Source organism: Streptomyces sp. Y20, assembly GCF_043195475.1.
Taxonomy (GTDB): Bacteria; Actinomycetota; Actinomycetes; order Streptomycetales; family Streptomycetaceae; genus Streptomyces.
This window is the reverse complement of the sequence record NZ_JBIDDP010000002.1, coordinates 688,796-746,466: the sequence shown is the minus strand read 5'-3', so window position 1 is coordinate 746,466 and position 57,671 is coordinate 688,796. Positions and strand designations below refer to the sequence as shown.

42 protein-coding genes and 3 pseudogenes (2 of these 45 running past the window's edge) are annotated in these 57,671 nt (G+C 71.8%); 21 read left to right on the top strand and 24 right to left on the bottom strand.

Annotated features, from left to right (window positions below; translation table 11 throughout):
* The 9 genes from tkt to ACGFT1_RS08180 form a co-directional block, all read left to right on the top strand.
* On the top strand, nt 1-1,020 hold the final stretch of the coding sequence (gene tkt / locus ACGFT1_RS08220) for a transketolase (RefSeq protein ID WP_373908202.1). The gene continues 1,056 nt to the left of window position 1, outside the view; 1,020 of the gene's 2,076 nt are visible here — the last part of the coding sequence; its start codon lies beyond the left edge, outside the window; its stop codon occupies nt 1,018-1,020.
* Between the two features lie 18 nt (nt 1,021-1,038).
* Nucleotides 1,039-2,181: a transaldolase gene (gene tal / locus ACGFT1_RS08215; RefSeq protein WP_373908201.1), complete on the top strand. Its 1,143-nt coding sequence runs from the start codon at nt 1,039-1,041 to the stop codon at nt 2,179-2,181.
* A complete protein-coding gene (zwf, locus tag ACGFT1_RS08210; protein WP_373908200.1) occupies nt 2,181-3,767 on the top strand; it encodes a glucose-6-phosphate dehydrogenase in 1,587 nt (528 codons plus the stop codon). Before tal ends, zwf begins: the two co-directional genes overlap by 1 nt.
* On the top strand, nt 3,764-4,690 hold the full coding sequence (gene opcA, locus ACGFT1_RS08205) for a glucose-6-phosphate dehydrogenase assembly protein OpcA (protein ID WP_373908199.1): 927 nt from the start codon (nt 3,764-3,766) through the stop codon (nt 4,688-4,690). Before zwf ends, opcA begins: the two co-directional genes overlap by 4 nt.
* 1 nt (nt 4,691) lies before the next feature.
* On the top strand, nt 4,692-6,332 hold the full coding sequence (gene pgi, locus ACGFT1_RS08200) for a glucose-6-phosphate isomerase (protein WP_373908198.1): 1,641 nt from the start codon (nt 4,692-4,694) through the stop codon (nt 6,330-6,332).
* A 15-nt stretch (nt 6,333-6,347) separates the two neighbouring features.
* Nucleotides 6,348-7,226, top strand: a complete 879-nt coding sequence (gene gnd, locus ACGFT1_RS08195; RefSeq protein ID WP_373908249.1) for a phosphogluconate dehydrogenase (NAD(+)-dependent, decarboxylating) — start codon at nt 6,348-6,350, stop codon at nt 7,224-7,226.
* Between the two features lie 6 nt (nt 7,227-7,232).
* On the top strand, nt 7,233-7,826 hold the full coding sequence (locus ACGFT1_RS08190) for a histidine phosphatase family protein (RefSeq protein WP_373908197.1): 594 nt from the start codon (nt 7,233-7,235) through the stop codon (nt 7,824-7,826).
* A gap of 114 nt (nt 7,827-7,940) precedes the next feature.
* Nucleotides 7,941-9,404 (top strand): membrane-associated oxidoreductase, encoded by a 1,464-nt coding sequence (locus ACGFT1_RS08185; protein ID WP_373908196.1) that lies wholly within the window; start codon nt 7,941-7,943, stop codon nt 9,402-9,404.
* A 115-nt stretch (nt 9,405-9,519) separates the two neighbouring features.
* Entirely contained in the window at nt 9,520-10,185 is a 666-nt protein-coding gene (locus tag ACGFT1_RS08180; protein WP_373908195.1) for a TetR/AcrR family transcriptional regulator, read from the top strand.
* 51 nt (nt 10,186-10,236) lie between these two features.
* Here ACGFT1_RS08180 and ACGFT1_RS08175 read toward each other — a convergent pair whose 3' ends face one another.
* Complete coding sequence (locus tag ACGFT1_RS08175) at nt 10,237-10,833, bottom strand: TetR family transcriptional regulator (RefSeq protein WP_373908194.1); 597 nt, start codon at nt 10,831-10,833, stop codon at nt 10,237-10,239.
* Nucleotides 10,834-10,931: 98 nt separating this feature from the next.
* Here ACGFT1_RS08175 and ACGFT1_RS08170 point away from each other — a divergent pair, with 98 nt between their 5' ends.
* A complete protein-coding gene (locus ACGFT1_RS08170; protein WP_373908193.1) occupies nt 10,932-11,810 on the top strand; it encodes an NAD(P)-dependent oxidoreductase in 879 nt (292 codons plus the stop codon).
* A 21-nt stretch (nt 11,811-11,831) separates the two neighbouring features.
* On the opposite strand, the gene ACGFT1_RS08165 is transcribed toward ACGFT1_RS08170, so the two are convergent.
* The gene (locus ACGFT1_RS08165; protein ID WP_373908192.1) at nt 11,832-12,269 is read right to left on the bottom strand and encodes a PPOX class F420-dependent oxidoreductase; all 438 of its coding nucleotides are present in this window, start codon (nt 12,267-12,269) and stop codon (nt 11,832-11,834) included.
* A 481-nt stretch (nt 12,270-12,750) separates the two neighbouring features.
* Between ACGFT1_RS08165 and ACGFT1_RS08160 the strand changes: the two genes are divergently transcribed.
* Nucleotides 12,751-13,974 (top strand): serine hydrolase domain-containing protein, encoded by a 1,224-nt coding sequence (locus tag ACGFT1_RS08160; protein ID WP_373908191.1) that lies wholly within the window; start codon nt 12,751-12,753, stop codon nt 13,972-13,974.
* Nucleotides 13,975-14,044: 70 nt separating this feature from the next.
* Here the strand turns inward: ACGFT1_RS08160 and ribA are convergent, their stop codons facing one another.
* Nucleotides 14,045-14,716 (bottom strand): GTP cyclohydrolase II, encoded by a 672-nt coding sequence (gene ribA, locus ACGFT1_RS08155; RefSeq protein WP_373908190.1) that lies wholly within the window; start codon nt 14,714-14,716, stop codon nt 14,045-14,047.
* Between the two features lie 39 nt (nt 14,717-14,755).
* Here ribA and ACGFT1_RS08150 point away from each other — a divergent pair, with 39 nt between their 5' ends.
* Nucleotides 14,756-15,532, top strand: coding sequence for a creatininase family protein (locus tag ACGFT1_RS08150; protein WP_373908248.1), 777 nt, complete (start codon nt 14,756-14,758; stop codon nt 15,530-15,532).
* 200 nt (nt 15,533-15,732) lie between these two features.
* Here the strand turns inward: ACGFT1_RS08150 and ACGFT1_RS08145 are convergent.
* The 5 genes and pseudogenes from ACGFT1_RS08145 to ACGFT1_RS08125 form a co-directional block, all read right to left on the bottom strand.
* A pseudogene (locus tag ACGFT1_RS08145) lies at nt 15,733-16,827 on the bottom strand (lysylphosphatidylglycerol synthase transmembrane domain-containing protein); the annotation flags it as partial.
* A complete protein-coding gene (locus ACGFT1_RS08140) occupies nt 16,824-17,795 on the bottom strand; it encodes a class I SAM-dependent methyltransferase (RefSeq protein ID WP_373908189.1) in 972 nt (323 codons plus the stop codon). The gene ACGFT1_RS08140 and the pseudogene ACGFT1_RS08145, both read right to left, overlap by 4 nt.
* The gene (locus ACGFT1_RS08135) at nt 17,792-18,973 is read right to left on the bottom strand and encodes a glycosyltransferase family 4 protein (protein WP_373908188.1); all 1,182 of its coding nucleotides are present in this window, start codon (nt 18,971-18,973) and stop codon (nt 17,792-17,794) included. The genes ACGFT1_RS08140 and ACGFT1_RS08135 overlap by 4 nt, the downstream gene beginning before the upstream one ends.
* Nucleotides 18,970-19,368: a 6-pyruvoyl tetrahydropterin synthase family protein gene (locus tag ACGFT1_RS08130; RefSeq protein WP_373908187.1), complete on the bottom strand. Its 399-nt coding sequence runs from the start codon at nt 19,366-19,368 to the stop codon at nt 18,970-18,972. The genes ACGFT1_RS08135 and ACGFT1_RS08130 overlap by 4 nt, the downstream gene beginning before the upstream one ends.
* Nucleotides 19,369-19,483: 115 nt before the next feature.
* Nucleotides 19,484-20,467, bottom strand: a complete 984-nt coding sequence (locus ACGFT1_RS08125) for a zinc-binding alcohol dehydrogenase (protein WP_373908186.1) — start codon at nt 20,465-20,467, stop codon at nt 19,484-19,486.
* A 107-nt stretch (nt 20,468-20,574) separates the two neighbouring features.
* Here ACGFT1_RS08125 and ACGFT1_RS08120 point away from each other — a divergent pair, with 107 nt between their 5' ends.
* Entirely contained in the window at nt 20,575-21,354 is a 780-nt protein-coding gene (locus tag ACGFT1_RS08120; protein WP_373908185.1) for a CDP-alcohol phosphatidyltransferase family protein, read from the top strand.
* Nucleotides 21,355-21,433: 79 nt separating this feature from the next.
* On the opposite strand, the gene ACGFT1_RS08115 is transcribed toward ACGFT1_RS08120, so the two are convergent.
* From ACGFT1_RS08115 to ACGFT1_RS08085, 7 genes are all read right to left on the bottom strand, one after another.
* Nucleotides 21,434-21,928 (bottom strand): hypothetical protein, encoded by a 495-nt coding sequence (locus ACGFT1_RS08115; protein ID WP_373908184.1) that lies wholly within the window; start codon nt 21,926-21,928, stop codon nt 21,434-21,436.
* 28 nt (nt 21,929-21,956) lie between these two features.
* The gene (locus tag ACGFT1_RS08110) at nt 21,957-26,645 is read right to left on the bottom strand and encodes a DUF6531 domain-containing protein (RefSeq protein WP_373908183.1); all 4,689 of its coding nucleotides are present in this window, start codon (nt 26,643-26,645) and stop codon (nt 21,957-21,959) included.
* Nucleotides 26,646-26,777: 132 nt separating this feature from the next.
* A complete protein-coding gene (locus ACGFT1_RS08105) occupies nt 26,778-28,640 on the bottom strand; it encodes a discoidin domain-containing protein (RefSeq protein WP_373908182.1) in 1,863 nt (620 codons plus the stop codon).
* A 140-nt stretch (nt 28,641-28,780) separates the two neighbouring features.
* Nucleotides 28,781-30,145, bottom strand: a complete 1,365-nt coding sequence (locus ACGFT1_RS08100) for a GH1 family beta-glucosidase (RefSeq protein WP_373908181.1) — start codon at nt 30,143-30,145, stop codon at nt 28,781-28,783.
* A gap of 29 nt (nt 30,146-30,174) precedes the next feature.
* Entirely contained in the window at nt 30,175-31,014 is an 840-nt protein-coding gene (locus ACGFT1_RS08095) for a carbohydrate ABC transporter permease (RefSeq protein WP_373908247.1), read from the bottom strand.
* A gap of 13 nt (nt 31,015-31,027) precedes the next feature.
* On the bottom strand, nt 31,028-32,017 hold the full coding sequence (locus ACGFT1_RS08090; protein ID WP_373908180.1) for a carbohydrate ABC transporter permease: 990 nt from the start codon (nt 32,015-32,017) through the stop codon (nt 31,028-31,030).
* Nucleotides 32,018-32,022: 5 nt separating this feature from the next.
* On the bottom strand, nt 32,023-33,339 hold the full coding sequence (locus ACGFT1_RS08085) for an ABC transporter substrate-binding protein (RefSeq protein WP_373908179.1): 1,317 nt from the start codon (nt 33,337-33,339) through the stop codon (nt 32,023-32,025).
* Between the two features lie 192 nt (nt 33,340-33,531).
* Between ACGFT1_RS08085 and ACGFT1_RS08080 the strand changes: the two genes are divergently transcribed.
* Nucleotides 33,532-34,821 (top strand): ROK family protein, encoded by a 1,290-nt coding sequence (locus ACGFT1_RS08080; protein ID WP_373908178.1) that lies wholly within the window; start codon nt 33,532-33,534, stop codon nt 34,819-34,821.
* A gap of 312 nt (nt 34,822-35,133) precedes the next feature.
* On the opposite strand, the gene fusA is transcribed toward ACGFT1_RS08080, so the two are convergent.
* The 3 genes from fusA to ACGFT1_RS08065 form a co-directional block, all read right to left on the bottom strand.
* Nucleotides 35,134-37,185, bottom strand: coding sequence for an elongation factor G (gene fusA, locus ACGFT1_RS08075; RefSeq protein WP_373908177.1), 2,052 nt, complete (start codon nt 37,183-37,185; stop codon nt 35,134-35,136).
* A 302-nt stretch (nt 37,186-37,487) separates the two neighbouring features.
* Entirely contained in the window at nt 37,488-38,777 is a 1,290-nt protein-coding gene (locus tag ACGFT1_RS08070) for an MFS transporter (RefSeq protein ID WP_373908176.1), read from the bottom strand.
* Nucleotides 38,774-39,268 carry a MarR family winged helix-turn-helix transcriptional regulator gene (locus ACGFT1_RS08065; protein ID WP_373908175.1) on the bottom strand — a complete coding sequence of 165 codons (495 nt, stop codon included), beginning with the start codon at nt 39,266-39,268 and terminating at the stop codon, nt 38,774-38,776. Before ACGFT1_RS08065 ends, ACGFT1_RS08070 begins: the two co-directional genes overlap by 4 nt.
* A gap of 197 nt (nt 39,269-39,465) precedes the next feature.
* Here ACGFT1_RS08065 and ACGFT1_RS08060 point away from each other — a divergent pair, with 197 nt between their 5' ends.
* Nucleotides 39,466-40,029 (top strand): dihydrofolate reductase family protein, encoded by a 564-nt coding sequence (locus ACGFT1_RS08060; RefSeq protein ID WP_373908174.1) that lies wholly within the window; start codon nt 39,466-39,468, stop codon nt 40,027-40,029.
* A 394-nt stretch (nt 40,030-40,423) separates the two neighbouring features.
* Here ACGFT1_RS08060 and ACGFT1_RS08055 read toward each other — a convergent pair whose 3' ends face one another.
* Nucleotides 40,424-40,591: a hypothetical protein gene (locus ACGFT1_RS08055; protein ID WP_373908251.1), complete on the bottom strand. Its 168-nt coding sequence runs from the start codon at nt 40,589-40,591 to the stop codon at nt 40,424-40,426.
* A gap of 139 nt (nt 40,592-40,730) precedes the next feature.
* Nucleotides 40,731-40,898 (bottom strand): annotated as a pseudogene (locus ACGFT1_RS08050) (mobilization protein); the annotation flags it as partial.
* Nucleotides 40,899-40,912: 14 nt separating this feature from the next.
* Here ACGFT1_RS08050 and ACGFT1_RS08045 point away from each other — a divergent pair.
* Nucleotides 40,913-41,164 (top strand): annotated as a pseudogene (locus ACGFT1_RS08045) (transposase); the annotation flags it as partial.
* Nucleotides 41,165-41,180: 16 nt separating this feature from the next.
* Here ACGFT1_RS08045 and ACGFT1_RS08040 read toward each other — a convergent pair.
* Nucleotides 41,181-41,465, bottom strand: coding sequence for a hypothetical protein (locus tag ACGFT1_RS08040; RefSeq protein WP_373908173.1), 285 nt, complete (start codon nt 41,463-41,465; stop codon nt 41,181-41,183).
* Nucleotides 41,466-42,371: 906 nt separating this feature from the next.
* Here ACGFT1_RS08040 and ACGFT1_RS08035 point away from each other — a divergent pair.
* A complete protein-coding gene (locus tag ACGFT1_RS08035) occupies nt 42,372-43,928 on the top strand; it encodes an N-6 DNA methylase (protein WP_373908172.1) in 1,557 nt (518 codons plus the stop codon).
* Nucleotides 43,929-43,933: 5 nt separating this feature from the next.
* Here the strand turns inward: ACGFT1_RS08035 and ACGFT1_RS08030 are convergent, their stop codons facing one another.
* A complete protein-coding gene (locus tag ACGFT1_RS08030; protein WP_373908171.1) occupies nt 43,934-45,421 on the bottom strand; it encodes a serine/threonine protein kinase in 1,488 nt (495 codons plus the stop codon).
* A 150-nt stretch (nt 45,422-45,571) separates the two neighbouring features.
* Here ACGFT1_RS08030 and ACGFT1_RS08025 point away from each other — a divergent pair, with 150 nt between their 5' ends.
* The 4 genes from ACGFT1_RS08025 to ACGFT1_RS08010 are packed head-to-tail and all read left to right on the top strand — an operon-like array spanning nt 45,572 to nt 54,978.
* Complete coding sequence (locus tag ACGFT1_RS08025) at nt 45,572-47,215, top strand: PD-(D/E)XK nuclease family protein (protein WP_373908170.1); 1,644 nt, start codon at nt 45,572-45,574, stop codon at nt 47,213-47,215.
* The gene (locus tag ACGFT1_RS08020) at nt 47,212-48,387 is read left to right on the top strand and encodes a hypothetical protein (RefSeq protein WP_373908169.1); all 1,176 of its coding nucleotides are present in this window, start codon (nt 47,212-47,214) and stop codon (nt 48,385-48,387) included. The genes ACGFT1_RS08025 and ACGFT1_RS08020 overlap by 4 nt, the downstream gene beginning before the upstream one ends.
* Nucleotides 48,380-51,985: a hypothetical protein gene (locus ACGFT1_RS08015; RefSeq protein WP_373908168.1), complete on the top strand. Its 3,606-nt coding sequence runs from the start codon at nt 48,380-48,382 to the stop codon at nt 51,983-51,985. The genes ACGFT1_RS08020 and ACGFT1_RS08015 overlap by 8 nt, the downstream gene beginning before the upstream one ends.
* A 23-nt stretch (nt 51,986-52,008) precedes the next feature.
* Complete coding sequence (locus ACGFT1_RS08010; protein WP_373908167.1) at nt 52,009-54,978, top strand: pPIWI_RE module domain-containing protein; 2,970 nt, start codon at nt 52,009-52,011, stop codon at nt 54,976-54,978.
* A gap of 631 nt (nt 54,979-55,609) precedes the next feature.
* Here the strand turns inward: ACGFT1_RS08010 and ACGFT1_RS08005 are convergent.
* Complete coding sequence (locus ACGFT1_RS08005; protein WP_373908166.1) at nt 55,610-56,860, bottom strand: erythromycin esterase family protein; 1,251 nt, start codon at nt 56,858-56,860, stop codon at nt 55,610-55,612.
* A 381-nt stretch (nt 56,861-57,241) separates the two neighbouring features.
* Nucleotides 57,242-57,671: the 3' portion of a DUF6879 family protein gene (locus ACGFT1_RS08000; RefSeq protein ID WP_373908165.1), read on the bottom strand. It continues 95 nt past the right edge of the window; the window shows 430 of its 525 coding nt (coding positions 96-525); the start codon falls outside the window, past its right edge — the gene reads right to left on this strand; the stop codon is at nt 57,242-57,244.

Below are 57,671 nucleotides of genomic sequence, written 5' to 3'. Positions count from 1 at the left end.
CTGCCCGCTGGCTGGGAGGACGCGCTGCCCGTGTTCGAGGAGGGCAAGCCGGTCGCCACCCGGGCCGCCTCCGGCAAGGTGCTCCAGTCGCTCGGCCCGGTCCTCCCCGAGCTGTGGGGCGGCTCCGCCGACCTCGCCGGCTCCAACAACACCACCATCGACAAGGACAGCTCGTTCCTGCCGCGGGGCAACCCGCTGCCCGGCGCAGACCCGTACGGCCGTACCGTCCACTTCGGGATCCGCGAGTTCTCCATGGCCGCGGTGATGAACGGCATCGCCCTGCACGGCAACACGCGGATCTATGGCGGCACCTTCCTGGTGTTCTCGGACTACATGCGCAACGCCGTCCGTATGTCGGCGCTGATGCAGCTGCCGGTGACGTACGTGTGGACGCACGACTCCGTCGGTCTCGGTGAGGACGGTCCGACCCACCAGCCGGTCGAGCACCTGGCCTCGCTGCGCGCGATCCCCGGCCTGAACGTCGTCCGCCCGGCGGACGCCAACGAGACCGCGATCGCCTGGGCCGAGATCCTGAGGAGGCACGCCACGAACCCCGCCCCCCACGGGCTCGCGCTCACCCGCCAGGGCGTGCCGGTGTACGCGCCGAACGAGGACGCGGCCAAGGGCGGCTATGTGCTGCGCGAGTCCTCGACCGAGGTTCCGGAGGTGATCGTCATCGCGACGGGTTCCGAGGTGCAGCTGGCCGTGGCGGCGCGGGAGCGGCTGGAGGCGGAGGGGATCGGCACCCGTGTGGTGTCGATGCCGTCCGTGGAGTGGTTCGAGGAGCAGCCGCGCGCCTACCGCGAGCGGGTGCTGCCGCCGGCCGTGCGGGCCCGGGTCGCCGTCGAGGCCGGCATCGGCCTGACCTGGTACCGGTTCGTGGGCGACGCGGGCCGCATCGTCTCCCTCGAGCACTTCGGTGCCTCCGCGGACGCGACGACCCTGTTCGCCGAGTTCGGCTTCACCCCCGAGAACGTCGCCGCGGCGGCCCGCGAGTCGCTCGCCGCCGCACGCGCCTGATACCGACGCGAAAGAAAGATGATCACTGTGACCGAAGCAATCGCGACTCCTGGAGCCCTCAAGCTCCTCGCCGACGAGGGGGTGTCCGTCTGGCTGGACGACCTGTCCCGCGAGCGGATCACCTCGGGCGGCCTCGCCGAGCTGGTGGCGAGCGGAAGCGCCGTCGGTGTCACCACGAACCCGTCGATATTCCAGGCGGCCATCGGCTCCGGGAAGGGTTACGAGGAGCAGCTCGCCGACCTCGCCGTGCGGGGAGTGACGGTGGAGGAGGCGGTGCGGATGATGACGACCGCCGACGTGCGGGACGCCGCCGACATCCTGGAGCCCGTGTACACCGCGTCCGGCGGGCTGGACGGCCGGGTCTCCATCGAGGTCGACCCGCGTCTGGCCCACCGCACCGGGGCAACCGTCGCCGAGGCCAGGCAGCTGGCCTGGCTGGTCGACCGGCCCAACGTCATGATCAAGATTCCGGCGACCAGGGCGGGCCTGCCGGCGATCACCGAGGTCATCGGCCTCGGCATCAGCGTCAACGTGACCCTGATCTTCTCGCTCGAGCGGTACCGCGAGGTCATGGACGCCTACCTGGCCGGCCTGGAGAAGGCCCGCGAGCGCGGCATCGACCTGTCGACGATCCACTCGGTGGCGTCGTTCTTCGTCTCCCGCGTGGACAGCGAGACCGACAAGCGGCTGACCGCCCTGGGCACGGACGAGGCCCTCGCGCTCAAGGGCCGCGCGGCCCTCGCCAACGCCCGGCTGGCCTACGAGGCGTACGAGGAGGTCTTCGCCTCCGGGCGCTGGCTCGCGCTCGCCGGTGCCGGGGCGAACAGGCAGCGCCCGCTGTGGGCGTCCACCGGGGTGAAGGACCCCGCGTACAAGGACACCCTGTACGTGGACGAGCTGGTCGCGCCGGGCACCGTCAACACCATGCCGGAGGCCACGCTGCTCGCCGTGGCCGACCACGGCGTGATCACCGGAGACACGGTGACCGGCGGCTACGCGCGGGCCCGCGCCGACCTGGCCGCCCTGGAGCGGCTCGGCATCCCCTACGACGAGGTCGTGCAGCAACTGGAGGACGAGGGCGTCGCCAAGTTCGAGGCGGCCTGGCAGGACCTGCTGGACGCTGTCGCCGCGTCCCTGAAGAGCAAGGGAGTTGACGCCTGATGACCGAGAACGCACCCGCCGCCCAGGCACCCGAGGAGGTGCGCGTGCCGGTCGCCCCGGCCGCCGACTGGGTGAACCCGCTGCGGGACGCAGACGACCGCCGGCTCCCCCGGATCGCCGGGCCGTCCGGCCTGGTCATCTTCGGGGTGACCGGTGACCTGTCCCGCAAGAAGCTCATGCCGGCCGTGTACGACCTGGCCAGCCGCGGTCTGCTGCCGCCGGGCTTCTCCCTCGTCGGCTTCGCCCGCCGGGACTGGGAGAACCAGGACTTCGCGCAGGTCGTGCACGACGCCGTGCGCGAGCACTCCCGCACCCCGTTCCGTGAGGAGGTGTGGCAGCAGCTCGCCGAGGGCATGCGGTTCATCCCCGGCGACTTCGACGACGACACCGCGTTCAAGCAGCTGAAGGAGGCCGTCGAGGAACTGGACGCCTCCCGCGGCACCGGCGGGAACTTCGCCTTCTACCTCTCGGTGCCGCCGAAGTTCTTCCCCAAGGTCGTGCAGCAGCTGAAGAAGCACGGCCTGGCCGGTGCGCCGGAGGGTTCCTGGCGGCGCGCGGTCATCGAGAAGCCGTTCGGGCACGACCTGGCCAGCGCCCGCGAGCTGAACGCGCTCGTGCACGACGTGTTCGACCCGGACCAGGTGTTCCGCATCGACCACTACCTGGGCAAGGAGACGGTCCAGAACATCCTGGCGCTGCGCTTCGCCAACCAGATGTACGAGCCGATCTGGAACCGGTCGTACGTCGACCACGTGCAGATCACCATGGCCGAGGACATCGGCATCGGCGGCCGCGCCGGGTACTACGACGGCATCGGCGCCGCCCGCGACGTCATCCAGAACCACCTGCTCCAGCTGATGGCGCTGACCGCCATGGAGGAGCCGATCGCGTTCGACGCCGAGGCGCTGCTCACCGAGAAGCTGAAGGTGCTGAAGTCGGTGCGGCTGCCGGAGGACCTCGGCCGGCACACCGTGCGCGGGCAGTACGCGACCGGCTGGCAGGGCGGCGAGAAGGTCGTCGGCTACCTGGAGGAGGACGGCATCGACCCCAAGTCGAAGACCGACACCTTCGCCGCGGTCAAGCTGGGCATCGACAACCGCCGCTGGGCGGGCGTCCCCTTCTACCTGCGCACCGGCAAGCGGCTCGGCCGCCGGGTCACCGAGATCGCGGTGGTCTTCAAGCGGGCCCCGCACTCCCCGTTCGACTCCACCGCCACCGAGGAACTGGGCTCGAACGCGATCGTCATCCGCGTCCAGCCCGACGAGGGCATGACCGTGCGCTTCGGGTCGAAGGTGCCGGGCACCTCGATGGAGATCCGGGACGTGTCCATGGACTTCGCCTACGGCGAGTCGTTCACCGAGTCGAGCCCGGAGGCGTACGAGCGGCTCATCCTGGACGTACTGCTCGGCGACGCCAACCTGTTCCCCCGTCACCAGGAAGTGGAAGAGTCCTGGAAGATCCTCGACCCGATCGAGGAGTACTGGGAGGCGCACGGCAGGCCGGCGCAGTACTCCTCGGGCACCTGGGGACCGAGGGAAGCCGACGAGATGCTCGCACGAGACGGACGGAGCTGGCGCAGGCCATGAAGATCGACCTGACCGACACCACGGCAAGCAAGATCAACAAGGCGTTGGTGCAGGGCCGCCGCGCCATCGGCACACCGGCCGTGGGCATGGTCCTGACGATGGTCATCGTCACGGACGAGGAGAACGCCTACGACTCGATCCGGGCCGCCGAGGAGGCCTCGCGCGAGCACCCCTCACGCACCCTGGTCGTCATCAAGCGGCACGCCCGCACGCTGCGTGACCGCACCCACTCCCGGCTGGACGCCGAGGTGCGGGTCGGCTCCGAGGCGGGCACCGGCGAGACGGTCGTCCTGCGGACCTACGGCGAGGTCTCCGACCACGCCGACTCCGTCGTCCTGCCGCTGCTGCTGCCGGACGCCCCCGTGGTCGTGTGGTGGCCGGTGGACGCCCCCGACTCCCCCGCCAAGGACCCGCTGGGCGCGCTCGCCCAGCGCCGGATCACCGACCTGTACGCCGTCGAGCGGCCCCTGGAGGTCCTGGAGGCCCGCGTGCGCGCCTACGCGCCCGGCGACACCGACCTCGCCTGGACCCGGCTCACCCCGTGGCGCTCGATGCTGGCCGCGGCCCTGGACCAGGCCCGGGTGACGGTGACCTCGGCGGCCGTCGAGGCAGAGGCGGACAACCCCAGCGCCGAACTGCTGGCACGCTGGCTGGAGGCCCGCCTGAAGGTGTCCGTGGACCGCGTGGTCAGCCCGGGCCCGGTCGTCACGGCCGTACGGCTCGGCACCCGGAACGGCGAGATCGTCATCGACCGCCCCGAAGGGCCCCTCGCCACGCTGACCCTGCCGGGCCAGCCGCCGCGCACCCTCGCCCTGAAGGTCCGCCCCACCTCCGAACTCATCGCCGAGGAGCTCCGCCGCCTCGACGCCGACGAGATGTACGCCATCGCCCTCCAGGGCGAGGCCGCCAAGGAGAACGCCTGATATGGCCGAATACCCGAACCTCACCCACCGGCCCGAGTGGGCGGCGCTGGCCGAGCATCATGCCCGGAGCCGGCCGCGGCTGCGGGATCTGTTCGCGTCGGATCCCGGTCGTGCGCAGCGGTACACGCTTCAGGTCGGTGATCTGCACATCGATTACAGCAAGCATCTGGTGAGCGATGAGACGCTGGGGTTGTTGCGGGCTCTGGCCGCGGCGACGGATGTGTTCGCGTTGCGTGATGCCATGTTCGCCGGTGAGCGGATCAACGTCACCGAGGACCGGGCGGTGCTGCACACCGCGTTGCGGGCGCCGCGGGATGCGGTGGTCGAGGTCGGCGGTGAGAACGTGGTGCCGAAGGTGCACGCCGTGCTGGACAAGATGGCCGCTTTCGCCGGGCGGGTGCGCTCGGGTGAGTGGACCGGTCACAGCGGCAGGCGCATCCGCAATGTCGTCAACATCGGTATCGGCGGCTCGGATCTGGGGCCGGCGATGGCGTACGAGGTGCTGCGTCCCTATGCGGCGCGGGAGTTGACGTTCCGGTTCGTGTCGAACGTGGACGGTGCGGATCTGCACGAGGCGACGCGGGATCTGGATCCGGCCGAGACGTTGTTCATCGTGGCGTCCAAGACGTTCACGACGATCGAGACGATCACGAACGCCACGTCGGCGCGGTCCTGGCTGCTGGAGGCGTTCGGCGGGGACGAGAAGGCGGTGGCGAGGCATTTCGTGGCGCTGTCCACGAACGGGGAGAAGGTCGCCGCCTTCGGTATCGATCCGGAGAACATGTTCGAGTTCTGGGACTGGGTCGGTGGCCGGTACTCCTTCGACTCCGCGATCGGCCTGTCGTTGATGATCGCGATCGGTCCGCGGCGGTTCGGGGAGATGCTGGAGGGTTTCCGGCTGGTCGACGAGCATTTCCGGACCGCGCCGCCGGAGGAGAACGCGCCGCTGCTGCTGGGTCTTCTGGGTATCTGGTACGGCAATTTCCACGGCGCGCAGTCGCATGCGGTGCTGCCCTACAGTCACTATCTGTCCCGGTTCACGGCGTATCTTCAGCAGTTGGACATGGAGTCCAACGGCAAGTCGGTGCAGCGGGACGGCAGTGCGGTGGGGTGGCAGACGGGTCCGGTGGTGTGGGGTACGCCGGGTACGAACGGGCAGCACGCCTATTACCAGTTGATCCATCAGGGTACCGAGCTGATTCCGGCGGACTTCATCGGTTTCGCCCGTCCGGTGGGTGAGCTGAGCGGTGAGCTGGCCGCGCAGCATGATCTGCTGATGGCGAACTTCTTCGCGCAGACGCAGGCGCTGGCGTTCGGCAAGACGGCCGAGGAGGTCCGTGGCGAGGGGGTGGCCGAGGAGCAGGTGGCGCACCGTACTTTCCAGGGCAACCGTCCCACCACGACGATCCTGGCGCGGGAGCTGACCCCGTCCGTCCTCGGCCAGCTGATCGCCCTGTACGAGCACAAGGTGTTCGTCCAGGGCGCGGTGTGGAACATCGACTCCTTCGACCAGTGGGGCGTGGAACTGGGCAAGGTCCTCGCCAAACGCGTCGAACCCGCCCTCACCGAGGGCGCCGACGTCCCCGGCCTCGACCCGTCGACGAAGGCCCTCGTCGCCACCTACCGTTCTCTCAGGAAGTGAAGTGACATGACAGCCATGCAGTTGGGCCTCATCGGTCTGGGCAAGATGGGCGGCAACATGCGCGAGCGCATCCGCCGCGCCGGCCACGAGGTCATCGGCTACGACCGCAACCCCGAGGTCTCCGACGTCAAGAGCCTCGCCGAACTGGTCGAGAAGCTGGACGCGCCCCGCCATGTGTGGGTGATGGTCCCGGCCGGCACCGCCACTCAGGGCGTCATCGACGAGCTGAAGGACCTGCTGTCCGAGGGCGACACCGTCATCGACGGCGGCAACTCCCGCTGGACCGACGACGAGAAGCACGCCGCCGAACTCGGCGTCAAGGGCATCGGCTTCGTCGACGCCGGTGTCTCCGGCGGTGTGTGGGGCCTGGAGAACGGCTACGCGCTCATGGTCGGCGGTGACAAGGAGCATGTGCAGCGGATCCAGCCGATCTTCGAGGCGCTCAAGCCGGAAGGCCCGTACGGATACGTCCACGCGGGCCGGGTCGGCGCCGGGCACTTCTCGAAGATGGTCCACAACGGCATCGAGTACGCGATGATGCAGGCCTACGCCGAGGGCTGGGAGCTGCTGGAGAAGATCCGCTCGGTGGACAACGTCCGCGAGGTGTTCCGCTCCTGGCAGGAGGGCACCGTCATCCGCTCCTGGCTGCTGGACCTCGCGGTCAACGCCCTGGACGACGACGAGCACCTGGAGAAACTGCGCGGCTACGCGGAGGACTCCGGTGAGGGACGCTGGACCGTGGAGGCCGCGATCGACAACGCGGTGCCGCTGCCCGCGATCACCGCCTCGCTGTTCGCGCGGTTCGCGTCCCGGCAGGACGACTCGCCGCAGATGAAGATGATCGCCGCGCTGCGCAACCAGTTCGGCGGCCACGCTGTCGAGAAGAAGGACTGACCCGCCGTGGGGGACCTCCTGCTGGTCCGCCACGGTGAGACGGAGTGGAGCAGGTCGGGCCGGCACACCAGCTGGACCGACCTGCCGCTGACCGGGCACGGCGAGGAACAGGCCAAGTCCCTCGTCCCGCTCCTCACCGGCCGGACCTACGCCCTGGCGCTGGCCAGCCCGCTGAGCCGTGCGATACGCACCGCCGAACTGGCCGGCCTGCCCGGGGTCGAGACCGACCCGGGGCTGCGCGAGTGGGACTACGGCGGCTACGAGGGCATCACCACCGTCGACATCCACCGCGACCGCCCCGCCTGGGACCTGTGGACCGACGGCGTGCCGCCCGGCCCGGACGGACATCCGGGCGAGTCGCCGGCGCAGGTCGGCGCCCGCGCCGACCGGGTCCTGGCCCGCGTCGACGCGGCCCTCACCGAGGACGCCGGTGACGTGGTGCTCGTCGCCCACGCCCACTTCCTGCGCGTCCTCACCGCGCGCCGCCTGGGCCTGCCGCCCGCCGAGGGCCGGCTGTTCCAGCTGGCCACCGGCACGGTCAGCCGCCTGTCGACCGAGCACGGCCGCCCGGTGATCGCCGAGTGGAACGTCCAGCCGTAGCCGACGCCCCGTGTGCCCCCGGCTCCGCCGCATCGGTGGAGCCGGGGGCACACGGCCGTCCGGGCACGAGGGGCGGCGTTGACAGCCGCTCCCGCCCGGGTCAGAGTCCCCGGGGTGGAGATCAGCGAGCTGACGGCGGCCGAGGAGCGGGTATGGCGGGCGTTCCCGCGAGGGGAGTCGGTGGACCTGCGGGAGGACCCTGACGAGGACACCGCGGACGGCGGCGGCTGGGGGCCCGGACGGACGGTACGCGCCCGGGTGCTGCGAACCCTGCTGCTGGACGGGCCGCGGCACGACGGGGAGATAGCCTCGCTGAATCTGGCGGGCGCCCGGATCACCGGCCGGCTGGACCTCCAGCACGCGACGATCGACCACCCGGTGCGGCTGCGGCACTGCCACTTCGACGAGGCCCCGCGGTGCGACGGCGCCCGGCTGCGCGAGCTGAACCTCAGCGAGTCCGTCCTGCCCGGGCTCACCGCCCACGCCCTCCACGTGGACGGCGTCCTGCGGATGACCCGCACCCGGTGCCACGGCACCGTACGGCTCGGCGGCGCCCGCGTCACCGGCAGCCTGTACCTGGAGAGCGCCGAGGTGGCGGCGCCCGAGGAGGAGCACCCGGTGCTCCAGCTCAACCAGGCCGCCGTCGGCGGTGACTTACGGGCGCCCGGCCTGCGCACGCACGGGCAGACACGGCTCAACGGCGCCGTGATCGCCGGGTCGGTCAACCTCTGCGAGGCGCGCCTGAACCATCCCGGGCAGGGCGCGCTCGACGCGCAGACGCTCTCCGTGGGGGGCGACATGCTGGTCCGGCACGCCGAGGTGCGCGGCTGGACGGGCCTGCGGGGCGCCCGTGTCGCGGGCCGGCTCGACCTGTCGTACACCCTCCTGTCCAATCCGGGGAGTCCGGCGCTGCGGGCCGGCAGCACGGCGATCGGCGAACTGTGGCTGCGCAAGAGCCCGCCCATGGACGGCTCCCTCGACCTGCGCCGCGCCCAGCTGGAAGTCCTGCTGCTGGAACCGGGGTCGGTGCCCGAGGAGGTGCGGCTCGCCGGCCTGACGTACACCTCGCTCACCCCGCACGCGTCCGCCGAGCACCGCCTGCCCATGCTGGAACGGGAGCGGGACGGCTATGTCCCGCACGCCTACGAGCAGTTGACGGCCGCCTATCGCCGAACCGGGGACGACCGGGCGGCCCGGCTGGTGCAGCTCGCCAAGCAGCGCCGGCACCGCCGCACCCTGCCCTGGTACGGCCGGCTCTGGGGCCTGGTGCAGGACGTCGCCGTCGGCTACGGCTTCCGTCCGCTGCGCGCCGCCGGCTGGCTGCTGTCGCTGCTCGCCCTGGGCTCCGCCGCCTTCGCGCTGCACCACCCGCCACCGCTGAACGCGGACGAGGCACCGCCGTTCCATCCGGTGTTCTACACGCTCGACCTGCTGCTGCCGGTGATCTCCTTCGGGCAGGACTCGGCGTTCGCGCCGCGCGGCGGATACCAGGCCCTCGCCTACGTCCTGGTGCTCACCGGCTGGATCCTGGCGACGACCGTGGTCGCCGGCGTCACCCGCACGGTGAGCCGCCAGTGACGCCGCGCGCCGGGAGCCGCACCGCCGGCCGGGCGCGCCCTTGGGCCCTGCTCCTACAATCACCGGCACGCGCACGCGCGCCCCGCCCAGGCTCCTCACGGCCCGAAGGAACCCGATGACCAGCGTCGAAGAACCGGCAGGACCCGGCGGGCGGCCGCGCGACCCCGCCCGGACCAGGGCCGAGATCCTCGACGTGGCCACGCGCGAATTCGCCCGGGCCGGCTACGACGGTGCCCGGGTCGACGAGATAGCGGCCCGCACCCGCACCACGAAGCGGATGATCTACTACTACTTCGGCGGCAAGGAGCAGCTGTTCACGGCCGTCCTGGAGCGGGCGTACGGGCTGATCCGGGACGCCGAGCAGCAACTGGACGTCGAGCACCTGGAGCCGGTCGCGGCGATCCGGCGGCTGGCCGAGCTGACCTTCGACCACTGCGAACGGCACCCGGACTTCGTCCGCCTGGTCGGCATCGAGAACGTCCAGGGCGCCGGGCGCCTCGCGGCCTCCGGGCGGCTCGGCCGGACCGGTTCCCCGGTGCTCGACGTGATCCGCCGCACCCTCGCCGCCGGGCGGGAGTCCGGGGTGTTCAGGGCCGGCGTGGACGCGGTCGACCTGTACGCGGTGATCACCTCGTTCTCCTTCTTCCGGGTCGCGGACCGGCACACCTTCGGCACCCTGTTCGGCCGGGACCTGATGGACCCGGCCCAGCGTGCGCACTACCGGAGCATGCTCTCCGACATGGTGATCGCCTACCTCACGGCGGAGCGGACGCCGGGCTGACGCCGACGCGTACCGAATCCCGCCACCTGGCCGGCCCCGTTCGGCGTGGCCTCACCCGGCGGGGTCCACCGCCGCGTCCAGCAGTGGGCCGAGTTCCCGGACGACGGTGGTGAGGGGCCGTACGTCCCGCTCGGCACGGGCCATCAGGATGGCGCCCTCCAAGGCGCTGATCATGAGGGTGGCCAGCGACCCGGACCGTGCGGCGGGCACGCCGAGGTCCGTCAGCGCCGCGGCGAGCGGGCCGCTCCAGGCCGTGAACGCGGCCGCCGCGGCCTGGCGGGTCGAGCCGTCCGACGAGGCGCGGTCGACCGTGGCGGCGGCGACCGGGCAGCCCGCCGCGAAGCCCTCCCGGCCGTACTCGTCGGTCCACTGCCCGGCCATCGCCGCGAACAGCGCGCTGGGCGCCGGCCGGTCCAGGGCCGCGAGGAACCGGGCGATGCGCGTGCCCGCGTACCGGCCGGCCCACTCGACCGCCTCGTTGACGAGCTGTTCCTTGCCGCCGGGGAAGTAGTGCTGGAGCGAGCCGCGCGGGGCGCCGGCGTGCGCGGCCACCTCGCGCATACCGGTCGCGGCGACCCCGTCGCGCCGGATGAGCTGCGCCGCGCTGAAGACCATCCGTTCCCGCGGACCGCGCCGCGCCTGTGCCATCTCCACCTCCGGTCCCCGCCCCACTCTATGACCATCGTCATAACGCGCGCTACTATGACCGCTGTCATAGTCGATTCGCGGCGGCGGAGGGCGGTCCCATGCCGATCGGTTTCATCGGTCTCGGAGTGATGGGCCGGCCCATGGCCCTGCGCCTGGCGTCCGCCGGCACCGACCTGGTGGTGTGGAACCGCACCCCGGAGCGCGCCGCGGAGGTGCACGCGGCCGGTGCCGAGGTCGCCGCGGACCCCGGCGAGGTGTTCGCGCGGGCGGAGACGGTACTGCTGATGCTCGCCGACGAGGCCGCGGTGGACGCGGTCCTCGGCCGTGGCACACCCGCGCTGGCCCGGCGGGCCGCCGGCCGGACCGTCGTCCACATGGGCACGACCTCCCCGGAGTACTCCCACGCCCTGGAGGCCGAGATCCGCGCCGCGGGCGGACGGTACGTCGAGGCACCCGTCTCCGGGTCCCGGGTGCCGGCCGAGCAGGGGCAGCTGGTGGCCCTGCTCGCCGGGGAGCAGGACGCCGTGACCGCCGTACGGCCGCTGCTGGCCCCGATGTGCCGGGAGACGTTCGTGTGCGGGCCGGCGCCGGGCGCGCTGCTGATGAAGCTGTCCGTGAACCTGTTCCTGATCACCCAGGTGACCGGGCTGGCCGAGGCGTTCCACTTCGCCGAGCGGCAGGGCCTGGACCGCGGGCTGTTCCTGGAGGTCCTGGACGCGGGCCCGATGGCCAGCGGGGTCTCCCGGATGAAGGCGCCCAAGCTGCGCGAGCGGGACTTCGCCGTCCAGGCGGCGGCACTGGACGTGCTCAAGAACAACCGGCTGATCGCCGAGGCGGCACGCACGGCAGGTCTGGCCTCACCGCTCCTCGACGTCTGTCACTCCCTGTTCCAGGAGACGGTGGCCCAGGGCCACGGCGGCGCGGACATGGTCGCCGTACTGCGGGCGATCGAGGCGCGGACCGCCGGGTCACCGTGAGCCCGGCCGTACGGCCCACGGTCAGCTCCGGGGGACGCCGTACGCCCGCTCGACACGCAGCCGTACGACCAGGCGGCGGTCGCGCACCATGGCGGCCCGGAAGTCGTCCCAGTCCGGGTGTTCGCCGATGACGTCCCGGTAGAGCCGGACCAGTTCCTCGACGGTCGCGTCGTGCGGGTCGGCGGCGACCGGCGTCAGTTCGGCGGTGCCCTCGGCGACGGTGTACGCCCAGCGGTCGCCGCTGGTCACGTGGTACGAGGCACGCGGGTCGCGGCGCAGGTTGCGGGTCTTGGCCCGGTCGTCGGTGACCGAGATCCGGATGACCCGCTCGTCCGGATCGTAGGCGTGGCTGACGTTGGACAGCTGGGGACGGCCGTCGCGGCGAAGCGTGACCAGCACGCCGCCGTGACCTTCGCGGAGCAGGGCGAGCAGCGCGTCCTGCGGGGTGTCCTGAGTCATATCCGGATCAACTCGCGGCGGCGGTGCGCGCATTCCCGGCAGGCGGAAGCCGGGGCCACAATGCTCGCGCCCGGGGGCCTGGTGCCGGCCGGGGGCGCCGCGGCGGCCGCCCTCGTGTGCGGGCTCGCCCTGCCGGGCCGCGGTACGGCGCGGTGATGGTGGCGGCCACCCACGTCACCGTTCGGCGGGGCCTCAGCGGCGGGCGGCTCGCAGCAGACCGCGCTGAACGCCGGGCCCGCCGTCGGTGCGGCCGGGGCCGACCGCGTTCGGGGCGCGGAGGCCGGGCCGGCGCTGCTCGTGCCGGTGGCCGTGCGTGCTGTGCCGCCGGCCCGCGCGCTGCCCGGTGTCGCCCCTGTCCCCGGTTCTCCCGGGCGAGCCGGCCCCCTCGGACGGTCCTGCGCGACGATGAGGAGCGGGCGCGCCCCCGGAGGAAGACCGCCGGGCCGCGCCCGGGACGGCGGCGCGAGCGGAGGAGAGCGCGATGGCACAGCTGCGGCAGGACGTCGGACCGGAGGAAGCGCGCCTGGACGCCGCGGCCCTGGACCGCCTCGACCGGCACTTCGCCCGCCACGTCGACGAGGGGCGCCTGCCCGGTTACCTGGTGGCCGTGGCCCGCGGCGGCCGTGTCGCCCACCTGACCACGTACGGACTGCGGGACGTGGCGGCCGGGCTGCCGGTCGAGCCGGACACCCTGTGGCGGATCTACTCGATGACCAAACCCGTCACCGCGGTCGCGGTGCTGCTGCTGGCCCAGGACGGCCGGCTGTCCCTGGACGACCCCCTGGACCGCCATCTGCCCGCATTCGCCGCCCCCCGGGTGTACGAGGGCGGGGCGGGTGCCGGCGTGCGCACCCGGCCGGCGGCCGGCCCCGTCCTGATCCGGCATCTGCTCACCCACACCGCCGGCCTGACCTTCGGCTTCTACCACCGCCACCCCGTGGACGCCCTCTACCGGGAGGCGGGCCTGGAGTACTCGGTGCCCCCCGGTGCCGGGCTCGCCGAGACCGTCGAGCTGTACGCGCGGATGCCGCTCCAGGCCGACCCGGGCACCGAGTGGAACTACTCGGTCGCCTCCAACGTGCTGGGCCGGGTGATCGAGGTCGTCTCCGGGCAGCCGCTGGACGCGTTCTTCCGTGACCGGATCCTCGGCCCGCTCGGCATGACCGACACCGGCTTCCACGTCACGCCGGAACAGGCCGGCCGGCTGGCCGAGTTGTACGGCGAGACGGACGACGGCGGCATCGAGCCGGTGCCGGGACTGCCGGTGCGCGGCCGGCCCCGGTTCCTGTCCGGCAGCGGCGGCCTGGTCTCCAGCGCGCACGACTTCCACCGGTTCATGGAGATGCTGCGCCGGGGCGGCGAACTGGACGGCACAAGACTGCTGTTGCCGCGATGGGTGGCCCTGATGACACGCAACCACCTGCCGGGCGGCGCCACCATCCGCTCCTGCGGCGCCCCGGTCCACCGGGAACCGGGCAACGACGGCCTCGGGTTCGGCTTCAACGTCTCCGTGGTCGTCGACCCCGCCCGCACCCCGGCGCCGTCCCACCTGGGCACCTACGGTTGGACCGGCGTGGCCACCACCGCGTTCTGGGTCGACCCGGCCCACGACCTGACCGTGCAGTTCATGAGCCAGGTACGCCCGAAGACGCTGAAGGTCTTCCCCGAGCTGCGGCGGCTGGCGCACGAGGCGCTGGCGGACTGACCGCCGGCGGCCCGGCGAGCCGGGGCCGGCGGCGGGGGTCCCGTTCCGAGGGCGGCACCCTTCCCGGGTGTCACGAGCCGTGGGCGACGGCGTCCAGATGCGGCAGATGGTGGTCCATCCGCTCCCGCTTGGTCCGCAGATAGGTGATGTTGCTCTCGCACGGCTCGATCAGCAGCGGCACCTGCTCGGCCACCTGGATGCCGTGGCGCATCAGCGCCTCCCGCTTGCGCGGGTTGTTGGACATCAGCCGCACCGAGCGCACCCCGAGGTCGCGCAGGATCTCCGCGGCGACGCCGTAGTCCCGGGCGTCGACGGGCAGGCCCAGCGCGAGGTTCGCCTCCACCGTGTCCAGGCCCTCCGCCTGGAGGGCCATCGCCCGCAACTTGGCGAGCAGGCCGATGCCGCGGCCCTCGTGCCCCCTCAAGTAGACGACGATGCCGCTGCCTTCGGCGACCACCGCACGCAGCGCGGCCTCCAGCTGATCGCCGCACTCGCAGTGCCGGGAGCCGAACGCGTCCCCGGTCAGGCACTCCGAGTGCAGCCGCACCAGCACGCTGTCGGTGCCGATCTCACCGTGCACCAGAGCCACTTGCTCGTCACCGCGGTCGTGGTCCAGATAGCCGATCGCCTGGAATTGCCCGTACACCGTGGGCAGCGGCGCATTCACGACGCGCTCCGCACCCGACCGCGGCGGGGACTTCTTGCCGAGTACGCCGATGTTGACGCCGGTGTTTTCTGTCATGATCTGATTCCTATGCAGAGACGAAAGGCCGTGGACGAGATGAGTGGTTCGGGCGCGCGCGCAGCGGCATACGAAGTGGCGAGCGGCGTGATGCCGACGGACACCACGCAGGACGTACGGGCGCGGGGGGCGGGCGCGTCAGCACAGGTCGCCGTCCTTCCGGTCGGGAGCTTCGAACAGCACGGTGCGTTCCTGCCATTGGCGACCGACACGCTGGTCGCCTGCGCCGTGGCCCGGGAGATCGCCGCCGCGTACCCGGTGCATCTCCTTCCGCCGGTGACGCTCTCCTGCTCGCACGAGCACGCGGCCTGGCCGGGAACCGTCAGCATCTCCGCCGTGACCCTTCACGCCGTGATCACCGACATCGCGGCGTCGCTGCGCCGCTCCGGCGTCGACGCGCTCGTCGTGGTCAACGGACACGGCGGCAACTACGTGCTCGGCAACGTCGTCCAGGAGGCCTCCGCGAGGGGCGAACGGATGGCGCTGTTCCCCGCCGGCGAGGACTGGGAGGACGCGCGGGAGCAGGCCGGGGTGGTCACCTCGCTGCTCACCGACATGCACGCGGGAGAGATCGAGACATCGATTCTGCTGCACGCTCACCCCGAATTCGTCCGCCCTGGTAACGAGTCGGCCGATTTCACCGCCGACGACCGCCGTCATCTACTCACCGTGGGAATGTCCGCCTATACCGAATCGGGCGTCATCGGCCGCCCCTCCCTGGGTTCGGCGGAAAAGGGAAAGGAACTCCTGGCGAGCCTCACGGAATCCTTCGCACCGTATTTCGCGCTGCTCACCGCGGCCACCGGACGGGAGTAGCCGGGCGCGGGGGCCTGCCGGCCGGTACCCGTGGGGGCGGCCCCGGCCGGCAGGTGTCCGGTGTCCGGTGCGGGGCCGGGCTCCCGCGCGGCGGCCGGGCCGCGCAGACCCTCGTACCAGCGCAGGACGAGCACGGCGGCGCCCGGCAGACTCGCGACGAAGCTCAGTACGCCGTAGACGACGGCGACCGCGACCCCGGTGTCCGCGCCGAGGCCTGCCGCGCCGAACGCCCACGCGGTGACCCCCTCGCGGGGGCCGAAACCGCCGACGTTCACCGGCAGGCCCATGGCCAGCAGGGCGAGCACCGCGAGCGGCAGCAGCACCGCCACGGGTGCGGCCGAGCCGCCGACGCGGGCCGCCACGACGAACATCAGCAGATGCCCGGCGAGGACGGCCCCGGAGGACAGCGCGACCCCCGGCCCGCTCTGCCGGGACGCCAGGCCCCGGCGGGCCTCGCCGAGCACCCGGCGCAGCGCACCGCCCCGGCCGCCCGGCGCCCGGTTCATCCGGACGGCGACGACGACGGCGAGCGCGCCGGCCACGGCCGGCGCCATGAGCGGGGCGAAGGCGCGGGCCTCGGCGCGCACCGGGGACGGCAGGGTGAGCAGCACCACCGCAGCGGTCACGGCCATCGCGATCTGCCCCGCGACCCGCTCCAGGACGACCGCTTTCACGCCGCGCCGCACGTCCCCCGCGCTCCGTCCGTGCCGTACCGCCCGGTGCACGTCGCCCAGGATGCCGCCGGGCAGCGCCGCGTTGAGGAACAGCGCGCGGTAGTAGTCGGCGACGGCGGCACCGAGCGGCAGTCGCAACCGCAGTCCGCGCGCGACCAGTTGCCAGCGCCAGGCGCTGAACACCGTGGTGACCGCGCCGATGCCCAGCGCGGCCAGCACCGTCACCGCGTCGATCCGCCGCAGCCCGTCCACCAGCACACCGGTACCGAGCCGCCACAGAAGGACACCGAGGATGACCGAGCCGACGCAGGTCCCGGCCTGACTCCGCAGAAGGCGTGCGCCGCGGCGCCGAAGGGTGGGGGGTTGTGCGGGGGCGGGTGCCGGGATGCCGCCGGACCCGGCGCTGGGGGCCGGCGCCGGGGCAGTGCCGGGCGTGCCCGCGGGAGGCGCCTCGACAGAGCGGGCCGGGGCAGGTGGCGCCGGGTGCGGGTGCGGGTGCGGGTGCGGGTGTGTGCCCGCGGGGTGCGCGTCGGTCACATGGGGGTGGGGGCGGGCCGGGGCCGTGGGTGTCGTACGGGCGCGGGTGCCGGCGCCCGCCGCGGGGGCCGGCCGCGCGTTCATGCGGGGCCGCCCGTCGGCCGGGGCAGCGCCAGCAGGTCGGTGTGGTGGACGGTGACTCGCAGCTCACCGGCCGCGCAGGCGGCGAGCCGGGCGTCCAGGTAGCGCTCGGCGCGGTCCCGCAGCTCCGGCCGCTGCTCGACGGCCGCGCCCACCCAGCCGCGCAGCCACTGCCCGGTCAGCGCGGCCTCCCCGGGACCGAGCCGCCAGGGGCTCGGGTCCACCCGGACCGTCGCCCCGCGCGCGGCGAACGCCTCGCCGGCCACGGTGACCGCGTCCGGGCCGAGCAGCCCGCCGCGCCGCTGGTGGGCGTTGAACGCGTCGGCGATCTCGGCGTCGAGCGGGTCCGCCGGGGTGAGTTCGACGCGGCCGGCGACGGAGAGGGTGAGCAGGGCCGGGCAGCCGGCGCCGGCGCAGGCGTCGGCCAGGTTCTCGATCTCCTCCCGGGTGAGGACGTCGAGCAGCGCGGAGGCGGTCACCAGCGAGGCTCCGGTCAGCGCGTCCGGGGTGAGCCGGGCCACGTCACCGCGCCGGGTCTCGACCGTGACGCCACTGCCGTCGGCGGCCGAGCGCGGGGAGGCGACGGCGGCGAAGTGCAGCAGGTAGGGGTCGCGGTCGTGCAGGATCCAGTGCTGGGGCCCGTCGAGGCGGGGCGCGAGCCAGCGGCCCATCGAGCCGGTGCCGCAGCCCAGGTCGTGCACGGCGAGTCCGCCCGCGGTGAGCGGCCCCTCGGCCAGCCGGGTCCGCAACGGGTCGAGCAGGCCGGCCGCGCGAGCCGCCGCGTCGGCGGGTTCCCGCAGCTGGAGCCACTCGGGCGCGTACCGCGGGCCGTCCTCCGGGTCGCCGTCGCGCAGCCGTACGGTGGCCCGCTCACCGGCCCGGGCCACGGGCCCGGCCCCGGCGATGACCGCGCCCCGGGCCCCTTCGGCCCCCTTGTCACCTGCACTGGTGTCGGTGTCCGGGCGGGTCATGGCGTCGTCCTCGGTGCTTCGGGGAGTCGCTGGAGGACTCCGGCCAGGCTGCGGGCGGTGGTGGCCCAGCCGTCGAGCGCGGCGCGGCGGCTCCGCGCGGCGGCCTTGAGGCGGCGGCGTACGTCGGGTTCGCCGAACCAGCCGCGGAGTTCGGCGGCGAGCGCCGCCGGGTTCTCGGGCGGGACGAGAATGCCGGGCACTCCGCCGTCGGGGGCGCGGCCGACGGCCTCGGGCAGGCCGCCGACATCGGTGGCAAGGACCGGGATGCCGCGGGCGAGGGCCTCGGTCACCGCCATGCCGTACGTCTCGGCGTAGGAGGTGAGGACCATCAGGTCGGCGGCGGCGTAGGAGGCGTCCAGGGCGGCGCCGGAGCGCGGGCCGGTCAGGTGCAGGCGGTCGCCGAGACCGTGCCGGGCGATCAGCTCGCGCAGGTGGGTCACGTACGCGGGGTCGTTGCCGAGGCCGCCGACGCACTCGCAGGTCCACGGCAGGTCCCGTACCGTCGCGAGCGCCTCCACCAGGCGGTGCTGGCCCTTGCGCGGGGTCACGGCGGCCACGCAGAGCAGCCGGGAGACGCCGTCGGTGCCGGGGGCGAGGGGCGCGATGTCGGCGCCCGGCGCGGCGACGTGCACCCGGGCGGGGGCGAGTCCGTGGTGGGAGACGAGCCGGCGGACCGCCCAGTCGCTGGTGGCGATCACCGCGGGCACCGCCCGCAGCACCGTCCGCTCGCGGGTGTCCAGGCCGGCGGCGACGGCCGGGTCCAGGCCGGTCTCGTCGCCGAGCGGCAGATGGACGAGGACGGCGAGCCGCAGGCGTCCGGCCTCGGGGAGAACGGTCTCCGGGACGCCGCAGGCGACGAGGCCGTCGAGCAGGACGACGGTGTCGTCCGGCAGGTCCCGCAGGGTACGGGCGAGCCGGTCACGGGCGGCGCCGTCCGGGTGGGGCCAGGTGCCGGGGACGGGGTGCCGGGTGACCTGCCAGCCGAAGCCGGGCAGGTCCAGGCAGACCCGGCGGTCGTAGGCGTTGCCGCCGCTGGGCGCGGCCGGGTCGTCGACGCCGCCCGGCATCACGAAGTGCACGGTGCGCAGGGACATGGGAATGATTCCGGCGTTCTCGGCGGGGGTGTGCTGCGCGGGGACGTACGTCAGGCGGGCCGGCCGCACGGTCAGGTCGGTCACAGGTGACGCTCGTAACTCGCCCAGGCGACGTGCGACTCGTGCAGGGTGACGGTGATGCCGTGCAGGCCCCGGGCACCCTCCCCGAGGGCGCCCCGGTGGACGCGGTCGGCGAGCCGGTCGGCGATGACCTTGGCGAGGAACTCGGTGGAGGTGTTGACGCCGGCGAAGTCGGGTTCGTCGTCGAGGTTGCGGTAGTTCAGTTCGGCGACGACGGCGCCCAGTTCCTGCGTGGCCAGACCGATGTCGACGACGATGTTGTCCTCGTCCAGCTGTTCGCGGCGGAACGTCGCGTCGACGAGGAACGTGGCGCCGTGCAGTCGCTGCGCGGGTCCGAACACTTCGCCGTGGAAGCTGTGGGCGATCATGATGTGATCGCGGACGGTGATGCTGAACAACGGACGACCCTCCAGGTGCGGCGCGTCTGGTCCCCCGCCCTTGCCCGCCGGGGGATGTGGTGTAGTACGGCTCCTCGCTTCCCCGTGTTCAGCCGTGACTCACTCTTTTCTCAGGTCAGACCGTGTCGGTGTACCGGATCCGGTGGCACAGGGCCTCGATCCCGCCGGAGGCCAGCCGCGGCAGCACGGACGGCAGTTCCTCGAAGGCGCTCTCCCCGGTGACGAGCGCGTCCAGCGCCGGGTCGGCGAGCAGGTCCAGGGCGAGCGCCATCCGGTCGGCGTAGGTGCGGCCGGCCCGGGCGGCCGGGGAGACGGTGCCGACCTGGCTGCTGCGCACGGTGAGCCGGCGGGAGTGGAAGGTCTCACCGAGCGGCAGGGCCACGCTCCGGTCGCCGTACCAGCTCAGCTCCACGACGGTGCCCTCCGGGGCGAGGAGTTCCAGGGCCCGGGCGAGGCCCGCCTCGGTGGCGCTGGCGTGCACGACGAGGTCGCAGTCGCCGAGGGCGTCGGCGGGCGCGGCGAAGTCCACGCCGAGAGCCCGGGCGGTCTCGGCGCGGCCGGGGTCGGCGTCGACGAGCTGGAGGCGGATGCCCGGGAAGCGGGCGAGCAGCGCGGTCACCGCGCAGCCGACCATGCCGCCGCCGATCACCGCGATCCGGTCGCCGATGAGCGGTGCCGCGTCCCACAGGGCGTTCACGGCGGTCTCGACGGTGCCGGCGAGCACGGCCCGCTCGGCGGGCACCCGATCGGGTACCACGGTGACGGCGCTCACCGGAACGACGTAACGGCTCTGGTGCGGATAGAGACAGAAGACGGTACGCCCGGTCAGCTCGGCCGGCCCCTCCTCCACGACGCCGACGTTGAGGTAGCCGTACTTCACCGGGCCCGGGAAGTCGCCCTCCTGGAACGGCGCCCGCATCGCGGCGTGCTGGCTCGCGGGCACTCCGCCGCGGAAGACGAGCGTCTCCGTGCCCCGGCTGATCCCGGAGTACAGCGTGCGCACCAGGACCTCGCCGTCGGCGGGTCCGGTGAGGGTGACGTCGCGCAGCTCTCCCTGGCCGGGCGAGCGGAGCCAGAAAGCGCGGGCCGACCGGTTCATCGGCATCCTCCTGAACGATCGGGAAGTTGTTCACGTACCGAGATGTGCACAGGCCGCGCAGAGTACGCGGCGTTGATCGACTCTGTCACTCGGCCGGAGGATGTGCGGTGGCCCTGAACAACACGTATGACGCGAGGCTCCAGCAGGAGACCGCTGTGGGAGCGGGCGTGCAGATCCTGCTGCTGGCCCTGCTCGGCTCGGTGATCGGCATGGGGCCGGCCGGCTGGCTGACGGGGCTGGCCTTCGCGTTCGCCACCTGGGCTGTCCTCTCCCGCGCCCTGCACCGCTCCCGGCTCAGCTCCTTCGGTCCCGCCAACCGGGTCACTCTCGGCCGGACGACCCTGGTCGGCGGGGTGACGGCGCTGGTCGCGGACTCCTTCGAGGGCGCGCCCCCGGTGACCCTGCTGGCCGCCCTGACCGCCGTGGCGCTGCTGCTGGACGGCGTGGACGGCAAGGTGGCCCGCCGCACCGGCACGTCCTCCGCGCTGGGCGCGCGGTTCGACATGGAGGTCGACGCGTTCCTCATCCTGGTGCTGAGCGTGTACGTGTCCACGCGCCTGGGCCCGTGGGTGCTGCTGATCGGCGGCATGCGCTACGCGTTCGTCGCCGCGGCCCGGCTGGCCCCCTGGCTGAACGCCCCCCTGCCCCTGTCCTTCGCCCGCAAGACGGTGGCCGCGCTCCAGGGGATCTGCTTGCTGGTGGCGGGCGCGGAAGTGCTGCCGCTTCCGGCGGACCTCGCGATCGTGCTGCTGGCCCTGGGGTCGCTGGTGTGGTCCTTCGGGCGGGACGTGGCGTGGCTGTGGCGGAACGCACGGTCGGTCACCGAGGAGACGGTGACCGACCGGGCGGTGACCGAGCCGATGCTGCTGGAGCTGGCGACGCGCTGAGGGCGCACGGGGACTCCCGGCGCGCTCTCGGCACCGCGTCCCCGAGCGCCGGGGGACGTGGACCGTTCAGTCGACAGGATCAGCCCCGCTGGGTGTACCGGTAGTCGTAGTAGTCCGCGCCGCCGACCAGGACCGAGGTGACGTACCTCGGCAGGCCGTCGGCGTCCCGCTCGACCTCCTGCGAGGTCTGCCGGGTGAAGCCGAGCGACACCCCGGGGATCACGGGGTACTCCGGCTGCGAGGTGTCGACCGTCCAGCCCCGGCCGGCGGCACGCCGGAAGAGGTCCTCGGCGGGAGTGGTGAACACCTCGTCCCCGTCGAGCAGGACGCGCGTGCCGGATGTGCGGCCCTCACCGGGCCACCACAGCTCGATCGCGGTGACGTGGGTGCCGCCCTCGGCCAAGGCCTGCACGCCGACGTGGTCGAGGGTCCAGGACGCCTTCGCCGAGTTCCGGCTCGGACGGCGCAGCACGCGGGGTTCGCCCCAGCCGGGCACCGCGGCGAGCGCCTCGTCGAGCGTCATGCCCAGGAGGATCGGCGCGACTCCGCGCGGCGGGTCGAGTACCAGATCCATCGCCAACCCCTCGGTTTGTCCCGGCTCGTCATTTCAGGATGTCGTAGTTTATCGTCCAGCCCTTCTTCTCCAGCATGGCCTGGAACTTCCTGTTGTTCTTCAGGCTGTCGACCATGTCCTTGATGTGGGTGTCGTACTTGTCGCCGTACAGCTCACGGATCTCGTCGATGTCCATCTTCATGGCCTCGTCCCAGCGCCCGGCGTCGATGAACTGCCGCTGTTTCGCACGCCACGCGTCGCTCTCCTTGCTTGAGCCCGTGCTCGTCAGCTCCCGGTGGTCCGCGGCGTCCATACGGATCGCGGGGCCCATGCCGGCGCCGCCCCCGTTCTTGTTCGTCCGGAACCCGGGCATGTCGAGATGGGAGTACGACGCCTTCGCCGGGATGTGGTTGATCTCCTGGTCGACGGGATTGACGCGGTTCTTGTCGTCGTCCAGGAGGTTCGCGGGCTGGAGGCCGCTGTACCAGCCGCCGTTCTCCGTGCACCCCTTGGCTATGAGGCCCTCGGGGTCCATCCGGGTGTGCGGGTTCGTGACGTACGCGACCGGGTTGGGCGCCGGGCCGAGGCCGAGCGGGTCGGGGCTGGCGTAGCGTGCGGTGTCCGGGTCGTAGTGGCGCTGGTAGTTGTAGTAGAAGCCGGTCTCCGCGTCGTCGTACTGTCCGGGCAGGCGCAGCGGTGTGTACGCCGTCGCGTCCCGGTTCCAGCTCGTGGCGCCCCAGACGGTGGACCGGCCGCGCCAGGCGATCACGCCCCGCTCGTCGACGAGTTCGCTGGGTGCGCCCACCAGGTCGGTGACGATCGCGAAGAAGCGGGCGTCGACCTCGTCGTGCGGCTCCTGCCCGGGGCCGATGCGGCGTTCGAGCTGGGTCAGCGGCCGGTGGCCCTCGTAGTCCCAAGTGGTGGTGATGTGGTGGGCCGTGTCCGTCTGCTCGGCCAACCGGGTGCCGTCCCAGGTGAAGTGGACGGAGTGCACGACGGTGTGCTCGTCGTCGGCCAGGCGATGCTTGGCCGTGCGCCGCCCCAGCGGGTCGTACGCGTACGTCCACCGGGTGCCGTCCGGGGTGACGCAGGCGACGAGGCGGTTCTCCTCGTCCCAGGTGTAGCGCCAGGTGTCCGGTCTCTTCGACAGCCGCGTCTTCTGACGCAGGGTGGTGCGGCCCGCGGCGTCGTAGGCGTAGCGGACCCGACCGGCGGTCAGGACCCGGGTGCCCTCGTAGGTGCGCTCACCGCGGCCCTCCGTGCGCGCGGCCCGGTCGGGCCACTGGGCACTGATCTCGTTGCCGGCGCGGTCGTACGCGTACGCCTCCGACCAGTTCTCCGCCGTGACGCTCAGGGGGCGGCCGACCGGGTCGAGGCCGAAGCCGCGGCTCGTACCGCTCAGTTCGTCGGATATTCGCTCCAGGCAGCCGTCGGCCCGGTAGCCGTACGCCCGGGCGCGCAGGGTCCGGCCGCCGGCGGTCAGCAGCTGCGAGGTCAGTCGGCCCATCTCGTTCCACCCCGAGGTGAGGGTGACCGGTGCCTCGGCGGCTCCGAAGCTGCGGGTCAGCTCCTTGCCCCACGCGTCATGGGTGAAGGTCAGGGTGTGGCCGTCGGCGAGCAGCGCCGTGCGGTTGCCCACCTCGTCATAGGCCGATCGTGCCACGGCGCCGGTGGGCGTGGTGCGGGTGGTGCGGCGTCCGGCGGCGTCGTAGCCGAAGCGGGTGGTGCGCCCGTCGACGGTCTCGGCGACGACCCGGCCGATCAGGTCGCGCTCCAGGGTCAGTGTGGAGGTGGGTGAGGTCAGCGAGCTGACGCGACCGGCCGCGTCGTACGTGCAGCGGGTGCGCCGGCCTGCCACGTCCTTCACGGTGACGCGGCCCATCACGTCGTACTCGCTGGTGATCCGGGTGCCGAGCGGTGTCGTGCGCGCGACGGGCCGGCCCACCGGGTCGTACTCGTACGTGACCGTGCGTGCGTCGAAGTCGGACTCGGACGTCAGGTTGCCGGCCGGGTCGTAGGTATAACTCCACCGCAGTCCCTGTGGGTTGAGGACCTCGGTGAGGCGCAGCTCGGTGTCGTACGCGAACGAGTACCGGGCGCCGTCCGCGCCGGTGCGGGCGGCGAGCCGGTCGAAGTGCGTGTACTCGAAGCGGGTGACGGCGCCGGTCGGTCCGGTGTGCGAGGTGCAGTTGCCCTCCGCGTCCCAGGTCCAGCGTTCCTCCGCGCCGTCCGGTGCGACGCGCCGGGCGAGCCACCCTTGGGGAAGCCACTCCAGGAGGGTGGTCGCGCCGCCGGGGGCGGTGGCGCGGACGGGCCGGCCGAAGGCGTCGCGCTCCACGGACGCGGTGTGGCCGAGGGCGTCGGTGCGGGAGAGCACGAGACCTGCCGCGTCGCAGGTGAGGTGCTCGGTCGCGCCGGTCGGATCGGTCAGGCTGCGCAGCGCGCCGCGCGCGTCGTAGGAGAAGTGCGTCTCGGTGCCGTCCGGCGCCGTGATCCGTATGCGGTTGCCGCGCTCGTCGAAGGCCTGGCGCCATGTCGTGCCGTCGGCCCCGGTGACCTCCTCCGGCAGGTTGAGGCCGTTGTAGCGGGTGGTCGACTCCGTGCCGTCCGGGTACCGGATCCCCGTCAGATTGCCCCGCTCGTCCCAGGTGAAGCGGGCGGTGTTGCCGAGCTGGTCGGTGCGCTCCAGCAGGTTGTCGTGGCGGTCCCACACGAAGTGGACGGTGTGGCCGAGCGGGTCGGTCTCGGCGACGGTCTGGCCGAGCGCGTTGAGCCGGGTGACGGTGACGGCGCCGGTCGAGTCGGTGAACCGGGTGACGCGCTCGGCGGTGTCGTACGCGAAGCGCGAGGAGAGCGCGCCGTCCGGACCGGACGTCCGCACGACCCGGCCGGCCGCGTCGTACACGTAGGCGTAGGTGTGGCCGTTGCGGTCGGTCCACGACGTCACCCGGTGCTGGTCGTCGTAGGTGAAGCGCAGCGCGACGGTGTCGGAGAAGGAGGTGACCGCGCTCAGGTCGCCGTCCTCGTAGTCGAAGGAGGCGACCGCGACCGGGCCGTCGGCGGTGCGCAGCCGGAGGGCCGCGACGCGGCCGTTCGTCCGGTCGCAGGTCACCCGCACGTCGTAGCCGCCGTCGTGGACGACGGCCGCGGGCAGGCCCTCGTCGTCACGGACGATCTGTACGGCGTTGCCGTTGCGGTCCTCGATCTCGGTGAGCCAGTACAGACCACCGGAGGTGTAAGGGCTGCCGACGAACCGGCGCAGGTGACCGGAGTACGGGTCGGTGGTCGCGTAGGTGACCTCGCCGAGCGCGTTCCGCTCGACGTACGTGAGCGGAACGCGCTCACCCTCGACCGGCTCGACCGGATCGTCCGGGAAGGCCGGCACCCGGGGGTAGACGAGGAGCGAGCCGTCCTCGCGTGCCCAGACCGCGCCGCTGCCCGTCAGCTCCAGGCGCTCGTCCAGCGTCGAGGCCCAGCTGGGTCCGAAGCAGTGGCCGTAGCGGTAACCGGAGATGTGGGTGCGCCGCAGTATCAGCGGCAGGACGCCCGGCAGGCCCAGGTCCGTCTGCGACAGCACCATCTCCCCGCTCGCGACGTCGACCGGGTCGGTCTTGCAACGGCGCCGGGTCAGGGCGACGCTCTTCTCGCGCGACATGGCCAGGGCGTCCTTCAGCGATCCGGGCAGGCGCTTGCCCATGCCGTCCAGGCGGGTGTGTCCGTCGCCGTCGCCGCCGCCCTTCTTGTGGCCGTCGATGGCGTCGAGCCTGTCGCGGACGTCGAGGTCGATGCCCTTGTGCAGGCGGGAGGTGGCCTTCACCCGGTCGGGGACGGTTTCCGTGATGTGGTGGGAGATCTTCTTCAGGGCCTTCTCCGAGCCCGTGATCGCACCGTGCAGCACGCTGTCGAAGACCCGCGTGAAGGGGTCGCGGCCCTTGCTCCGGCCGAACGCCCCCTTGACCCGTCCCAGGGGTGAGGACGCGGCCGTGTGCAGCTCACCGCCGTGCCGGGAGACCTTGCCCGCGCCGTCCTCGAACTCGAGGTGGTCGATCCTGGTGACCCCTCCGCCGCCGGAGGCGCCGGAGGACGCGGGCGCACCGGCCGAGGCGAGCTGCATCCCACCGTGCCTGCCGCCCCCGTGCCCGCCGCCGTCGGCGGGCGGCATGGAGAAGGCGCCTTCGGCCAGGTCGAGGACCATGTCCTCGACCATCGCCTCCAGCTTGGCGTTGACCGGCTCGGTGACCTTGGCGATCACCTCGTCGACGATCCGGTCCACGGCCTCGTCGAGGATCCGCTTGACCGCCTGCCGCATCGCGGTGATCTCGGCCGCGCCGAGCACCGCCGACAGGCCTCCGGTCACCCAGGCGAGCCCGATGGACAGGCCCACCGACCCGGCCATGAGGGCCAGTTCGGCCTCGGCCTTGGTCTTCATCCAGAAGATGATCTCCGCGAGGACGTCACAGGCGTCCGCGAAGAGCCGTGCGAGTTCCGGGAGTTTCTCCAGGTGGCTCGCCTTGACCTTGTTCCAGTGGGCCTCCATCGCGTCCACGGCCCAGCCCTCGGAGGAGGACAGGATCCGGGAGAACGCCGCGTGGGCGTCCCCGCCGTGGCCCTCGAACTTGTCCGCGAACTCGCGCATGGCGTCCGCCATCTCGCGGTAGTCGTCCTCGTCCACGTTCGGAAAGTTGATCCCGATGAAGTCCAGGACCTCGTCGAGCCAGTTGGGCAGTGTGTAGCCCATCCCCCGTTGCCTCCATACCTGCCGGCGCCGTCGCGTCGGCCCCGATCGATCAGATCATCAGCCTAGCCAGCATCCGGCAGGAGAGAGCCTGAGGGACCGGCAGGGGCGCCCACCCCACACGGGACGGCCCGGTCACCCCTTCTGCTCCACCTTCACCCAGTCCACCTCCGCCTGCACTCCCCCGGCCGCGACCTTGTCGACGCTCGACTGGGGCAGCCCCCAGTAGGGACTCGTCACCTTGTTCCAGCCGGCCGGGTAGGCGCCGCCGAGGGCGAGGTTGAGGATGACGTACTGGTTGTGGTCGTAGACCCACTGGCCCCGGGTGGACTCCAGCTTGTTGCGGGTCGTCTCCTGGACCAGCCGGTCGTCCACGGAGAAGCGCAGCGCCGTCGGGGTCCACTCGACGGCGTAGGTGTGCCACTGGTCCGCGGTGCCGCCGTCGGGGTAGGTCTGGCGGGCGCCGATGTTGCCGTCGGCGGAGTAACCGGGGCCGTGCAGGGCCGTGCTGGTCCAGTCGGGGTAGCCGATGTTCTCCATGATGTCGGTCTCGCCGGAGGCCGGCCACGAGACGGACGGGTCGTCCACGTCGCTGCCCAGCAGCCAGAAGGCGGGCCAGAAGCCGTCGCCGACAGGCAGTTTCATGCGGGCGCTGACCCTGCCGTAGGTGAAGTCGGCGTGGGTGTGGGTGTCGATGCGGCCCGAGGTGAAGTCGTAGGTGCCGCCGCCGGCCCTGGTGCAGCCCTTGCAGTACTTCGCCTTCAGGATCAGGGCGCCGTTCTGCGTGAGGATGTTGTCGGTGGAGTCGGCGTACGCCTGCGACTCGCCGTTGACCGGGCCCATCTCGGTGCCGGTGCGGACCACCCGCCACTTCGAGCGGTCGAGGCCCGCGGTGGTGAAGTCGTCGAAGAACGTGGTGCGGTACGTTCCCGACCGGTCGGTGGGAAGGGCCGGATAGGCCGCCGCGGCGCTGCCGCCCGTGCCCCAGACCTGGAACTCGTAGAGGGAATAGCCGAACTGGGCGGTGGCGGGGGCGGGGTTGTAGAAGGACCGCCGTTCCTTGCCGAGCATGCGGACGTAGCGGCCGGTGGCCGGGGAGGGCAGTCGCACCGTGTCGTGCAGGCCCGCCGCGTCACCGGGCGCCTTGACGTCGGCGCGGCGGGCGGCGATGTCGGCCGGGGACGGTTCGTACACCGTGCGCCAGGTGCGGTTGTCGTCGGACACCTGCACGAGGTAGTCGACGGCGTAAGCCGACTCCCAGTACAGGTCCACCGTGTCGATGGTGGACTGCGCGCCGAGGTCCACCGAGACCCAGCGGTCCTGGTTCCAGTCGCTCGACCAGCGGCTCGAGTCTCCCTTGAGGTCGGCGGGCCAGCCGCCGTCGGTGAGGAACGCCGGTGAGTGGCCCGCGTCCTGATAGAAGTTCGCGAAGGCGGGGTGGTTCAGCGCGAGGTTGGTGCGGGTCGTCGACGCGGGAGCCGGTTCGCCGCCGTAGACCTTGAAGCTCCACAGCGAGTAGCCGTACGGCGTGGCGCGTTCGAGGCCGCGCAGGCGGACATAGCGGCCGGTGACCTCCTGCGGGTGGGTGTACGTGGTGACGGAGCCGCCGGTGCCGGCGGTCTCGGTGTAGAAGGGAGTCCAGTCGGTGCCGTTCCCGGACACCTCCAGGACATAGCGCTTGCCGTAGGCGGCTTCCCAGTCCAGGCTCACCCGGTCGATGCGGAGTGTGGAGCCGAGGTCGACGCGGATCCAGGCGTCGTCGGCGAAGTCGCTGGACCAGCGGGTGGCGTTGTTGCCGTCGAAGGCGAGGCCGGGCGCGGTGCCGGCGTTCTCGCTGCCGGAGGCGGTGACGGCGGCCGGGTTGACGGCGTAGGCTCCGGCCGCGCGGTCGGTGTCCCAGGCGGCGGCGTGGGCGGGGGTGGCCAGCAGGGGGCCGGTGGCCAGCAGGGCCGCGGTGGTCAGCGTGGCGAGCAGGGTGCGCGGGATACGGGATGGCATGCGGCTCTCCTCGGGGGATGGATGATTGATGCGGTCATGTCAATTCAGTGTTCGTCCAGGGTTGGTGCGGGGGTCCTGCGGGGTGTGGACCGGTGGGCGCGGGTTCCCGTACCCGCGCCCACCGGCCGTCCGGGCCGGGCTCAGGCGGCCCGGCGTGTCCGGCCGCGGTGGCCGCGGACGATGTCCGCGTACCGGTGTCCGCTGCCCTTGATGGTGCGCACCTGGGTGCGGTAGTCGACGTGGACCAGGCCGAACCGCTTGGCGTAGCCGTACGCCCACTCGAAGTTGTCCAGCAGCGACCAGGCGAAGTAGCCGGCCAGCGGGGCCCCCTTGCGGGCCGCCGAGGCGCAGGCGGCGAGGTGCCGCTCCAGGTACTCCTGGCGCTCGGTGTCGTCCACGGTGCCGTCCGGGCGGACCACGTCCGGGTAGGCCGAGCCGTTCTCGGTGACGTAGATCTTCCCGGCGCCGTACTCCTCGGTGAGGCGCAGCAGCAGCGTCTCGATGCCGCTCGCGTCGATCTCCCAGTCCATGCCGGTGCGCGGCACGTCCGGGCGGCGCACGGAACGGGCGTGGGGGGCGGGGCCGTCGGGGTCGTCGGCGACGTAGGCGGGGAAGTAGTAGTTCAGGCCGAGCCAGTCCAGCGGGGCCGCGATGGTCTCCAGGTCCCCTTCCCGCAAAGGGAGTTCGACGCCGTAGGTCTCGACCATGTCGGCCGGGAAGCCGCGGCCGTGCACCGGGTCCAGCCACCAGCGGTTGACGTGGCCGTCGTGGCGGCGCGCCGCCTCCCGGTCCTCGGGCCGGCCGGTGGCCGGATGCACGGTGGAGAGGTTGTTGACGATACCGACCTGGGCGCCGGGCGCGGCTTCGCGGATCGCCCGGGTGGCGAGGCCGTGCCCGAGGAGCAGGTGGCAGGAGGCCCGCACGGCGGCGGTGAGGTCGGTCCAGCCCGGGGCCATCGTGCCTTCCAGGTGGCCGATCCAGGCCGAGCAGGACGGCTCGTTGAGGGTCGCCCAGAGCGTGACGCGGTCGCCGAGGCGGGCGGCGACGGTGGAGGCGTACTCGGCGAAGGCGAGGGCGGTGTCGCGCTCCGGCCAGCCGCCGCGGTCCTGGAGCGCCTGCGGCAGGTCCCAGTGGTAGAGGGTCACCGACGGGGTGATGCCCGCCTCCAGCAGGGCGTCCACCAGCCGGTCGTAGAAGGCGAGGCCTTTGGCGTTCACCTCGCCGGTGCCGCCGGGGACCACCCGCGGCCAGGCCACCGACATCCGGTAGGCGTTGACGCCGAGTCGGCCCATCAGGCCGATGTCCTCGCGCCAGCGGTGGTAGTGGTCGCAGGCGGTGTCGCCGTTGTCGCCGCCCGCGATCTTCCCGGGGGTGTGCGAGAAGGTGTCCCAGATCGACGGGGATCTGCCGTCCTCGGCGACGGCCCCCTCGATCTGGTACGCCGCTGTGGCGGTACCCCACAGGAAGTCGTGCGGGAGGGCGGCGAGGTCGATGCGTTCGGACACGGGAGTCCCTTCGGGAAGCGGGGTGCGGGTCACTTGACGGCGCCCGCCGTCAGCCCGGCGACGAGATAGCGCTGCAACAGCAGGAACCCGGCGACCACGGGCACGCTGACGACCAGCGAGGCGGCCATGATCTGGTTCCAGTAGACGTCGTTGAGGGTGGAGTAGCCCTGGAGGCCGACGGCGAGGGTGCGGGTGGTGTCGTTGGTCATGACGGACGCGAAGAGGACCTCTCCCCACGCGGTCATGAAGGCGTAGACGGCGACCGCGACGATGCCCGGGACCGCGGCCGGTACGACGATCCTGAGCAGGGCGCCGAGTGGCCCGCAGCCGTCCACGAGCGCCGCCTCGTCCAGGTCGCGCGGCACCGAGTCGAGGTAGCCGATCAGCATCCAGATGGAGAACGGCAGGGAGAAGGTGAGGTACGTCAGGATCAGCCCGCCGCGGGAGCCGAACAGGGCGATGCCGGTGGCGTTGCCGATGTTGACGTAGAGCAGGAACAGCGGCAGCAGGAAGAGGATGCCCGGGAACATCTGCGTCGACAGCACGGTGACCGTGAAGACGCGCTTGCCGCGGAAGTCGTAGCGGCTGACGGCGTAGGCCGCGAACACCGCGATGACGACCGAGCACAGGGTGGCGGCACCCGCCACGATCAGCGAGTTCACGAAGTACCGGGCGAGCGGGACCGTCGACCAGATGTCGATGTAAGGCCGTACGGTCAGCCCGCTGGGCAGCCAGCGGAACCTGCCGGTGACGTCCGCGAGGGGCTTCAGCGAGCTGGAGACCATCACGTACACCGGGACGGCCACGAAACCGGCGAGCAGGGTGAGGAAGATCCGCCGGGACCAGACGAACGAACGAGGTTCCGCCATCGGTGAGTTGGGGCTAGACATCGGCGGTCCTCCGTCCGCGCGAGGTGAGCAGCAGGTATCCGCCCGTCACGACGAGCAGGAACAGCAGCAGCAGGACGGACATGGCCGAGCCGGTGCCGAAGTTCCAGGTGACGAAGGATGCCTGGTAGATGTGGACCGAGATCAGGTCGGCGGACTCCGGGGCGGACCTGCCGAACAGCACGTACGGCGTGTTGAAGTCGTTGAACGTCCACAGGAACAGCACCAGCACCAGCACCTGGTTGACCGGGCGCAGCGACGGCAGGGTGATGCGGCGGATCTGCTGCCAGACACCCGCGCCGTCGAGGGCGGCGGCCTCGTACAGCTCGCCGGGGATGTTCTGGAGGCCTGCCGTCACGATGAGGAAGGCGAACGGCCAGCCCTTCCACACGGACACGGTCAGCAGGGCGTAGAAGCTGTTGTCGCCGATGAGCCAGAAGGACGGCTTGTCGGTGACGTGCAGCTGGTCGTGCAGGACGTGGTTCACCAGGCCGTTGTCGTGCTGGAACATGAACACCCAGGTGATGACGGCCGCGTAGACGGGCAGCGCGTACGGCACCAGGAACAGGGCGCGCAGCAGGCCGCGGCCCCGGAAGGCGCCCTGCATGAAGACGGCGGCGGCGGTGCCGGTCAGCCAGCACAGCCCGACCGATGCCAGGGTGAAGCCGACGGTGACGAGGAACGAGTGCAGCAGGGCCTCGCCGACGGGGGCGTCGAAGTCCACCGACATGCGGTAGTTGCCGAGGCCGGACCAGGGGGCACTGCCCCAGTCACGGATGTAGAACTGGGTGAGTTCCTTGAAGCTCATCACGATGCCGATGACCATCGGCACCAGGTGGACGAGGAGTTCGAGGACCAGGGCGGGCAGCAGGAGCAGGTACGGCAGTGAGACGCGGCGGACCCGCCCGGTGCGGCGCGGGACGCGCGCCGCACCGGGGGTGATCGGCCGCACCGGTTCGCTGCGGGCGGTGGTGGTCGTGGTCATCGCGTTCAGGCCGCCGGCATCTGCTGCTGGGCCTTCTCCAGCTTGGCCCGGACCGAGTCGGTGGTGACCGCGCGTCCGGCGGCGGCATCGGCGAACAGGTCCTTCACGGCCGTACCGACCGCCGTCTCGAACTGCGACTCGGAGGCGACCTGCGGCAGCGCGGCGGCGCTGGTGGCCAGGGTCTGCTTGAGCACGGCGGTGGCCGGGGCGTCGAACGCCGGGTCGGCCTGGGCGCCCTTGACCGGCGGGATGGTGGTGTAGGCCTTGTTGAGGATCCTCTGCTCATCATCGCCGGTCATGAACTTCACGAACTTCGTGGCGCCGTCGAGGTTGTGGCTGTTCTTGAAGACGGCGATGTTGATGCCGGCGACCATCGAGTTGATCCGGGCGCCGCTGCCGGGGGCGCCGGACCGCACGGGCACGGGGGCGACGCCGTAGGCGTCCTCGCTCATGCCCTGGCTCTTGAGGTTGGCGGAGGCGGTCTGCCACAGGAGCATGGCCTGCTTGCCCTTGGCGAAGTCGCTGACGGACTGGTTCTGCGCGTACTCCGCGTCACCAGTGGGGATGATCTTGTCCTTGGCCATCAGGTCGACGTACTGCTTGACCGCGTCGACCACCTTGGGACCGGTGAAGTCGGGCTTGCCCTCGGGGGTGAAGAAGTCGGCGCCGTGCTGCTTGGCGAAGACGAAGACGTGATGGATGTTCTCCGACAGGTTGGCGCCCTCGGCGCCGAGCGCGGACTTGCCCCTCGCCTTGATCTTCTTGCCGTCGGCGATCAGTTCGTCCCAGGTGGCCGGGGGCTTGGTGATACCGGCGTCGGCGAAGATCCGCTTGTTGTAGTAGAGCGCGTACGCCATCGAGTACAGCGGTACCGCGGCCGGGTCCTTGCCCCGGACGCCCGTGGAGCCGAGCGCGGAATCCACGAACCGGTCCCTGCCGCCGATCTTCGAGAAGTTCCCGTCGTCCCACGGCAGCAGCGCGCCCGTGGCCTGGAGGGAGGCGCTCCAGGTGTTGCCGATGTTGAGCACGTCCGGGCCCTGGCCCGAGGTGGTCGCGGTCAGGATCCGGTTGAGCAGGTCGGACCAGGGCACGACCTCCAGCTTCACCTTGATGCCGGACTGCTTCTGGAACTTGTCGAGTTCGGGCTGGAGGACCTTCTGGTCGACGGCGATGCTGGCGCCCTGGTTGGTGGCCCAGTAGGTGAGCGTCTTCGGCGAGTCGCCGGAGCCCCCGCCGCTGGACGAACCGCCCCCGCAGGCCGTGGCCGCGAGGGCGAAAGACATGGTGACGGCGCCTACGGCCGCGGCTCGGATGCTGCGCATGGCTCCTGGTGTCCCTTTCCGGGAGTCGAACCCGCGAGCGGCTCGCGGCGATCGGTACCCCGTCCGCCACCTCGAGCCCCTCATGGCTTAATTTAGGACGTGAGTTAAACCTCATGAGAAACGCTCGTCAAGGGATGCGGCAGCGACGGCCGGCCCCGCGGGCCCGAAAAAGACGCGAAACGAGGAGGCCAGGTGGCGGGACGGCGAGGCCGTACGGTGCGTGACCTGCGGCGCGAGAGCCGCAGCGCCGTTCTGCAACGGTTGTATTTCGACGGGCCCATGAGCCGGTACGCGCTGGGACCGGCGACCGGGCTCAGTTCGGGCTCCGTCAGCAACGTCGTGGCCGAGCTGCTGGCCGACGGCCTGCTGGAGGAGGCGGGCGTGGTCGGCGCGGACGCGGGCCGGCCCCGCCGGCTGCTGCGGGTACGGCCGGACAGCGGACGGCTGATCGGGGTCGACATCGGGGAAACCCGGGTCCGCGTCGAGCTGTTCGACCTGGGCCTCACCGAACTGGCGCGCGCGGAACGACCCCTGGGGCCACGCGGTTACGACATCGACGCCGTCGTCGACCACGTCCGTCAGGGGATCACCCAGGTCCTGCGGGCGGCCGAGGGCGCCCCCGGGGAACTGCTCGGCATCGGCATCGGCGTCCCCGGCATCATCGAGCACACCGGGGAGGACGGCGCGGTCGTCCACGGGCAGACCATCGGCTGGGACGCGGTCCCCCTGGAGCGGCTGCTCCGGCTGACCGGCCGACTCCCCGCGCAGGTGCCCTGCTTCATCGACAACGGCGCCAAGACGCTGGGACAGGCCGAGATGTGGTTCGGCGCGGGGCGCGGCGCCCGCAACGCCGTGGTGGTGCTCTTCGGTTCCGGGGTCGGCGCCTGCGTGGTCACCGAGGACGCGGAACAGGGCCGGGCGGTGGAATGGGGACACCTGACACTGCGGGTCGGCGGGCGCCGGTGCCGATGCGGGGCGCGGGGCTGCCTGGAGGCGTACGCGGGCGCGGAGGCGCTGGTGGCGCGCTGGCGGGAAGCCGGCGGGCGGCCGTCGGCCGGGGCCGGCGAGGAGCGGGCGCTGACCGAACTGCTGGCCGCGGCCCGCCCGGGCGACGGGGAGCAGCCCGACCCGGTGGCGGCGGCGGTGCTCGATGAGACCGCCCGGTACCTCGGTGCGGGCCTGTCCGACCTCATCAACCTCTTCCAGCCCGAACGGGTCCTCGTCGGCGGCTGGGCGGGCCTCCAGCTCGGCACCGCCTTCCTGGACCAGGTCCGCGCCCACGCCCTCGCCCAGGCCCTGCGCTTCCCCGCGGGCCGCAGCCGCATCGAGCTGGGCCACCTCGGCCCGGACGCGGTCACCGTCGGCGCGGCGGTCCTCCCCCTGGCCGCGTTCCTCACCCGCGGCGGACACCGGCCCCACCCCGCCGTGCGCCGGACGGCGCCACCACCGTGGCGGGCGAGCCTGGAGAGCCGATTGGTGTAGGGCGCGGTGGGGGTGGGCCGGCGGGTTCGCCACCCGCTCCCGCCCCGGCCGGCCGGTCGCCCCCGGCCGACCGGCTCCCACCCCTCGCCGGGACTCATGCTGTGTGCAGCGGCCCGGCCGCGGCGCACGACGCCCCCCCGTCCACCGGGCCGTCCGGCCCCTGGTCCGCCCGCCCCGCGCGGCCCGCGTCCTGCACACCGTGAGCGGTGCCGGGCGCGGGCCGGCGACGGGGACGGCGGTCACCCCCACGGGTGCGGTGGACCGGTGCGGTGGACCGGTGCGGTGGACCGGTGCGGTGGACCGGTGCGGTGGTCACCGAGCCGGCGCCGTCACCGGTGCGTAGCCGGCGGGCCGGGTGGCGAACGTGCCGCGGCCCTGGGTACGGCTGCGCAACCGGGTGGCGTAGCCGAACAGTTCGGCCAGCGGGACGGTCGCGGTCAGGACGGCCGCACCGCCACGGACCTGCGAGCCGCCGACCCGGCCGCGCCGTGCGGCCAGGTCCCCGAGGACCCCGCCGACCGCGTCCTCCGGCACGGTCACCGTGACCTCGGCGACCGGTTCCAGCAGGACGGCCGTACAGGCCCGCAGCGCCGCGCGGAGGCCGAGCCGGCCGGCGGTGCGGAAGGCGGTGTCGGACGAGTCCTTCACGTGCGTGGAGCCGTCGGTGAGCGTGACGCGCAGCCCGGTCACCGGGTGCCCGCCGAGCGGCCCCTCGGTGAGGGCGTCCCGGCAGCCGGCCTCCACCGCGCGGACGTACTCCTGCGGCACCCGGCCGCCGGTCACGGCCGAGCGGAACACGAAGCCGGTGGCACCCGCGTCGGGTCCGAGCGGCTCCACGTCCAGGACGACATGCGCGAACTGCCCTGCCCCGCCGTCCTGTTTGACGTGGCGGTACACGAACCCCCGTACTCCGCCGGTCACCGTCTCCCGGTACGAGACCCGCGGCCGCCCCACGGTGACCTCCGGCCCGCCGGCACGGCGGACCCTCTCCACCGCGACCTCCAGATGGAGTTCGCCCCGCCCCGAGAGCACGGTCTGCCCGGTCTCGGGGTCGGTGCGCACCACCAGCGAGGGGTCCTCCTCGGTGAGCCGGGCCAGTGCCGTGGCGAGCCGCCCGGTGTCCGTGCTCCGCCGTGCCTCGACGGCCACGGACACCACGGGATCGGCGGCCACGGCCGGTTCCAGCAGCAGCGGCGCCCCGGGGTCGCACAGTGTGGCACCGGGCCGGGCCGACTTCACGCCCGCGACCGCGACGATGTCACCGGCGACCGCCCGGTCCAGCCGGACGTGCCGGTCCGCCATGACCCGCAGGATGCGCGCCACCCGCTCGGTACGTCCGGCGCCCGCGTCCCACACGGTGTCCCCCTTCTCCAGCGTGCCCGAATAGACCCGCACATGGGCCAGACGTCCGGTGGTGCCCGCGGTCACCTTGAACACCAGCCCCGCGAAAGGCAGCCGGGGATCGGCGGCCCGCCGCTGTGCGGCACCGTCGTGGACGCCGCGTACGGCGGGTACGTCCAGCGGCGAGGGCAGGTAGGCCACCACCGCGTCCAGCAGGGGTTCGATGCCGCGGTTGCGGTAGGCGGAACCGCACAGCACGACCACGCCGTCCCCGCTGCGGGTCAGGTCGCGCAGGGCGGCGGAGAGGGTCGCGGCGGAGAGGGTCCCGCGGTCGCAGAACTCCTCCAGGGCCACCGGGTGCCGCTCCGCGGCCGCCTCCTCCAGCACGCGCCGCCGCCGCACCGCCTCCTCCCGCAACTCCTCGGGCACCGCCCCTTCCACGGCCGGGCCTTCGCCGTCGCCCCAGACCAGGGACCGCATCCGCACCAGGTCCACCACACCGGTGAAGCCGGCCTCGGCGCCGACCGGCAACTGCACCACCAGCGGGGCGGGGTGCAGCCGTTCCCGGATGGAGCCGACGGCGCGGTCGAGGTCGGCGCCCGCGCGGTCCAGTTTGTTGACGAACGCGATCCTCGGCACGCCGTGCCGGTCGGCCTGCCGCCACACGGACTCGCTCTGCGGCTCGACCCCGGCGACGGCGTCGAACACGGCGACGGCACCGTCCAGGACGCGCAGCGACCGCTCGACCTCGTCGGCGAAATCGACGTGTCCGGGGGTGTCGATCAGGTTGATCCGGTGGCCGTCCCAGGCACAGCTCACCGCGGCGGCGAAGATGGTGATGCCGCGGTCGCGTTCCTGCGGATCGAAGTCCGTGACGGTGGTGCCCTCGTGCACCTCGCCCCGCTTGTGGGTGGTGCCCGTCGCAAACAGGATGCGCTCGGTGACGGTGGTCTTGCCCGCGTCTACGTGGGCGAGGATGCCGAGATTGCGGACAGCGGCGAGAGGGTTGGTGGTCGTACGCACGGCCCGGTGCCTTTCGGAGGGTGGAGTGGGGCAGCGCGATCACCCGTGCGCCTGGAAGCGCGCCGGCCCGCGGGCCGCGTCCGGCACACGGCCGGAGCGGCGGGAGAGGTCAGCGGGGCGTCACGGGATCCGGTGCCGGCCGCGCAGCGGGCACCGGCCGGAGGAGGTTACGAGGATCACCTCGTACCGGGAACGGGAAGCGACGGCAGCGGTGCGCTCACACACGGCCCGGCTCCCCCCACTCGACACGGCGATCACCTCCGGCGGCCCACTACGGGGGCGACGCCGGATCGGTGGCGAGTCTAGGCAGGACGGTCCGGCCGGGGCACACGGTTTTCCGGGCCCGCAAGCGGTGTGGCGGCGCCGCGGGCGGCGCGACGGCCGCGCAGGTCGGCCGTGGTGGCGCCCACCGCGGCCACGGCGCCGAGGCAGAGCAGGCCACCGCTGACGAGGGCCGTCGTTCCCGAGGTGGCGCCCGCGACCAGGCCGCCGCGCATGTTGCCGAGATCGGGTCCGGCCTGCCCGACGATCTGCTCGGCCGCGCTGACGCGGCCGAGCAGTGCGTGGGGAGTGTGCGTCTGGACGACGGTGCCGCGGGAGACGACGGAGACGGTGTCTGCGGCACCGGCCACGACGAGGAAGGCCAGAGCGGCCCATGGATCGGGGGCCAGACCGAACAGCGTCAAGGCGGCGCCCCAGGTGGCGGATCCGGCGAGCATGACGAGGCCGGGACGGGCGCTCCTGGTGAAGGTTCCGGAGAAGAGGGAGGCGGCTACCCCGCCGACGGCGAGGGCCGTGAGGAACAGTCCGAGAGTGCGCGGGTCACCGTCGAACCGCTCGGCGTTGATCAGGGGGAACAGGCTGACGGGCATCGACAGGACGGTGGTGGCCAGGTCGGTGAGCAGGGCACCGCGAATGACGGGAGTGCGGCCCAGGAAGGCCAGACCGTCCAGCACTCCGCGCAGGCCGGGCCGTGCGGGCTCGTCTCCGGGGCCCATCCTGGGCAGGCCGAAGGCGCCGTATAAGGCCGCGGCGAATGTCAGGGCGTCGATCAGGTAGCAGGCGCCGGTTCCCAGCCCGCCCGCGACCAGTCCGGCCGTCGCGGGACCGAGCAGCATGGCGCTCTGGAGGGCGACGCGGCTCAGCGCCAGTCCCGCGGCCAGTTGCTCCTTGGGCAGCAGGTGCGGAATGAAGGTGCGTGAGGCCGGGCCGCCGCCGGCGACGAAGCAGGACTGGAGGGCGACCAGCCCCAGCACACCGGCGGCGGGCAGGGGCCCGAGGAATCCCTGAAGGGCGAGGAGACCCGAACACAGGGCTTGCCCGCTGGTGGTGATCAGGTAGAACCGCCGCCGGTCCACTCGGTCGACGAGCGACCCCGCGAACAGTCCGAGCACGACGAGCGGAATCGCCTGCGCCAGCCCGACGGCGCCCGTCCACGTGGTGCTCTTCGTCGTCTGCCAGACCTGGAGCAGCACGGCGACCAGCGTCATCTGGCCGCCGAGAACCGACAGGGCCTGCCCGGCCCACAGCCGCCGGAACGCCGGCGAGGACCGGAGCGGGGTCACGTCGATCAGTGCGTGCGGGCACGTCACGCCGGATCCTCGGCCAGCTTCTCGGCGATCCGGTCGTGGAGACTCTTGCGGTCAAGAGCGCGCTCGATGTCGGCGACGACCCGGGAGAGCGGGTAGGGGATCTCGGCCTCCAGGTCGGCGAGGGCGGCCTCGGTGGCCCGCCATTCCGCCGCCAGCCGGCCGACGACGCGGCGCGCCTCGTCGGTGAGCGTCACCTTCCTGGTCCGCGCGTCGTCGCCCACGACGGTCCGGACCCAGCCGGCCGCGCGCATGGCGGCGACTTTCTGGCTGAGCGCCGAATGCGTACGCTCAACCGACTCGGCCAGTTCAGCGATGGTCATGGGCCCGCGGGCGTGGAGCCGGAGCAACTCCATGACGAAGCTGGGCTTGAGCCCGTCGATCTGCTGCTCGGAGTGGATGCGGCTGATGTCGGCGTCCATCGACGCCTGGAGCAGCCGCAGAGGCCGCCACAGGCTCCGCTGCGTCGGGTCGGACGGATGGGTGTCGGCCATGCGGCGCAGCATAACAGCACTTGTATAAGCACTGTCACTTTCTCCGATGACTGCGGTCTTTCGGGAGGACAGGACATCGAACCCCGCTCATGTCGCGATCGCGTGAGGTGGCTCGGCCGGGGGAATCCCGCGAGCCGCGATGAGTCCCGCGGCGTCCGGCGGTCGTACTGTCGACCCGTCACCGAGGAGGACTTCCGATGCGCACCGTGACTTATTCGATGGGCGTCTCGCTGGACGGCTACATCGTCGGGCCGGACGGCGGCTTCGACTGGACGGCGCCCGGCGAGGAGGTCTTCCGCTTCGTCACCGACCAGATGCGAGAGGTCGGCGTCCACCTGATGGGACGACGACTGTACGAGACGATGCTGTACTGGGAGACCGCCGACCAGGATCCATCGCTGGACGAGTCGATGCTGAAGTGGGCCGCGATCTGGAAGCCGCTCCCCAAGGTGGTCTTCTCCACCACGCTGTCGGCGGTGCGGGGCAATGCCCGCCTGGTCTCCGGCGGCCTGGCGGAGGAGATCGAGCGGTTGCGAGCCGAGCCCGCGGAAGGCGACATCGCGATCGGCGGCGCCACCCTCGCCGCAGAGGCGGCCGCGTCGGATCTGATCGACGAGTACCGGGCCCGGGTCCACCCGGTGCTGGTCGGCGGCGGCGTTCCGTTCTTCCCCCAGCGCGAGCGCCGGGTGGATCTCGAACTCCTCGAGAATCGCACCTTCGGCTCGGGAGTCGTCTACCTCCGCTACCGCGTGGCACGCTAGCCGGCTTGGGCGCCGAGCCCCAGCAAGGACGGGCCGGGAAAACAGAAAGAGGCCAGGTGCACTGGTGTCTTCACTGGTGGGTCGTTCACGAGACCTTTGACCAGGCGCAAGCGAGTTAATGATCACTAGCTTCCCGCAGCACGCGAGATCGCTCCCCGAGCGAATGCGCGAGCCACGTTTTCCAACCAATTCCTTGAAAGCTCACATGTCGATGCGAGAGGGGATGGGGCCTGCTCGGTCCCCTGCGACGTCCGGGCACCCTCAGATGTGGTGAACGGCAGAACGACCGGAAGAACCTCGTCGGCGGCCCGAATTGTCAGAGGCGGATGCCAGGGGCTGTCTGCGGTTGTGATCAAACGCAGGTTAAAAGAGAGTTGGACGTTCTAAGGGAGCCTCATGAGCCGGAGTGCATGCGCCACAGGACGGCGTCTACGGTGGTTGGTCGCAGGCCCTGGTCAGGCCTGGGCTCGGTCAGATAGACGCCGGCGAGCGCGCCGCCGTAACCCGCGGCCTGGGTCGCAGCCTCCAGGCTCGGGTAGTCCTTCCCTCCTACGTGGATCATCGCCTCGTAGTCCGCGCGAGCCAGTTCGCGCTCGACCCACTGGTGTGCGCAACGGCAGCGGATTGATCTCGTTGCAGTCGCAGATCAACCATCCAGTCGCGCCGTGCGCCGCACTGCGGACACATCCCTCGGGGTGGGGGGCGGGGAGTTCGCCGATGCATCGCAGCCCCCAGACGAGGACGTCGGGGACGCTGTCCGCGGTGTCCAGTTCGCGCCATTCGATGGCCTGCTGGAGCAAGGCATCGGTGTCGTGGCCAGCGCGCTCGGCCTGGTCCAGGGTGGCGGCGAGGGCGTCCCAGCCGGGCTCGATGAGCTCTCTGCAGCAAGCACGATGTGATCGTCGACCGTCACGGCACCCCGCTTGCCGTCTCACTGACCGGCGGCAACCGGCACGACGTCACCCAGCTCGTCCCGCTCCTGGAGGCCATTCCGCGCATCCGGGGCCGGCGCGGCCGCCCCCGCCACAAGCCGAAGCGCCTGTACGCCGACCGAGGCTACGACTTCCGCAAGTACCGCCGACTTCTGTGGGTCCGCGGCATCGTCCCGAAGATCGCCCGGCGCGGCGCCCCCCATCGACCGCGGCGCCCGCCTAGGAATCGACGTCGAAGTCGTCCAACGCGGGTCCGGCAAATAAGGGTTCAAGGTGGTCCCCCGACGACGGGTGACCGAGCAGACCTTCGACTGGCCTATGCACCACCGCCGTCTCGCACGCGACCACGAAACCCACATCCAGCTGCTCCGAAGCCGTGATCCAAGCCGCGGTGATCGACCTCATAAGCCGATGAGTCATCAGTGAGTCCACCCCGACCTGGCGCGACACCTGGAACTCAAAAAACCTCGCCGGAACAACAACACGCCCTTTCAGGTCAATCACGGCCGGCGCAGGCTACGGCTGACCTCTTCCTGCTCGGTGACCTCATCGGCCGCTACGCGATCGGCAGCTACAGCAAGCTCGCTCCCTACGGCGCACAGCGGCCCTCCGCGGGAGCCGTCAAGGCGCTGCCGAGCGCGGGCACCGGATCACGGCAGCCGTCCTCTACCACTTGGCCCATGCCGGCGGAACCATCGACGACCTGATCCGGTTGCTACTGCATCCGATCCCCAGGGGGCCGGCGTGCCCGGCACAACGGCCTCCCGGATAGCCATGCACATGAGGTGTTCGAGGCGGCTCTGCGATCGGATCGGATGACGCCTTGGCCCGGGTAACCGGAGTGGCTCGCAAACATGTGCGTAAACTCAGTCAAAGTACGCCCACCGCAGGTGATCACGGATTCATTGGGCGCTAGGCTGCCGAGCTCCGGAGGAAATCATGTCCGCAACCGCAGGGTCGCCCCCGGTTGTCGTCACCCTTGCGGAGATCGCCCGCATCGCGGGAGTCGGACGCGCCGCCGTCAGCAACTGGCGTCGACGGTACGACAGCTTCCCCTCTCCTGTCGGCGGCACCGACACAAGCCCGCACTTCTCCCTTCCACAAGTCGAGGAGTGGCTCAGGCGGGAAGACAAACTCAAGACGGCGCCGAACCCGCTCGACCGGCTCTGGCCTGAATACGAGTCCCTGGGGGACCGAGATACGACAGGCCTGCTGGTCGCCCAGGTGGGACTCCGGCAGAGCGGTGTCACGACAGGCAGGCCGGCGGCGGGGCCGCCCCTTGATCAGCGTCAGAAGCGCCTCCTGGAGCGCACTCTCGAACTGGCTGATCCGGACGAGGAGCAAAGGCCCTTCGACTTCCTTCTGGAGCGGTGGCTCCGTACGCACGTACGGCAGATCACGACGACTCCCGTGCAGCTGGCCGGGCTCATGGCGCAAGCCGCAGCCATGAACCACTCAGGCCCTGTACGGACCGTGTTGGATCCTGCTTGCGGGGCTGGAACGTTGCTCGTCGCAGCCGGCCGGCAGTGGGGGGCTGACTGTGCTGCGGGATTGCGTTTCCTGGGCCAGGACAGCGACGCGGTGCTGGTGGAGCTGGCCAAGGCGCGCCTCGCGGTCGGCGGGTTCACCGACCATGACCTGTCCAACATATCGTTGGCAGCGGGTGACACGTTGCGGGCCGATGCCCATTCCGGAGCGCAGGCCGACGTGCTCCTTTCCGACCCGCCGTCGAACGAGCGTGACTGGGGCCACGCGGAACTCGCCACAGACCCGCGTTGGGTGTACGGGCAGCCTCCGCGCACCGAGCCGGAACTCGCCTGGGTTCAACATGCCGTGGCAGCTCTGGCTCCTGGCGGCGTCGCGGTTCTCGTGCTGCCGCCCGCTGTGGCGGCGCGCCGCGCGGGTCGCCGGATCCGGGCCGGTCTCCTGCGGTCCGGCGTGCTCCGGACCGTGATCGCCCTGCCTCCCGGTGCCGCCCCGCCCTACGGTGTCGGACTGCATCTGTGGATCCTGCGCGCGGACGGCGCCCTCAGCCGGGGCGGTGCGGACGGCGCAGAGCTCACCTTCGTGGACACCACACACGCCGCTCGTCCCGTGACCGCCGACAGAGGCAGCGTCGAGTGGTCCGCCGTGACGGAGCAGATCGTGGGGGTCCTGGGCGGCACAAGCGCGCTGGGAAGCGTCTCGGTGCCCGTGGTGGACCTGCTTGACGACCAGGTGGACCTCACGCCTGCACGGCGTGTTCCGAGGACACGGGCCGCAACCATCGTCGACATCAGACGCCTCTGGACGCGGTTCGACGCGCACATGAGGGAACTGCGCGATGCCAGCGACGCCCTGTCCGCACTCGTACCCGCGGACGACGGCGAGACGGTTCCACTCATCAGCGTCGGTGAGCTGGAGCAGGCCGGAGCCCTGGAGATCCGGACCGGGCAGGGCCTGCCGGAGTCACTGGTGCGCCGCGGAGAACGCCAGGAGGACGAGGCGCGCGTCCTCACGGGTGCTCCGCTGGCCGGGCAGGCACAGCTGTGGCTTCCGGCGGTGGTGGTCGCGGCGGGCGAGCGGGATGGCTCGCTCACGGTCACAGCGTCCCAGGACGTCATCGTCTCAGTGCTGGCCCGGGCCTTCGACGTACGGGTGGACACCGACGCTCCGTCCGTCCTGGGGCCCCAACTCGCAGCGCTCCGGGCGAATCCGGCGGTCCTCGACCCATGGTTCCTGTCCGGCTGTTTGCGTGCCCCGGCCAATGTGCAGAGGGCCGGCACGCACGCGTCCACCACGTCACGCATCGACGTACGGCGTCTGCACATCCCGAGGCTCTCGCTGGAGGAACAGCGACGGTACGGGGAGATCCACCGGAAGATCACCGCCTTCGAAGGCGAGATGACCGATATGAAGAGCGTGGGCGGCGAGCTGAGCCGGGCGCTGGGGGACCTGCTGGCCGCTGGGCATCTTCCCCGGAGCTGATCCGGCTACAGCTCGGGAAGCCGGACGAGGAGGTCGGTCACCTCCGCTTGGTAACCGGATTCCACGAGCTCGAAGGCGACCTCGCGACAGCGGCTCGTCAGCCGGCCGGAATCAGGTACGGCGACGAGCGGCAGGCTGTGCACCACTGCGCGCCAGCCGCTGAACGCCCCGGCGAAGTCCCCCTCGGGCATCAGGCACTCGGCGATCCCGAGGCGGGCCTCCAGCACTAGAGGATCCGAGGGGTCTCCGTCCCCGGCCACGTGCTGGTACTGCTCCTTCGCCTCACCCGTACGACCATCCAGTCGAGCGGCATCGGCACACACCAGCCGCCCCTCCAGGACGATCGGCTCGCGGGCCCCCCAGTCCGCCACCGCCTTGGGGAGCAGGTCGTGGAGCTCATCACAGCGGGCACCAGGACCGTCGGCAAGCAGTTCCACCCGGGCCTGGGCGATCCGTCCCGCGAACTGGTTGCGCCCCAGCCACCCGCCACGACGGCGGACCGGACGCCGCGCTACGGCACGGGAGGTGGACCGCATGTCCGGCGGGCCGGCCGCCGCGCTCTCCCGCAGGCGATAGCGTGCGGTCGGGTCCGGAGTCAGTTCCGGATCCGGGGCCGGGTCGCCCGGCTCCGGCAGGGAGTCGCGCAGGACATCCAGCACCTCGTCGATGGTGCCGGGGCGATCCGCCGGAGTCTTGGCGAGGAGGTCCCAGACCAGATCGTCCAGTTCCTCGGGAATGCCGACGTTGATGCTCCGCAGGCGCGGCGGCAGGTCCTCGAGATGCTGGGTGCTCTTGTTCCGGTCCGGCTTGTCCTCGAAGGGCCGCTCGCCGGTGAGGAGTTCGAAGAGCACACAGCCGAACGCGTAGAGGTCCACCGAGGCGGAGATGTCCTGCTGGCCCCGCAGCTGCTCCGGGGCCATGTACCCGGCGCTGCCCGGAGTCGCACCGAGTGCGGTGTAGCGGGTCGCATCGGGATCAGTGAGGTGGGCGATGCCGAAGTCCAGCAGCTTCACCGCTCCGTCAGCGCAGGCGATCACCACGTTGCCCGGTTTCAGGTCGCGGTGCACCACACCGTTCGCGTGCGCGTGTGCCAGGGCTTCGGCGACCTGAACGGCGACGGCGACAGCGGCGTCGAACGGGAACGGCCGGCGCGTGTCCAGGAATTCGCGCAGGCTGATCCCCTCGACATATTCCATGACGAGGTAGGGCTCCTCGCCCAGGTAGCCACGGTGCAGCAGACGCGGGATCCCGGGGTACTTCAGCTCCTCAAGGATCGCGCCCTCGCGTTCAAACCGTTTCAGCAGCTCGGCCCGGTGTCGCGCGCGCTCTGCCGGAGTGAACCGGCCCTGCGTGTAAGCGTCGAGCCGCAGCACCTTGACGGCGGCCAACTGCCCGGTCACCAGATCGGTGGCTGTCCAGATGGTGCCCATGCCGCCCTGGTCGAGCGCTTCCTCGACTCGGTAGCGGCCGTCGAGGACTTCCCCGGCTTCCACGCCTCACCCCCGGCTGTTCATGACACGGTGTCAGCCACACTGTAGCGGTTCACGGATCACGTCGAGCGAATCGCTTGACTGAGTTCACAGAGATACGCTTCCCTGGGTGTGTTGGCGCTCTCGTCCCACCACGCCCGTAAGGGGTGCATCGTGCCGCTCCACCTGCCTCCGCCCGGAACGAACGGAGACGTCCGACTCATCCGCACCTCACTGCCGCTGCTGCGCGAGGACCCTCAGGACTGCCCGCGCGGCAACGCCCTGCGCGCCAGGGCGCTGCTCGTCCAAATCCCGCCGCGTCCGCGGGGGAAGCCCGTCGAGGACTTCGCCCTCGGACCGGTCATGAGCGTCCTGGACGCGATCGAGCACGAGGGAGAGGACGCCGACAGCGCCTTGATGCGGCTCCTGAAGCATCAGAAGTACCATGCCGGGCACGCAAGTTGGGCAGAATCAGCCGTTCGGTCCTACCTGCTGGCGCGCGCGGAGCGCGAAGCGCAGCGGCTTGCGCTCGGGCGTCCGCCGACCCTGCCGGTCCGCGCCCAGTGGACAGCCATCACCGAGAGCGAGGTAGCGGACGCCCGCGGGGCGATCCGCTACGAGCGCACGGCGTGGGGACGACGGTACGCGTCCGCCGACGGGTCGGAGCGCGAGATGTGGCTGCTGTCCGTGAATTCCGTCAAGGGGGACCGGCCGCCCGCCGAGATCGCGGAGGCAGCGGCCGTGGCAGCGACGGGCATCCCCTCCCGGGCGGCCTTCCGGGACGTCTTCCGTCCCGCCCCCGGCAGCACCGTGCGCCCTAGGCGGGTCCGGATCATCGGCATCGGCTGCGGCAGCGGCGATCACGACGTGCTGGCCGACTGGGATGCCGACGAGACCGAGCGGCGGTTCACCGAGCACGCCAAGCCCGTGCTGCGTCGGGTGATCGAGGGCGACCGGCTCAATCCCGGTTCCAGCTGCACGCGCTGTGAAGGTCTGGCTGCCTGCGCGCAGCCGCCCCGGGCTCCTGGCGTTCTCGGGGTTCCCGGGCCGCGACGCCCCCGCGCCCGCCGCTCCGTGTCCGCGAGCGACCTGCGCGTCCACGCGCGCTGCCCGGCGCAGTTCCACCTCACCCGCGTACTGCACCTGAAGTCCGTGGACCCGGAGAGCGAGCCCATCCGCAGGGGACGTGCCGTCGACGAGTGGCTCAACCTCCGTCACGGGAAGGGATGCTGCCGCACGGCCCCCCTCCCGGACGCCCTTCCCGGCCTCTCCTCCGCCGAACTGCCGACCGCCCTCGCCCTGCTCGCCGAGCACCAGCGGGATTGCCCTCTCGACGGCCTGCCGTCCGACGAGGCCGTACGGGTACAGCCGCGCCTGACCGCGTACGACCCCGAGCTGGACGTCGTCCTGATCGCCGACCCCGACCTCCTCTACACCCGCTCCGGAGGCTGGATCTGGCACGAGACGAAGACGGCTGCAAAGCCTCCCTGGGAGGGGCGCGCGTTGATGGAGACGTACCCGCAGCTCGCCTTCGCGGTGCTGATGATGTCCGCCGGAGTACCCGGTGGTGATCCGCGCCGGTCGCTGATCGAGCTGGAGGTGCTGTACCTGGACGCCGAAGGCACCGGGAAGTCGCGCTGCGAGGAAATCGATCCCGGTGATCCGGACACCCTGGCCGAAGCACGCCTCATCATCGCCGGGCTCGCCGGCCCCTGGGCGGTGGACGAGATCTACGCGCCGACGCCCGGCCGTCACTGCGGCGGTTGCGACATGATCACCCACTGCGCGGCCGGCCGCGCGCATCTGGAGGCACGGTGACCGCGACGACCGACAACGGCATGCCGCCGCACGACGCCGACTGGTCCGCCCATCGCGGCATTCCCCTGATGCGCACGCTGGCCACCGCTCTCACGGTGCTCGACGCGGCCACCGGCCCTGACGCCTTCGCCCTGCCCTACCCGCCCGAGGTGCAGCGCGCCCTCGACCGGACGGTCCTGGCCTGCCTGGAGCGCGGGGCCGAACCTCCGGTGAGCCTTCCGGACCTGCTGTCGTGGTGCCGCGAGCGGCCGGTGGCCGACTGGCCGGTGGACCTGCCGGCCGAGGCGGCCGGACCGGGCGATCTGCTGCTCGACCCGGACTCCTCACGCCCGACCGAGCTGTGCTACGAGTGGGCGGAGCAGTTCTCCGACAGCGCGCTGGTTCTCTACGACCGTGAGATCGTCCGCGCCGCGCTGCGGTTGTGCCGCGAGTACGGCGAGGAAGACGCGTACACCGAGTTCCGGCGGCTCCTGGTCACCCGACCCGTGCTCACCTCGGCCGAGGAGTGGGCCGTGTCGTTGGACCATGTGCTCGACCCGGTGAAGCAGCTCCTGAGCCGCATTTACCGCCCCGTCCCGGACAGCTATCTGCGCGGTGACGTCTACGCGACCTGCGCCCGGTGTCTCACTCTGCTGACGCCGCTGCCCGACGGCGGCTGGTGGTGCGAGCGGGACCGCTGCCGCCGCCGGGGCCGACCGCCGGTAGGGCGCCGCATCCCGCAGGAGGAGGCTGGTGAACTGCTCCAGCTGGCCAGGCCGTTGCGTCAGTTCGTCACCGGTCCGGGGCGGGCGGAGGTGCAGCTGGAGGGGCGGCTCGCCGGGCTCGGGCTGAAGGTCCGGATGTGGCCGGCGTACGACGCCTACGACATGCACGTCACCTTCCCCGACGGCTGGGTCTGGGCGGTGGACGTGAAGGACTGGGCCCATCCGGCGTTCCTGGGGCGGGCCGCCCGTCCGGTGCCGCAGGAGCCTCGGTACGACGAGGCGTTCTGGGTGGTGCCGCAGGACCGCGTCGACGACCGGCCGGGCTACATCGCCACGTACGAGCGCAACCGCCCGGCAACCGCGCGCCGTGTTCCGTTGCTCACCGACACTCACCTGCTCGCCCGCGCCGAGGACCGGCTCGCGCGCGGCGGCGGAGTCACGCGTAAGGAGGAGACCGGCGATGCGTGACCGCGACAGCTGGCACCACCCGGTCAGCCGGGAGGTCGCCCGCTTGTGGGACGAGGTTCCCGACGAACTCGGCGATGTGAAGCCCGGCCTGCTGTGCCAGGCGGAACTGGCCCTGCGGATCCTGGAGCGTATCGCGCCGGACGAGCCCGCCCGCGGTGCCTACGTCCTGCTCGGCGGTTACGAATTCGCCGCCGCCCGGGGATACGTGTCCTGTCCCGAGCACAAGGTCATGCTCGGCGCGGGCCGTCATCTGCTGTGGCACCTGCGCCGCGGCCGCGCTTGGGAGCGCACGCTGGAGACCTACCGGGCCCTGCCGGACCGGCTGCGGGCCTATGAGGTCCTCGCGCTCGACCGGCCGGCGCGACGACGCGAGCCGACCGTCGCCTCGGACCGGTTCGCCGTGTACGAGGCCGCCCTCGCCGCCCTGCCCCCTTTGGCCCGCAAGGAGCTGCCCCTGGCACCGGCGGGGCGCGCCACCTTCGTCGACCGGCGCCGGCCCGCCTCCGTGACGCTGCCCGAGGAACTGCGTCCCGACCCCGTTCCCGGTCATGATCTGGAGGCGGGGCGGCCGGGGAACGGTGAGCCGCTCACGGTCAGCCGGGCCGACCTCGTCGAGACCGCCCGCTGGATGGACACGACGGAGCGGGAGAACGAGGTTGAGAACCCGGGTCACTGGGAGGACCGCCTCACCGAGCTGCACATCTTCCCGCGTGATGCGGACGGGCTGAGCTTCTCGCAGGAAGGCGATCTCCACCTGGACGGGCTGCTGCACCTGGCCGGCATGGTCGGTGCGGGCAAGTCGACCCTGATGACGCTGATCGCAGTCTGGGGAGCCCGCGGGACTCCGGCGCTGCGCACCACGCTCGTCGTGGGCGACGTGGCCGAACAACTGCGTCTGACCGCTCTGCTCCGCGACCTGGGGCTGACCGCCACGCCGGTGCTGGGTCTGACCACGCGGGAGACGCATGTGCAGCGGCTGCACCGACGGCTCGCCTCTCGCGGCGTGCACAGCCTGCTGGACCACGACGACCCGGGCTTCGACCACCTGAGCACCGTGTGCATGGTGGACGCCCTGCGCGGCACCGAGGCGGCGCAGCCCCTGCGGTTCGCGGACGCGCCGTGCACCTCGCTCTACCCGGAGAAGAAGCGCACTCGGGACGAGAACCCGGAGTCCCGCGCGCTGCCCGAGCCCTACCGGCCGGGACAGCGGCGGTCCTCGTCCGAGGGCGACCGCCCGGCGGAGGTGAAGGGAGCCCCGCACGGGTGCCCCCTGTGGTATGCGTGCCCGCGTCACCGCGCGGCCCGGGAGCTGGTCGACTCTGTGATCTGGGTGGCCAACCCGGCAAGCCTCGTGCAGTCGGCCGTGCCGCGCCATCTGGGCGAGGAGCGGCTGCGCCACCTGGAACTGGCCTGCCTGCGCGCCGACATCATCGTCGTGGACGAGGCCGACTCGGTGCAGATGAAGCTGGACGAGATCTTCGCGCCCTCGGCGACGCTGGTCTCTCCCGGCCCCGAGTCCTGGCTGGACCAGGTGCAGACCCACCGCATCGAGGAGCTGTCCCGGCAGGGCCGGCTGCCGCTCACCGACCAGGAGGTCGAGCGCTGGTCCGCCTCGCTCACGGTGGTCCACGCCGCCACGGACCGCCTGTACAAGCTGCTGATCTCCGACGCCGACCTGCGCGAGTGGGCCGACATCGAGTACTTCAGCCCCTGGACCCTCCAGGAGAAGCTGCTCGGCTCCTGGTTCGCGCAGGACTCCGATGCCGCCGCCCCGGACGGCGTGTCCGACGAATCGGAGCTGTACGAGGCGTATGAGGACGACGCTCCGGAGCCCGAGTCGGCCGGGCTGGAGGTGGACGCCCACCGGGCCGAACTGACCGAGCGGTTCGACGACTTCCGGGACGATCCCCTGGGCGGTCGGGGCCCGTACGGCAATGTGACGGACGAACTGGTGCGCCTCGTCCAGGACCTGCTGACCACGCTGTCCTCCTCCGGCACGCGCGAGCGGGTCCTCGCCGTGCTGCGCCCGCTGCTCGCGGACACCCCCGCGTCCGTGCGGGCCCAGGACGAGGGGTGGCTCGATCTGACGGCCCGGCGCCTGGAGTTCATGCTGCTGCTCAGCGCCCTGCACCAGCGTCTCGACCGGCTGGTCTTCCTCTGGCCCCAGGTGGAGGCCGCCCTGCACCTGGACTCGACCGGCAACGAGCTGTCCCGCCGTCCGCCGCTGGACTACGCCCCGTTGGTCCCGGAGGCTCCGATGGGCAACGTCTTGGGGTTCCAGTACCTGCCGGACGAGCGGGAACGCGATGTCGAGGGGCGACACAGCGGCACCCTGCGCTTCTTCAGGTGCGCGGGTGTGGGTCGCGAACTCCTGCTCTCCCTGCCCGACGTGGGTGCCGACCCGGGCCGCGGCCGCAGGGGTCCGCACGTCGTGCTGATGTCCGGCACCAGCTGGGCGGGCACTTCGACACGCGCGCACGTGGTCGCCCCGGTGGGCGCGGTGCTCACCCCGTCACCACGGGCCCTCAAGGCCGTGAGCGAGTCGGAATTCAGTACGCACTTCCTGTACGACGACGAGGGGCGCCCCCTGAGCCTGTCGGGCACCGAGCCGAAGGCCCGGCCCGCGGCCTGCCGGGCGATGGTCAGCCGGCTCGGGTCTCCCAGCCGGGGCGGCGCCCCGAGCCCGTTGGAGCAGGAACTGGCCAGGGTCGTCGACAGCCGCCGGCGCCGGGCGATCCTCCTGGTGGGCAGCTACAAGGAAGCGCACACCGCGGCGGAGGTCCTGCACGAGATGGAGCGCTGGCACGGCCGCGTGCGGGTGCTGGCCGCCGACGACGCGGACCTGGAACAGGCCGTACGCGGCTCGGCACCGCCCAAGCCGGAAGCGGAGCGGGTCACGGCGCTGCGCCGGGGTGATCTCGCCACGTTCGCCGAGGACCCCACGGCGGAGATCCTCGTGGCCCCGCTGATGGCGGTGGAACGCGGGCACAACATCCTCAACGCCCAGCGCAACGCGGCCTTCGGCACGGCCTTGTTCCTCGCCCGGCCGCATCCACGCCCGGACGACCTCGCGCTGGCCGTGTTCGCGATCAACGACTGGGCGGCCCGTTTCGCCCGCGACGAGCCCGGGCTGCCGCAGGGCACGTTCGGCAAACTGGTCATGGCCGCGACGGACCTGGACGCGGCCGGGCTGGCCTTCCGGCACGTGGCGCGCGCCGAGTGGCGCCGGCTGCTGTCCCGCCGCTACATCTACTCCCGCCTGTCCGACCACGAGAAGACGTCCTTCACCTGGGACCAGCTGGTGACGATCTGGCAGGTCATCGGTCGCCTGGTGCGGGGTGGGGTGCCCGCCCGCGTGGTCTTCGTGGATGCCCGGTTCGCGCCACGCACAGCCGAGTTGCTCTCACCCGGCGCCGCGGCGGCGCCGCTGCCGCAGGAGGACGGCCTGCTGACCGGTCTGCGGGACGTGCTCGCCCCCTACTTCGCGGAGGGCGCGCCGCCGCCCGACTGCCCCGATCCGGCGGACCCCGCGGTCGCCCGGCTGCTGTACGCGCCGCTGTACAAGGCGCTGCGCGAGATCGAAAACCACACGTCCTGACCTTCATCAGAGAGGACCGGCCCATGGCTCGCCCTTACGACTCCATCCGCACCGCCGCCGCACGTCCCGTCTCCTCGGACGCCTCGGTGGTCGAGAGGTACCGCGCGCTGCCATTTCCCGAGGAGTGGACCGGGGCGCTGCTGGGCCTGTGCAACGCGGGCCGTGACAAGCCGCTGGAGACGGTGCCCACGTTCCGTATGGACCAGGTCGTGCAGGCGCTCGCCCCCGACGTCCTGGTGCGGCCCCGCCCCAACCGCCACCGCGGGGAGGGCCGGGACTTCTGGCTGTACGCCCCCGAGGACGTGCCCGATCCGCTGCCCGACGCGGCGTTCAGGGGGCTTCTCGCCACCTGGCTGAAGGACCTGCGGCCGGAGCCCGAGTTCCGTTCGCTGCTGTCCGAAACCCGCTCGGTGCTGCTGGAGAACCCGCCCCGGTGGCAGGAAGGAGTACCGATCGAGCTGCTGCGTCAGAAGCGGCCCACCGACGGTGGCACGGCCGCGCCGGAGCCGCGCCAGTTCCAGTTGTCCACCGACTGGCTGGCCCGGCGGATCCTCGCCCTGGAGCCCTACGACTTCGGGGGCGGGCGGCTCCGTTTCCGGGCGATGCCGCGCGGCCCGATGGACCGGGGCGCCGAACTCGTCTCGCAGGCGGTGGAGTTCGAGGGCAGCCGGGGTTCCGAGTGGTTCTCCGTCGTTCTGAACATCACGTTGCAGACGGTGCCGTTCGACCCGCTGCCCCGCTTCCATGTGCACAGTCACATCCGCCGGTACGCGACCCGAGTAAGTGCCAGGACGGGGCGGTTGTACCTGCCGTTCGGCCGCCGCACCACGGTGCTGCTGCGCCCGCGGGTACCGTGGTTGCGCGGAGCGCCGACGAGCGACCGGTTCGCCGTGGCGCGGCTCGCCTGGAGCCGCGGTGGGCACGACTGGGTCGGGGGCGGGCCCGCCGGGATGCTGCGGAACATGTCCCTCACGGAGTCGTTCCCGGACGCAGACGCCCTCCTCACCGACCCGGCCGGCTGGCTCGCGGACGACATGCGCGCCGCCGTCCTCTACAGCACGGCCATGGGGACGCACGAGGTCGGAGCCGGCCTGATGACCGACCAGCGCTCGAGGATCGTGGCATGGGCCCTGCAGGCACTTCCGGAGCAGCTGGAGCCGGTGCCCGCGCTGGTCCGCACCCACCTGTCGGGCAGCACGCCCGGCAACCCCCGCCAGGAGCCCCCCAAGGAACCGGCGAAGGCCGAGGAGGAGCGCAGGCGCGCTCAGGCCCGTCGGCGCGGCACGGCGTTTGCGCTGCACCACCTGCCCCAGGACCTCGCCCCGGGCGAACTTCCCACACTGGAAGCGCGGTTGCTGTGGCAGACCCCGGTGATGCGGGACACCGCGGTCAACGCGCTCGTCACACACCTCGATCTCAAAGGCGACGGCGGCGCACCGGCTACCGAGGAGGCCTACGACGGGACGGTGGTCCTTCAGTGGGAGTCCCCCGAGCTCACCGTGCGCCTGCGCTGCCGCAGGCTCTCCCGCTCCCTCGGCCGGGACCTCGCCCTGCCGGAGGGGACCCGGCACTCCCGGGCCGCGGTCACCACGGCGATCCGCGACCGCCGCCGGGAGATGACGGCCTTCCTTGCCGAGGAGGGCGTCTGCTCGCCTGCGCCTACGCTCGCCCTGGCGGAAATCGATCGGGCCAAGGACTTCTCGTCCTCCGCTCACGACGCGAAGTTCGCGCTGCGGCTGGGCTGCGCGGACGCCGGCGTGCTCACCCAGTTCATGGCCGTGCCGAAGAAGGCCCAAGGCTACAACAGCGAGAAGAATAAGGAGTTCCGCGCGGCGAAGGCCTGGGACGACGGACTGCGGCAGCTGGGTGTGCGGGTCCATCCCGAGCACAGCCTCGGTGAGCGCCTGCCCGGCGGCCTGCGGTACGCGGCGGTGTGGATGGTGCGCAAGAACCGGCGCAGCCGCACCCGGTGGGCAGGGCATGTGCCCGTCGCCGTGCTGGTCACGCCGGAGCCCTCCGGTGAGGGGCTGGCCCGGGTGGAGGGCTGGGACGACGAGGCGCGTGCCTGGGTGCCGTACCCGGTGATGCTGCTGAAGCTGACCAGGCAGTGCGAGGTACCCAGGGACCTCGTCCCCGCGCCGCGCGACGGTGAGGCCCCGGTGACCAGGCCGTCCTGGTGGGCGGACATGGCTCAGCAGCGTCGGGAGACCGAGGAGTGGCTTCAGCGGGTGCGCCGCACGCTGCGCGGTACGCCGACCATGCTGCTGGCCCACGGGCAGAACATGCGCTCGCACTGGACGTGGCTGCAGGACGGCACCGTCGTGGCGGACAAGTTCCGCGACGGCCACGCCCCCTCGCGCCGCCTGGATCCGGACCTGCGGCTGGTGCGGGTGCGTACGGCGCGCAATCGGGAGACCGCCCAGTGGTGGGGGGTGAACCCTGACGGTCCCAACGGCTTGGCCGCCCACCTGTGGACGGACCCGACTGCGGACCCCGACGAGGCCCGCGTCTTCTGGTCCACCACACCCAAGGCCCGCACGTTCAAACTGTCGGTGGCCGCCGACAAGCTGGCACCCCGCGTCAACGCCAAGGGCAAGGTGACCATCGACACGGACAAGGCCGCGTGGAACCCCGGGCTGGTGGAGATCGCCGTTCTGGGGTGCCACCCCGGCGACGGCGACCTTCCTGAGGCGCTCGCGCTCGCCGCGCACCAGCTCCGGCAGGCCCCCGACCTGCCCGACGCACTGAGCCTGCCCCTGCCCCTACACCTGGCAGGACTCGCCCAGGAGTACGTGCTGCCGACCCAGAACGAGGACGACGGGGACGTCGGCGACGCCCACGACTCCGTCGCCGACGCCGACCCGGACACGGGGGCGGCCCCGGGCGTCGAGACGGCTCCCGAGCCGGAGGAGACGGACTGGGAGCAGCTTGCTCTGGTCATCCCGGCGCAGCCCGCCCCTGAGGAAAAGTTGAAGGAGACCGAGCCGCGCTGAGGCCCGGCCCGCTACTGCGACCCGTCCGCCTCCCTGGCCTAGCATTCCGTTCATTATCGCGAATTCAATGGTGCTTCGGCGCATCGGGGGCCTGGCGTGGTCCTGGAACGCTTGTCGGCGCTGGACCTGGCAGGTCCGCAAGGTCTGCGGCCCGTCTTTGAAGTCGATTGCCTGATGCGCGCGGCAAACCGGATTCGCAAGCTGGGCGACTGCGTCATGGTCAACAACCGCACGACGCCGTGGCGATTGAGATTGCCTGCAACAAGGACGACTCCGTGGCATTCATGTGACTGCTTCGGCGGCAAGCGAGTTGCCACGCCAGACAGGATGGTTAAATGCAGGGTGCAAACTGTCCTTCTGCGTAGATAGGCCCAGCGGTGCCCCGCCGCGGCCACGCCGATGACCGTCCACGAGTACGTCTGGCACTCCTACCGCGATTCCGGACTACAAGCGCGAGGGCCAGCCGAACAACGCGATCCACCGTCGACCCACTGCGACACTGACGTACCAGCACACTTCGGCCCGGCATCAACGGCTGTCCCCTGCCTCGCGGCAAGACCGTCACGTAGGAGTTGCTGTGCCCCGTCACGGCTATCAATGTGGGCTGCGGTCCGGACAGCTGTGTTGGGTCTCAGCTCAGTAGCACCGAGGGCGTCGAGCGGGCCACGTACGCCAATCCGTCGTACTCACGCATGAGCACCGTCTGAGTCATCGAGAAGCGGTACGTCACGCGTGGCACGCCAGCACCGAAGGACCTCATGAACTGCTGGCTCTCCAGCCACTCGGCAACGGCGGGCTCGGTCCGGCCGGCGCGGAGATCGATCAGGTGGTCCTCGGAGGTGACCGAGGCCAGCTGGGCCTCGACGGAGCGCGGACCCGCCGCGCTGATGGTGTGCTTCCTGGGCGGTCGTGTCGCGGAGTTTCCGGGACGGGCGCGGAAGGCGCCCTCGCCGAACAGCAGGCCCAGGGCGTAGTACCTCTCACCGTAGTGATCCCTGAGGTGATGGCCCATGGCGGGGATGTCTCGCGCGTAACTGTCGGTGCAGACATGGCCGTTGTGAGCCCAGACGGCCACCTTGCCGGCAGTCCCCTCCTCCAGGGAGACCACTGCCTGGGCCATGTGGCGGTCCCGGGCGGCCAGCGCGCCCGTCTCCTCACCGTCTCCGCGCGGCGGCCGGGAGGCCACGTCGGCCGCGGCCACGATCAGGCGCGCATGCCTGAGTGCCTGATCGACGGCCGTGTCCCCGATGTGCGAGGTAAGCCGCGGACGCTCTTCCTGGAGGAATCGCTCCAGGTCACGTGCCTCGGCAAGGAGCTGTGGGCGCTGGGCCACCAGTGATCTCGTCCTGGCCTCCGCCAGTGCGCCGAGCACGCCGCCGGTGATGTCCGCCCGTTCTGGAGCCAGCGTGCGCAGCACGGCGCCCAGCGCCGCCAGGGAGGGGCCGCATCGCTGGGGGTCGATGCCCACAAAACGCACGGCCCGGTCCTTGGGAACCGTTCGGTTGTGGTCGCGCATCCACTCGACGACGTCGAGCATTTCCCGGGTCCGCCACGTCCAGAAGCCGAGGCCGGCCACTGCGTCGACGGCATCACCGGTTCCGTGCAGCACGTAGTCGTCGACCGCCTGGGCAGCGGAGGCGCTGGCCTCCATGGCCAGAGCGGTGAACCCCATCTCCTCGACGAGGAAGCGCAGTAACAGGTGTTTGAGGCGGAAGAACTCGGCTGTCCCGTGCGTCGCTTCCCCCATCCCCAGAACACGCACGTCGCGCAGAACCTTGCGCAGTGGCTCCAGGTCACCGTAGCCCGGGTCCGAGGCCTCGGGGTGCAGGCCTTTCAATGGCAAGGCGTTCCCTTTCAGCCAGCGTTGCACTTCCTCGGTCATCGCCATTTCCTTTCGCGTCACCTCTCGACACGGTGAGCCTAGCCTCTATGCGATCACGCCCGAACGGACCGCACGCATTTCGGCCGAGAGTTCCGCCAGGTCCTCCAGGGCCGCATTCCAGCCATGCGCGAGACCTACACCTGCGCAGTTGAGGACCACTTCGTCCACGCCCACTCGGGCGTATTCGCCAGTGCGCCGGCCACTTCCCGCGGGGTGCCGTACGCGAAGGTTCCCGAGTCGACCAAGGCACATGCGTTGAGATAGGGCACCGTGGCCAGCCTGAATGCCCGGCCGCTCACGAAGCCCGCAACCTTGCGGAACCCGCGAAGCCGGGCACCCAACGCCTCTCGTGCTTCTTGTGCTTGGTTGCTCACTGATGGGTCAGGGCTTGTACTCGGCGTGAGGGATGGCGATGGCCCAGAGCAGGTCTCGCAGACGGATGCACTCGGCCACGGTGTCAGGGTCCTCCACGATCTCTGACCCGAGAACTCGGCCTTCAGAATCGAAGTGCCCCACGGCAAGAAGGCGGTCGTCATACAGCCACCAGTCGTTCCCTCTTAGGGGGAAGGCAACTCCTTCCGGCAGCCGGTGCCTCGGAAGCCATCGGATGTCCTCGCCCATCTCGATGTTGAGGTGGGTGAGCGAGTGCTCCCAAGTGACGTACTGGCTGTGGGGCTCTGTGACCACGCGAACGCGACGGACCGTCTTGCCCTCACCCGTGACGCGCTTCATCAACGTCGTCCAGTCGTCGAGCCATGAGTAGTCGTCGGGTTCGCCACGCTTCCATCGGGCGTACGGCGTGTCCTCGATG

Bases quoted from the DNA above. Each gene is read 5' to 3' on its own strand.
- tal (WP_373908201.1), top strand. From the start codon at position 1,039: ATGATCACTGTGACCGAAGCAATCGCGACTCCTGGAGCCCTCAAGCTC.
- zwf (WP_373908200.1), top strand. From the start codon at position 2,181: ATGACCGAGAACGCACCCGCCGCCCAGGCACCCGAGGAGGTGCGCGTG.
- opcA (WP_373908199.1), top strand. From the start codon at position 3,764: ATGAAGATCGACCTGACCGACACCACGGCAAGCAAGATCAACAAGGCG.
- pgi (WP_373908198.1), top strand. From the start codon at position 4,692: ATGGCCGAATACCCGAACCTCACCCACCGGCCCGAGTGGGCGGCGCTG.
- gnd (WP_373908249.1), top strand. From the start codon at position 6,348: ATGCAGTTGGGCCTCATCGGTCTGGGCAAGATGGGCGGCAACATGCGC.
- ACGFT1_RS08180 (WP_373908195.1), top strand. From the start codon at position 9,520: ATGACCAGCGTCGAAGAACCGGCAGGACCCGGCGGGCGGCCGCGCGAC.
- ACGFT1_RS08175 (WP_373908194.1), bottom strand. From the start codon at position 10,833: ATGGCACAGGCGCGGCGCGGTCCGCGGGAACGGATGGTCTTCAGCGCG.
- ACGFT1_RS08170 (WP_373908193.1), top strand. From the start codon at position 10,932: ATGCCGATCGGTTTCATCGGTCTCGGAGTGATGGGCCGGCCCATGGCC.
- ACGFT1_RS08165 (WP_373908192.1), bottom strand. From the start codon at position 12,269: ATGACTCAGGACACCCCGCAGGACGCGCTGCTCGCCCTGCTCCGCGAA.
- ACGFT1_RS08160 (WP_373908191.1), top strand. From the start codon at position 12,751: ATGGCACAGCTGCGGCAGGACGTCGGACCGGAGGAAGCGCGCCTGGAC.
- ribA (WP_373908190.1), bottom strand. From the start codon at position 14,716: ATGACAGAAAACACCGGCGTCAACATCGGCGTACTCGGCAAGAAGTCC.
- ACGFT1_RS08150 (WP_373908248.1), top strand. From the start codon at position 14,756: ATGAGTGGTTCGGGCGCGCGCGCAGCGGCATACGAAGTGGCGAGCGGC.
- ACGFT1_RS08140 (WP_373908189.1), bottom strand. From the start codon at position 17,795: ATGACCCGCCCGGACACCGACACCAGTGCAGGTGACAAGGGGGCCGAA.
- ACGFT1_RS08125 (WP_373908186.1), bottom strand. From the start codon at position 20,467: ATGAACCGGTCGGCCCGCGCTTTCTGGCTCCGCTCGCCCGGCCAGGGA.
- ACGFT1_RS08115 (WP_373908184.1), bottom strand. From the start codon at position 21,928: ATGGATCTGGTACTCGACCCGCCGCGCGGAGTCGCGCCGATCCTCCTG.
- ACGFT1_RS08110 (WP_373908183.1), bottom strand. From the start codon at position 26,645: ATGGGCTACACACTGCCCAACTGGCTCGACGAGGTCCTGGACTTCATC.
- ACGFT1_RS08105 (WP_373908182.1), bottom strand. From the start codon at position 28,640: ATGCCATCCCGTATCCCGCGCACCCTGCTCGCCACGCTGACCACCGCG.
- ACGFT1_RS08095 (WP_373908247.1), bottom strand. From the start codon at position 31,014: ATGGCGGAACCTCGTTCGTTCGTCTGGTCCCGGCGGATCTTCCTCACC.
- ACGFT1_RS08090 (WP_373908180.1), bottom strand. From the start codon at position 32,017: ATGACCACGACCACCACCGCCCGCAGCGAACCGGTGCGGCCGATCACC.
- ACGFT1_RS08085 (WP_373908179.1), bottom strand. From the start codon at position 33,339: ATGCGCAGCATCCGAGCCGCGGCCGTAGGCGCCGTCACCATGTCTTTC.
- ACGFT1_RS08065 (WP_373908175.1), bottom strand. From the start codon at position 39,268: ATGGCCGACACCCATCCGTCCGACCCGACGCAGCGGAGCCTGTGGCGG.
- ACGFT1_RS08060 (WP_373908174.1), top strand. From the start codon at position 39,466: ATGCGCACCGTGACTTATTCGATGGGCGTCTCGCTGGACGGCTACATC.
- ACGFT1_RS08055 (WP_373908251.1), bottom strand. From the start codon at position 40,591: ATGATCCACGTAGGAGGGAAGGACTACCCGAGCCTGGAGGCTGCGACC.
- ACGFT1_RS08015 (WP_373908168.1), top strand. From the start codon at position 48,380: ATGCGTGACCGCGACAGCTGGCACCACCCGGTCAGCCGGGAGGTCGCC.
- ACGFT1_RS08010 (WP_373908167.1), top strand. From the start codon at position 52,009: ATGGCTCGCCCTTACGACTCCATCCGCACCGCCGCCGCACGTCCCGTC.
- ACGFT1_RS08005 (WP_373908166.1), bottom strand. From the start codon at position 56,860: ATGACCGAGGAAGTGCAACGCTGGCTGAAAGGGAACGCCTTGCCATTG.